The organism is Streptomyces sp. NPDC001493 (assembly GCF_053597235.1).
This window is the reverse complement of sequence record NZ_JBSFHV010000011.1, coordinates 1-57331: the sequence shown is the minus strand read 5'-3', so window position 1 is coordinate 57331 and position 57331 is coordinate 1. Positions and strand designations below refer to the sequence as shown.

The window sequence follows — 57331 nt, the reverse complement described above, 5'->3', positions numbered from 1 at the left end:
AGGGCCGCGATGTCGTCGATGGGCAGCAGGGGGATGCCGGCGGGCGGCATCGCGGCGAACAGGGCGGTGGTCGCGGGGTCGTCGGGTACGGAGCCCTCGGCCTCCTCGAAGTACTCCGTCATGTACACCCGGACCGGCTCGGACGGCACGACCGCCGCGCCGTCCGCCCCGTCCGCCGCGTCCGCGAGCTCCGGCGCGGTGGCGAGCAGCGCGAGCACCATGCCGGGCACCCTGGCGGCGCCGGGACGCAGGGAGGGCTGGAAGTAGGGCACGTCCAGCACGCGGGCGCCGTGGCGGGCGTAGAAGCGGAGACGGGCGGTCTGGTCGCCGTGCTCGCCGTCCGGACGGTGCGCGGCGGGGTGCTCGACCTCGGCGAGGGTCAGCAGCGGATGGACGCGGGCCTGCCAGCCGGTGCGGATCTCGCCCATCAGGGCGCCGCCGATGCCCGAGGACCTCAGGTCCCGGCGCACCGCCATGTACGAGAGCAGCAGCACCCGGCCCGCCTGTGACCACTCGGCGATCGCGACACCGTCGGGGCGGCCGTCGCGGACGACGGCCGAGATCCACTGCGCCCCCGATTTCAGACCGGCCCGCAACTCGTCCCGGGTGACCAGTTCGTGAGCCGGGAAGTTGGGGACGAGGAGTTCGTCGTACACCACGTCCAGCAGCGGACTGTCCAGCCCGATGTCGGTCACCTGCATGTCGTCTGTCCGTCCCTTCCCTGCGCCTGCCCGCGGTCCCACCCGAGACGGGTGGGACCGCGGTGCGGCGTGCCGAGTGCCTGACCGGGCGCCCCGGATGCATACCCGCCGGCGTCAGGGCTCAGCCTGGCAGACGGAGGCGCACGGGCCTGCAGGGTTGCTCGTTCGGAGCGCGCGTGTCATCCGCGGGCGGCTCAGGGGGCCGTGGGCCCGGGCAGGAGTTCCTCCACGGATTCCGCCAACTCGTCCTCCATGTTCCGGATCACCCATTTCGCTGTCCGGGCGAAGTCGGTGAGATCGGTCCCGAGATCCTCGGCGCCCGGTGGGGCCGGCAGACCGAAGGTGTCCCCCGGGTCCTCGCCGATGTGCCGCCAGTACGGTGCGAAGAGGGCCCGGCTCCTCGCCTTCGCGGCGGCCACCTCCTCGGTGAGCCCGGCCTGGAGTGCGTGGTGTTCGCGCCGTTCCATGCCGATGAGGACGCTGCGGTAGAGCGAGTCGGAGTAGCGGTTGGGGTACTGCCCGTACGCCTCCTGACGTACGTGGTAGACGAAGCCGTGCAGGACGGCCCGTGCGTGAGCGTCGAAGGACCGCCGGGGATCGTTCTCGGCCCAGGCGATGTCGGCGAACAGTTCGGCGAGCCAGACCGGCAGTTCGTGGTCCTCCGCCTCCGTGATCCGCTCTTCGAGGCCGTCGAGGAGCGCGCGGGCACGGGGCGGGTCCGCGGTGGCCCAGACCATGCCCTCGCCGAAGGCCGCCCAGTTCCCCATCCACAACTCGTTCTCGTCCGTGCAGGCGGCGCCGCTCGCTCGGAACCAGGCCACCGCACGGGCCCGGTCCGCGTGCGTTTCGTTCCCCGCGTACCAGACCGCCTCGGCCTGCAACTGGCAGAGGACGATGTAGATGCGCCGAAGATCGGGATCGGCGGGGACGTGCCCGCGCCGGAGCCCCAGATACTCCGCGACGGCGTCCAGAGCCGCTCCTGCCCGCTCCCACCGCTCCGTGTCCCGGCCGGGTACCTGGTTGAGGCGCCCGGCGACGTAGCTGGTGCGCAACTGGTCCAGCCACGTCACCCAGCGCAGGTCGCGGTCGTCGGGGAGCGCCTGGTACGCGGCCACGAGCTGGTCGCAGTAGCTGGAGGAGACCTCCATGTCCCACCAGAAGAACGCTTCCAGGAACAGCCGGATCATGGCCCGCTTGCTGCCGTCGAACGCCTCGCGGGGCAGATGGGCGGCGTGGTGCAGCCACTCCTGCGAGTCGCGCTGCCATTCAGCGTCCTCGAAGCGTGCGCCGAGCGCCATGACCGACTGCTCTTCGAGCTCCTCGTCGAAGTTCATCCGGGCCCGGTAGTGGCGCTCCACCGCGGCGTGCAGCTCGGCGTTGGCCGTCGGCCGGGTGCGCCGGAACCGCCGGTCGAGGTTCTCGCGCAGATAGTCGTGCAGCCGCCACCCCTCGTTCTCGTCGTCGTCGAAGGGGGTGACGAAGGTACAGCGGGTCAGCCAGTCGTAGAGCTGGGACGCCTGCCTCTCGGTGACTCCCTCGGTCTCGTGGAGGACGGCGGTGAGGATGGTGGCGGTGCAGCGGCGCAGGACCACGAGCAGGTCGAAGAGCGGGACCGCGCGACCCACGACGCGCGCGGCGAAGTCGTCGACGTAGGTGCGTACCGCCTCGAAGGCGCCGTCGTCGTCCCAGTGCCCGGCACCACCGAGCAACAGCGAGCGGACGTCCTCCGCCGAGGCGTTCGCCGGCAGGGAGTCGCGGACGATGGCGCTGCAGGTCGCCACACCGATCGGGTGCCCCCGGGTGAGCAGGGCGATCTCGTCGGCCGCCGAGGTGGACTCGGCCCGTCGCCATCCGGCTTCGGCCAGACGGTCCTTCACGAACGTGGTGGTCTCGTCGTGGGGCAGCAGCCCCAGTCCGAGCCGGCGCACTCCGGGCTGCGACAGGCGCTCACGTCCGCCGGACACAGGGCGTCCCGCGCGGACGACCACGGCGGTGGACATTCCCCGCAGCACGGCCATCAGCCAATGCTCGACGGGCGTTCCCGCCGCGGCGTGCACATCATCCACGAGCAGGGCCGTCGGCCGGGACCGGGCGGCCTCGTCCAGCACCCGCGTCAGCCGCGCCTGCATCTCGGTGAGCCGGGGCAACACGGGCTCACGGGGGAGCGCTCCCGCGACCGCCTCTCCGATGCTGCCGACGCTCACGCTGCTGGAGTGGCTGATCTCGATGGCGACATTCGTCCCGGCCGACGGTTCCCCCGAGTGCCAGACGTCCCGCGTCGCCAGGATCGCGGCCTCCAACTCCCGACCTTCCGTCTGGTCGAGAAGGGGCGCCGCGCCACCGTCCGGGGCGTACGCCCGGTGCACGTCGGCGGCGAGCGCGTCGATGATCTGGCGGCAGGCGGCGTGCTCCGCCATCTTCCGCCCGTTGGACTCCATGGTCCCGGTCTCCCCGTACTGGGGGGCGCCGGCCGTGACGAACAGGACGAGGCGCCCGTCCTCCTTCAGCCCGGCGGCGATCTCCTCCAACAGCAGGGTCTTTCCGCAGCCGCTGTCGGCGACGACGTCGAAGTGCACACCGCTTCCCACACCACCGGCCCGTGCGGCGCTCAGCACGGTGTCCCGGGCACGGGCGAGCGTGGGCGTATACGGCTTGCGGGGGGTGAGCCGTTGCGGCTCGGCCGACGCGTCGTCCTCCGAGGCGGGCGACACAGCTGCCGCGGGCGGCGCAGCGGGGGCGGTGGCCCGGACCGGATCTCCGCCGATGCTCACGTCCTCGCTGCGGTTCACGTCCACCCGCGAGTTCCCCCGCCAGGAGCCGAACTGGGGCACGTCCACCCGTCGCGAACGCCGCACGCTCACCCGCCGGTTGTCCGGGGCACGTCCGGGACGCGGGTTCCCGGTGCGGCGCAGTACGAAGAGCGCCACGAGGGAAAGCAGGTACGCGCCGAACAGCAGGGACACGACGACGAGGAAGGTCCCGCCGAACACGAGGCCCGCCAGCTCGACGAGGAACATGGTCGCGAATCCGGCGAGCAGCACCGGCTCGACCTTGAGTCCCTCGGCGATGCTGGAGAGAACCTCGGACGCGGCCGAAAGGATCTGGCCCCATACCTCCAGCGGTCCGCCGGGCTCCGGGGCCGAGGGAGTGGGGGGTGGGCTGGTCTCCGACATCTACGCCTCCATGACGAACTACCCGTGTGAACATAGGGTGTTGAGGGGCGGGGTGTGAGGGTTTTCACGTCATTGTTCTCTGCGCGCGGGGTGACGGCGCGTTGTCCGTCTCCACGCGTTCCCCCTCCGGCTTCTCCTCGGGCCCCTCAGGCCCCACGGTCCCGTCGAGCCCCCTTCGGGTCCCACGGCTCCACGTCCCCCTCAGGCCCTGTCGGCCGCCTTGAGGCGGCGGTCGACGCAGGCAGTGATGGCGGGGACGACCGCCGTCATCTGCGGGCGCCAGCCGGGTACCGCGTTGACCTCGCAGACGGTGAAGGTGTCCTCGGACGCGAAGAGGAGGTCCACCCCCGCGATGGCCAGCCCCATCGCCCCGGCCGCCCGTACGGCCAGCGCCTCCGCCTCCGGGTATGCGCCGGGGCAGACGGTGGCCGAGCCGCCCTGGCCGATGTTCGAGGCGAGGCCGCCGTTGCGGGAGGTGCGTACGGCGGCGCCCACGGTCTCCCCGTCGACCACGATCAGACGCAGGTCCCGGCCGTGCGAGTGGGACACGTACTCCTGGAAGAGATGCGGGGTCTCCTGCGCGAGGGCGCCCGCGATGCCGCGCAGCAGGTGGGTGTCGGGGGCGAGGAACACCTGCTTGCCCTTGTGGCCGGTGACCGACTTGACCACGCACGGGGTGTCGAGGCCGGTGGTGCGGACCACGCCTTCGAGCGGCGCCGTCCCGTACGAGAGGGTGTCGGGCACCGGAAGCCCGGCGAGGGCCAACTCCTGCATCTGCCATACCTTGTTGCGGCAGAGGAGATGCGCCGCCAGCGGATTGACGAGGGTGGCCCCCATGCGCTCCAGGTGCCGCAGCAGGGTCACCTCGCGGTCGTAGTGCATGGAGCCGGGGGTCTGGCGTATGAGGACGACCTTCGGGGCGGGTACCTCCGCGCCGCCCAGGGTCCGCAGGAACAACCGCCCCTGGTGGACGCCGAAGACGAACTCGTTGGTGTGCCAGACCGCGAACTTCGGCCCGTGGAGCGCCGCGAGGGCGTCCGCCAGCCTCTGCGTCGCGCCCTGCAGGGGTACGGGGAGTGCCCGTACCAGCAGCCACACGTCCGTGGGGGGCAGTAACTCCGTACGCTCCATTGCCTGTCCGCCTCTCCGGTTCGGTATCGGGACCGGCAGGAATTTAGCGTGGAGTGTGCGAAATCCTGGTGGAAACGGGGATGTTGCACACCAAAGAGCGTCCAGCTCCTGGGACCGTCCAGCTCCTGGGACCGTCCGGCTCCTGGGACCGTCCGGCTCCTGGGACCGTCCCGCTCCGGGGACGGTCCCGCCTCACCGCCCGGGCGGGGCGCGGGTCCGTGAGTCGCGGGGCGCGGGCCCATGAGGGGTGGGCCCGTGCCCTCGCGGTCACAGCAGTTCGCCCCGGCTCCGCGCGTTGCACCGCGCGTTCTCGGCGCGCAGCCGTTCGGCGGGGTCCGCGAACCGGACCTGCTCCGGATCGGCCTGCCACTCGGCCCCTCCGGCCACCGGCCGCAGCTGCCAGAAGGCGCCGGCGACGCTCCGGAACTCGCCGATCACCCCCGGCCGCGACGCGTCCACCACCAGCGCCCCGACCGCGGGTTCGCTTCTCTTGGCGTTCACTCTTCTCGTCCTCTCCGCACCCTGGTGGTGCTCTTCGGGACGCCTGGTGGGCGTCCCGGCACCCCTAGAGTGAGGCAGAAACGGGCCGGTTGGTATGGAAACCGGGACCGACCTGCGCGGGGGTCATCCGGGTGCATGCGTCCGGGCCCTACCGGCGTCGTAGCGGCGCCCGCTCCGGACGGGCGGACCATCGGTCGGGAGCGGGGGGATGAAAACCGGGAGGCAGATTGACCGGTATGCGGCCGGCCCGCGCGAGCATGGTGCGCGGGCCCGGCGGTGAGGGGAGCACGGCCCCGGCGGTGAGGGGGTGCTGCCCCGGTGGTGAGGGCGTGCGGGCGCGCCCGACGCGCCCCTCACCGCCGCCTCAGGAGGCGCTGCCCGGGGCCGGTTCGAAGGCGGTCGCCAGCGAGCCGGGGGCGACCGGGGTCCGCTGGCCGGAGCCGGTGACCGGCAGCCGGGCGCCGTCCTGGGCCGGGTCCACGTACCGCGCGAACCAGGCGTCCAGCCGGGCGGCGAGGTCGATGCGCTCGGCGGCGCGGGCCGGGTCGTCGACGAGGTTGTGCTCCTCGCCGGGGTCGGCGGCCAGGTCGTAGAACTCGTGCGGGCCGTGCGGGTAGCGGTGGACGTACTTGAGGTCCCGGGTGCGGATCATGCGGACCGGGCCGTACTCGTCGTAGACGACGACGCGTTCGCGGTCGGTGGCCTCGGCGGCCTCGGTGGTCTCGGCGGCCTCGGTGGGGCGGTCCCGGGCCGGGTCCGTTCCCGCCAGGATGTCCGCGAAGGAGCGGCCCGGGAGGGCGGGGTCGTGGCGGTGGCCGAGGCCGAGGTGCTCCACCAGCGTCGGCAGCACGTCGTACTGGGAGAGCAGCGCCTCGCTGTGCCGGCCGGCCGGGATGCGGCCGGGCTGCGCGATCAGGAAGGGCACCAGGACCGAGCTGTCGTACATGTTCTGCGGGAAGGTGCCGTTGCCCTTGCCCCAGATGCCGTGGTGCCCGGCGTTGAAGCCGTTGTCGCTGGTGAAGATGATCAGCGTGGATTCGGTGAGTCCGAGCGCGTCGAGCCGGTCGAGCACCCGGCCGATGGCGGCGTCCATCGCGGTGGTGGCCGCGAAGTAGCCGATGAGGGCCTCCCGGGTGTCGCTCTCGCCGCCGACGGGGGCGCCGTCCGCGTCCACGGGCTGCCAGGGGTGCGCGGGGCCCTGCGGGCAGCTGTCGAAGGCGCAGTCCTCGTACAACTCCGTGTACTCGGGCGGGTGCTGGCCCTTCCACGGCTTGTGCGGGGCGGTGAAGTGCAGGGAGAGGTGGAAGGGCTCGGGGCGGCCGGACTCGGCGGTGAGGAAGTCCTGCGCGTCGTCGGCGAGCGCGTCGGTGAGGTAGGCGGGCTCCTCGGTCGGTACGCCGTCGCGGTAGAGCGGGGCGCCGTAGTACGGGCCGCCGCCGCTCTCGTGCACGTACCAGTGCACGAAGCCTTTGCGGGGGCGGTCGTTGGCGCCCAGATGCCACTTGCCGCTGAGGCCGAGGCGGTAACCCGCGTCGGCGAGAATGTCGGTGAACAGGGTCCTTCCGGACAGGAAGTCGATGCCCGTCCGTCCGGCGTGATGGTACGAGAGCCAGTCGTGCACCCCGTGCTGGGACGGCAGTTCGCCGGTGAAGAGCGAGGCGCGGGCGGGCGAGCAGACCGGCGAGGTGCAGAAGAAGCGGCTGAAACGGACCCCGCGGTCCGCAAGTGCGTCGAGGTGCGGGGTGCGGATCTCGTCGTTGCCCGCACAGCCCATGGCCCACGGTCCCTGGTCGTCCGAGAGGATCAGCAGGACGTTGGGGCGGTACGGGTCGCGGCTGGCCATGGGGGTCCTCCTCGGTCGTGCCGGACGGGAGCCCGGCGCCGGAGTGGTGCGGGAGCCCGGACCGGCGCCGGAGTGCGGGAGCCCGGCGCCGAGTACGGGCCGGGCTCCGGAGCGCGGGGCCGGACAAGGCGGGACAGGCGTCGACGGTGGCGCCACCGGCTCCCGGCCGTCACGGGGCGAGTGCGCCGGGCTGTGCAGAGCGTGGGGTCTGGTGGCCGGACAAGTCAACTGTTTCAGGCGAATGAATTGCCGATGTCTTGGGCTCTGGTTCGACTGCCCGTTCCGTGTCGGACACCTGCTACGACCTGCTGTTGAGCCGGACTTGTGCCGGATCGGTTGCCGACAGTCCCAAATTCATAGGCAATTCATGCGCTCAAAGAGCGATTGACCGCTCTATGAATGGCTGGAAATCATTGGGCCACTTCGCACGCCCCGCCTCAGACCCCCGTCTCCGAGGAGAGCCATGCCTTCCGACCGATCCGCGCGCCTTTCGCGCCGCACCGTTCTCGCCGTCGCCCTGGCGGCGACCCTCGGCCTCACGGCATCCGCTTGTTCGTCCGGTGCCTCCTCGGCCGGCGGGGGCGGCGACTCGTTCACCTACTGGTCGATGTGGAAGCAGAACGAACCGCAGGCCAAGGTGTTGCAGGCCGCGATCGACACGTTCACCAAGGACACCGGCATCAAGGTCCGCGTGCAGTGGAAGGGCCGGCAGGTCGTCCAGCAGCTGGCGCCCACCCTGAACACCGCCAACGTCCCCGCCGACCTGGTCGACTCCGCGGACCGCTTCGCCTACGCGCAGCTCCAGGCCACCGGCCAGGCGCTCGACCTCACCTCCGTGCTCGACCAGGAGATACCCGGCGAGACCGGCAACACCGTCGGCAGCGTCGTACCGGCCTCCTACCGCGACCTGAACACGGACAAGGGCACCCTCTGGCAGATCCCCTACGAGGTGCTCACCACCCAGGTCTGGTACGACGGCAAGGCCCTGCCCGACGTGGCCGCCAAGCCGCCGGCCACCTGGGAAGAGTTCACCGCGCTGCTCGCGGACCGGAAGAAGGAGCGCGGCGACGGCCCGCTCGCGCTGGACGCCGACATCGCGGACTACTCCGCCTACTGGACGTACTACGCGGTCCTGCGCGCACTTGGACCCGGCGCCTTCGGCAAGGCGGCCACCGACCCGACCGGAAAGGCCTTCGAGGCACCGGAGTTCGTCGCCGCCCTGAAGCGGGTCCAGGACCTGGTCAAGGCCGGTGACTTCACCGGGGGCTACGACGGCTCCAAGTGGCCCGCCGTGCAGCAGAAGTGGGCCAAGGGCAAGTCGGACTTCCTGCTGCTGGGCACCTTCGCGCCCAGCGAGACCGCCGAGTTCGCCTCACCCGGCTTCAGCTACCGCTCGTTCCCCGTGCCGGCGGTGAACACGGACGGCGGGAAGCAGGCCCAGGACATCTCGCTCATCGGCTTCTCCATCCCCAAGAAGGCGAAGAACACCACCGCCGCGAGCAAGTTCATCGCCTACTTCCTCGCCAAGCAGCAGCTCTCCGGCATCTCCACCGAGGCCAAGAACATCACCCCCCGCGCGGACATCCCCGCCCCGGCCGAACTCGCCGACGCACAGAAGGCCCTGACCGCCGGTACGCCCGTCAAGACGCTCGACGCGGTGAAGGAAAACGCGGCCGAGTGGTACACCAAGGTCTTCCAGCCGCTCAACACCAGCTTCATCACCGGCAAGTTGAGCGCCGAGTCCTTCGCGGGGAAGCTCAAGTCGGGCACCGCGGACTACTGGAAGAACGCCTCGTGACGGCCACCGAGGTGACGGCCACCGAGGTGACGGCCACCGAGGTGACGGCCGGCGAGGTGACGACCGACCACGCGCGCACCACCGACGGGAAGGCCGCCGACGTGAACACCACCGCCGACGCGAAGGCCGACGGCGGGAGGGCGGGCGCGGCGGCGGGCGGAGTGCGCACCGGCAGGAAGCCGGGCGCCGCACGCCCCACCGCCACCCGCTCCAGCCCGCTCGCCGCACGCCGCCGCAAGCTGTTCTGGCCCTTCCTCGCGCCGGCCGTCCTCGTCTACGTCGTCTTCTTCGCCGGCCCGTCGCTCTACACGGTGTGGCTCAGCTTCAACAAGTGGGCCGGGGCCGGCCCCATGACCTTCGTCGGCGTCGACAACTACCGTCGGCTGTTCGGCGATCCGACCTTCCAGCAGTCCTTCACCAACACCCTGTGGATCATCCTCGGCGTCGGCGGGCTGACCTTCCTGGTCTCCTTCGGGCTGACGATGGTGCTCCGGGACATGAAGGGCCGCAAGGCCGCCCGCTCCATCCTCTTCTTCCCCAACATCGTCCCCAGCGTGGTGCTCTCGATCCTCTGGGGGTTCCTCTTCCAGCACGACGGCCTCACCGACGCGGTGGTGGGCGCCCTGGGCATGGAGCACCCGCCGAACTGGCTCGGGCAGGACAACCTCTTCCGGGTCATCATGGTCGGCCTGGTCTGGACGTCGACCGGCTTCTACACCACCATCCTGATGGCCGCCGTGGACCAGATCCCGCCGGAGCTGTACGAGGACTGCGAGCTGGCCGGAGCCAACGCCTTCCAGAAGTTCCGCCATGTGACCCTGCCCCTGATGTGGGAGGTCGTCGGCGTCTGCGCGGTCCTCTGGACCATCAGCGCCGTCAAGGTCTTCGAGTTCATCTACGCCTTCGCCGGGGCGGCCGGACAGATGCCCGACGCCGGGGTGTGGAACACCGCGCTCTACACCTACGGGGAGGCGTTCGCCTCCGGTGGCGTACCCCGCTACGGCTCCGCCGCGGCGAGCGCCGTCGTGATGGTGACCCTGGTCGGTGTCCTCGTCGTCCTGATCCGCCGCGTCATGCGGCGCGACACCGTGCAGTTCTGACCGCGCGAGACCGTACGGTTCCAGCCACGCGGACCGTGCCCGGCCGGGTCCCGCCCGAGGACCCGCCCGAGGAACCGCCCGAGGACGTCCGTACTCCCGGCGCCGTCCCCCCGTACTCCCGAGACACCCCGCACCCCCAGACCACAGGAGGCCCCGCCGCCATGGCCGTCACCACGTCCGGTCGTCCCCCCGGCCGCCTCACCCGCATGAGGAGCCGGCTCACCACCACCCAGGTTCTCGGCGTCCCCCTGGTCTGGATCGTCGCAGGCTTCAACGTCCTCACCGGGCTGTGGCTGCTGCTCTCCTCGCTGAAGAGTGCCGACGAGATCTTCAGCTCCCCGTGGCACCTGCCGGGCTCCCTGCACTGGGACAACTACGCGCGGGCCTGGAGCGAGGGGAACTTCGGCCCGGCGGCCCTGAACACCGTCGTCGTGGTGGCGGGCACCGCCGTGATCACCCTGGTGTTCGCCGCGCCCGCCGCGTACGTCCTCAGCCGGGTCACCACCCGGTTCAACGGCGGTTTCGTGCTCTTCTTCGCCCTCGGCCTCGGCATCCCCTCCCAGGTCGTGATGCTGCCGCTCTTCGTCGTCATGAACAAACTGCTCCTCGTCGACAGCCTGTTCGGCCTGATCGTGGTCTACGTGGCGACCTCGCTGCCCTTCGCCGTCTTCTTCCTCACCGGGTTCTTCTCGACCCTGCCGGTGGAGCTGGAGGAGGCCGCCGCGCTGGACGGGGCGTCCGCCTTCCGCACCTTCTGGCAGGTCATGCTGCCGCTCGCGCGCGGCGGCCTGGTCACCGTGCTGATCCTCAACGTCATCCAGCACTGGGGCGAGACCGTGTTCTCCCTCGTCTTCATCCAGAACACCGACCACCAGACGCTCTCCCTGGCACTCCTCGGCTTCCTCCAGCAGATGCAGTACAACGGCGCAGACTGGGGCGGCCTGTTCGCGGGCGTGGCCGTGGTCGTCCTGCCCGTCCTCGCCTGCTACGTATGGCTGGGCCGCCGGATCATCGAAGGCATGACCGTCGGCTCCGTCAAGTGACCTGCGAGGGAGACGACATGCCCGACGAGATGCCCGGCGAGGTGCCCGGTGGCGCGCCCCACGACGCGCCCGGCGAGAGGCCCGGCGGGGCGCCCGGTGGCGTGTCCGGTGGCGTGTCCGGCGCGGAGGGGCCCAAGGACCTCAAGTTCCGGAGGCTCGCCCAGGAGTTGCGGCAGCAGGTGCGGGACGGCGTCTGGCCGGTCGGCGGACGGCTGCCCACCGAGAAGCAACTCGCCCTCGGCAACGGGTCGTCGGTCTCCACCGTGCGGCGCGCGGTGGACGAACTCATCGCCGAGGGACTCGTCGTGCGGCGGCAGGGCTCGGGCACCTTCGTCCTGGCGCCCGACGTCCCCCGGGCCGCCCGCGCCCTGATCGGCGTACTCGTCCCCGACACCACCTTCTACTACCCGCAGGTCCTCCAGGGCATCGAGGAGGGACTCTCCGCCGCGGGTGCCCGCCTGCTCCTCACCTGCTCCGGGTACGACCAGGAGCGCGAGGCCCGGGACGTGGCGGACCTCCTCGACGGCGGCGCGGACGGGCTGCTGCTCGTCCCCACCTTCAACGGGCCCGAGCACCGCGAGAGTTACCTGGCGCGGATCGCCGCCCTGCCCGTACCCGCCGTACTGATCGAGCGGCGCGGCACCTCGCTCGGCGACACCAGCGAGTACGTCTGCACCCACCACGAAGCGGGCGCCTACGACGCCGTACGGCACCTCGCCGGGCTCGGCCACCGCTCCATCGGCCTCGTGCTGCGCGCCCCCGCCCCGACCGCCCCGCCCCTGATCGACGGGTACCGGCAGGCGGCGGTCGAACTCGGCTGCTCGACAGTGGAGTTCGAAGCACCCCGGCAGGAATGGAGCCCGGCCACCGCCGACCGCGCCCTCGCCGTGCTCCGTACGGCCGGAGCCACCGCAGCCGTCTGCTTCGGCGACCGGCAGGCCGCCCTCCTGGAGGGCGCCGCCCGCCGGGCCGGGCTCACCGTCCCCGGCGACCTTGCCCTCGTCGCGTACGACGACGAGATCGCCGACCTCGCCGACATCCCGCTCACCGCCGTGGCGCCCCCCAAGCACCTGCTGGGCCGCACCGCCGCCGAGACACTGCTGCGGCGGCTGCGCGAGCCCGGATCGGCACGCCACCGCATCCTGCTGCGCCCCAGCATCACCGTCCGCCAGTCCTGCGGCGCGCGGCCCACCGGTCCCGAAGCCACCCCCACCCGCACCTCCACCCCCACCCCCTCACCCAAGCAACGGGAGATCACCTCGTGACGGACATTCGGCTCGGTCTGATCGGCGCCGGCGCGGTCGGCGTCCTGCACGCGCAGGCCGCCGCGACCACCCCCGGGGTGCGCGTCACCGCCGTCTGCGACCTGGTGGAAGCGACCGCGCGCGGGGTCGCCGACCCCCTGGGCGCCGCCGTGTTCACCGACCACCGCGCGCTGATCGCCTCGGGCACCGTCGACGCCGTCGTGGTCAACACCCCGCACGCGCTGCACACCGCGATCGTGACGGACAGCGCCGACGCCGGGCTGCACGTCCTGGTCGAGAAGCCCATGGCCACCGACTCCGCCGAGTGCACCGTCATGGAGCGCGCCTGCGCGGACGCCGGGGTGGTGCTCTTCGTGGGGCACATCCAGCACTTCCTGCCCCCGATGGCGGCGGCCCGCGCGGCCCTCGACGCGGACGCCATCGGCGAACTCCTCGCCGTCAGCGACTGGCGCTCCACCGACTACCGGCCGGGCAGCCGCCCCGCCTGGTTCTTCGACCCGGCCGTCTCCGGCGGCGGCGTGTTCTTCAACATCGGTACGCACTGCGTGGACCGGCTCGTCTGGCTGGCCGGCCGCCGGGTCCGCGCGGTCAGCGCCAACGCCGTGCACCGGGCCGGTGCGCTGCCCGGCATCGAGACCGACATGATGGCCCGGCTGGAACTGGAAGGCGGCCTCGTCGGACACATCGGGGTCACCAGCACCGGACTGCCCGCCCGCGACGAACTGCTGCTGATCGGCGAGCGCGGCGCGATCCGGGTGGCACGCGGCTCCGGCGCGACCCTGCACACCGAACACGTGCCCGGCAGCGTCCCCACGGTGCTCGCCGCCGAATCCCCCGAGGACGTTCCCCGGGCGTTCGCCGCGCAGCTCGCCGCGTTCGGTGCGGCGGTACGCGGCGAACAGCCCCCGGCCGTCTCGGCGGACCACGGGCGGCACGTCGTCGAGGTCGTCGAGGCCGTCTACCGCTCCAGCGCCACCGGCGAGCGCACCGAGACCCCCGTCCCGGCCGGTGTTCCGGCCGCCTGACCCCCGCCGCCCGACCCGCCGCTGCTCTCCCCGGCTGCTCCCACGGCACGAACCGCACCACCGCACTTTCGAAGCACCGCACTTTTCGAAGCTCCGCCCCCCAGGAGGATTCAGTGCACGAGATCACCGCCGTCCCGTTCCGCCGCCGCGGCTTCCTGTCCGCCCTGGCGCTGGCCGCGGCCGGTGCCGCGGGCCTCCAGCTGCTGCCCGGCGCCACCCCGGCGGCAGCCGACGGCGACGCCTTCGACGTCCTGCGCGAGACCTGGGCCGCCCTGCTGACCGGCGGCGACATCGACGCCGGCGACGCCGACTACGCCCCCGCGCTCGCCGTGCTCTCGACCACCGCCACCGGCCTGTGGAACACCATGGCGCCGGACACCGGGGCCGGCTCCCTCTGGCCCGGCCAACCGCTCACCGTCCCCGCCAACATCACCGCCGGATACAAGGCGCTCGCCTCGCTCGCCACCGCGTACGCCACCGAGGGCACCACGGCCACCGACGGCACCGGGCGCGCCCTGTACGGCTCCGCCGGGCTCGGCGCCGACATCGTGGCGGGGCTCGACTTCCTGCACGCCCAGGCGTACCACGCCACCGCCGTGGAGAACGGCAACTGGTGGGACTGGGAGATCGGCTGCCCCGTCGCCCTCACCAACACCATGACCCTCGTGCACCCGCTGCTCACCGAGGACCGGATCGCCGACTGGACGGCGGCGATCGACCACTTCGTGCCCGACCCCACCCAGAACCGCTACGGCACCGACCGCACCACCTCCACCGGCGCCAACCGGGTCGACCTCTGCCAGGTCGTCGCCCTGCGCGGCGTCCTCGGCCGCAGCGACGAACGCCTCGCCGCCGCCGTCGCGGGCCTCTCCGACGTGTTCCCGTACGTCACCTCCGACGACGGGCTCTACGCCGACGGGTCCTTCGTCCAGCACTCGTACATCCCCTACACCGGTACGTACGGCATGGTGCTGCTGCGCGGGCTCACCAGCCTCTTCCAGCTGCTGCACGGCTCCTCGCACGAGGTGACCGACCCGGCCGCCGCGCACATCCACACCTCGGTCGACACCGCCTTCGCCCCCTGGATCTGGAACGGCCTCTGCATGGACGCGGTCCGGGGCCGGGCGGTCAGCCGGGCCGCCGAGACCGACTTCTACGACGGCAACCTCACCGCCCAGGCCGTTCTGCGCGCCGCGCTCTCCGCCCCCACCACCGCCCAGGCCACCCGCTTCAAGGGCCTGGCGAAGGGGTGGATCACCCGGGGCGAGGCGTACGCCCCCTACAGCGCCACCGCCGGCATCGCGGGGGTCGCCCTGGCCGCCCCCGTGCTCAACGACAGCGGCATCGTGGCCCTCCCGGAGCCCGTCGGGCACGTGCAGTTCCCGAACATGGACCGGGCCGTGCACCGGGGCGGGGACTGGGCCCTCGCGCTCGCCCTCTCCTCCGCGCGCATCGCCCGGTACGAGTCGATGAACGGCGAGAACCTGCACGGCTGGCACACCGGCGACGGCATGGCCTACCTCTACCTCGCCGACGACCCCGGCCACTTCACCGACGACTTCTGGCCCACCGCCGACCCCAAGCGGATGCCCGGCACCACCACCGACGCCCTCGCCCTCGCCGACGCCGCCGGTACGGGCACCCGGCCCGCCGCGACCTGGGCGGGCGGCGCGAGCCTCGGCGGCACGTACGGCAGCCTCGGCCTGGACTTCCGCGCCCACGGCTCGACCCTCACCGCGAAGAAGTCGTGGTTCTGCCTGGACGACTCCGTCGTCTGCCTCGGCGCGGGCATCACCGGCGGCAGCGGCGCCGAGGTCACCACCACCGTCGAGCACCGCAACCTCGGCGCCCCCGGGGCCCGCACCCCGAAGCTCACCGTCGACGGCACCGCCCAGCCCTCCACCGCCGGCTGGTCCGCCGCCCTCGCCGTCACCGGCTGGGCGCACCTCGCCGGGACCGGCGGCTACCTCTTCCCCGGCGGCGCCACCGTCAAGGCCGACCGCACCGACCGCACCGGCTCCTGGCACGACATCAACACCGGCGGCACCACCACCGCCACCACCCGGCGCTACCTCACCCTCGGCCTCTCCCACGGCACCGCCCCGGCGAACGGCGCGTACGCCTACGTCCTGCTGCCGGGCGCCGACGCCTCCCGCACGGCGGCCCGTGCCGCCGCCCCCACCGTGGAGATCCTCGCCAACACCCCGTCCGTACAGGCGATCCGGGACAACGGCTCCGGGATCGTCGCCGCCAACTTCTTCACGGCCGGAACGGCGGCGGGCATCACCGTCGGCGCGCCCTGCTCGGTGATCCTGCGCCGCACCGGGTCCACGCTGACCGTGGCGGTCTCCGACCCCACGCACACCGCCTCCTCGGTCACCGTACGGCTCGTCCACACCGGCACGGCGGTGCGCACCGACCCCCGGATCACCGTCGACACCGCCGCGCCCACCCTCGCCCTCACCGTGAACACGGCGGGCGCCGCCGGAGCCACCGCCGAGGCCGTCTTCACGGTCACCGGCGCGGCCCTCGCTCCCGTCGCCGACGGGTACGTCCGGGACGGCGCGTACGCCGACACCTCCTACGGCACCGCCACCACCCTGGTGGTGAAGAACGCCACCGGCAGCGGCTACAACCGCCAGTCGTACCTCCGCTTCGACACCTCGGCCCTCACCGGCCGGATCACCTCCGCCACCCTCTCGGTGCACGGCTTCGTCTCCGACTCCGGCGGCACCGACGCCGTCGTCACCGCGTACGGAGTGGCCGACACCACCTGGACCGAACCCGCCCTCACCTGGAACACCCGCCCCGCCCTCGGCACGGCCCGCGCGGACGCCGCCGCCACCGCCGTACCGGCCTGGCTCGCCCTCGACGTCACCGCCCACGTCACGGCGGCGGCCCCAGGACCGGTCTCCCTCGCCCTGGCCCAGGCGGCGCCGGGCCTCGCCGTCGTCATCAACTCCCGCGAGAACAAGGCGTATCCGCCAGTGCTGACGGTGACGCTGGGCTGAGGACGACGCACCGCCGCGCACCCGGAGCGGGACGGGTGCGCGGCGGTGCGGTTCGGCAGCGGGCGCCTCGGCGACGACAGGCCGGATCGGGCCGGGTCGGGCCGGGTCGGGGGGCATGTGGTTCTCCGGCCGCGGGGCGGGGCGCCGTCCTCAGACGGGGTGGGCGCCGGTGGGTACGCCGTGGGCGACCGCGTACGGAGTCAGGGCGAGCACGCCCACGCCGCGCATGACGGTCTCCGGGCCGATGGCGAGGGGGCTGGCTCCGAACGACTCGGCGATCTCGGGCGCGAGCTCGAAGGCGGCCCACTTCCACTCGTCCGCGTCGTCGTCGGACTCCAGCGCCGGGTCCCACTCCGTGCGGAGGCCGAGTTCCGCCCGGCGGGCCCGCTCGAAGGGCAGGGGATCACCGAGGGTCAGCAGATGGTTCTCGCCGTCGCCGGTCTCGCAGTAGCGCCGGATCACCGTGCCCCGTTCGGCGGCGAGCCACGCCGAGCCGTCGCCCTGGGCACCGTAGTAGTACGCCTGGGCACTTCCGAAGCGTGCGCTGAGCAGGGTGCAGAGCCTCAGGACGTCCTCGGCGCGCTCCGCGTCGCAGGGGTCGCACCACGCGCCCAGCACGAAGGTCCAGCCGTCGAGTTCGGGGGTGACGAAGACCCGGGCGTAACCGGAGGGGGAGCCCGGGCCGGCCTCGTGGCCGTCGGCGTCCACGATGTCGTTGCCGAGCGCGAAGGTCACCGGCCTCGGACCGACGAGACCCAGCGCACCGATGATCCCGGCCTGGTCGCCGCTCGGCACCGCGATCCAGTGGTTCCCGCAGTTCCAGGACGCCGTGGGCCGCTCGTCCGGGGCCTTCACACGGACGAGGCGCTCGATCGCCGCCACGTCGCGTTCGGACAGCGCGCTCTCGCCGCCCAGTTGGGCGAGCACGGACAAGGCTCCGGCGCGCTGCCGTCCCGGGCCGTCCCGCCGGATCCGCCGGAGGAGCGGTACGAGAATCTCCGCCGCCTCCTTGCCGCCTGTCATCAGGGTGTCCCGCGCCTGCCGGGAGACCTCGCGATCGGCGTCGCCGAGCAGGGGAAGCAGTGCGGGCAGGGCCGTGCGGCCGTCGCCCGCGCAGAGCCCGATCCCGCGTACCGACTGGCGGCGGACGAGGGGTGAGGGGTGGGACAGCGCGGCGGCGTAGCGGTCGGCGACCCCGGCGCCCAACCGGATGAACGCGTGGCCGATCTCTTCGCGGACCTCCTCCGTGGGCGCGTCGAGGAGCTCTCGTGCCAGACGGTCGAACGCCGGGTGCCCGATACGCCGGAGCACCGGCGCCGCCTCCCGCCAGGTCACGGGCGACGACGGGTCCGTCAGCGCGCGCACGAGGGCCTCCGCTGCCACGGCCCCTCCCCGGGCCAGCTCTTCCGAAGCGGACCGGCGCCGGTCCGGGCGCACCAGGTCGTCGACCGCGGCCCCGAGCGCTTCCGTTCCCCGAGGGGTTTCCATCATGTCCACGAAGCTCCTCCGTCCAGCCGTCGCCTCCCGCCCGAAGGCAAGGGCCCGACACGGCCTGTCCACACCGCCCGCCATGATCGCGCAAGGGTGTGACAACGCGACGTGCACGGGCTGTCCTGCCGGAGCGACCTCGTGTCCCGAGAGGGGCGGATGCGCGCCACCCGAGACTTGGTCCTGTCATGACCCTGGCGGAAGTGCAGGCAGGGCTCCAGAATGGGTCGCGTTCATGGGAGCGCTCCCACTCGCTGGCGCTCCCCGCACTCGCACCCCGCCGACGCACGACGAAAGGTGTCCCGGTGAACGCCCCACCCCCACGCCTCCGTACCTCGCGCCCCCGCCCGCCGCACCGCCCCGGCGCCCGGTCCCTCGCGCGGCTGTCCGGTGCGACGGCCGCCGCCCTGCTCGCCGCGATGCTCGCCGCCCCCGGCGCGGCCGCCGCCGACGAGCCCGCGCCCGCCGAGGGCGCCGAGCAGATCACCAACGGCGACTTCTCCGCCGGTACCGCGCCCTGGTGGTGGACGGCGAACACCTCCGGGACGGTCGTCGACGGACGCCTGTGCGCCGACGTCCCGGCCGGTACGGCCAATGCCTGGGACGTGATCGTCGGGCAGAACGACGTACCGCTCGTGGCGGGGGAGACGTACCTGCTGAGCTACACCGCGACCTCCACCGCGCCGCTGACCGTGCAGACCCGCGTCCAGGAGGCCGTCGACCCCTGGACCACCGAGCTCGCCACCGCCGACCCCGTCGGCGCCGAACCGGTCACGGTCACCCACGCGTTCACCGCCACGGCCGACCGGCCGAGCGCCCAGGTCGCCCTCCAGATCGGCGGCGGCGAGCGGGCCACCACCTTCTGCTTCGACGACGTGTCCCTGCGCGGCGGCGCCGAACCGCCCGTGTACGTCCCCGACACCGGCTCCCCGGTCCGGGTCAACCAGGTCGGCTACCTCCCGTACGGCACCAAGGCCGGCACCGTGGTGACGGACGCCGACGCGCCGCTGACCTGGACGGTGAAGGCCGCCGACGGAACCACCGCCGCCACCGGCACGACCGTCCCCGGCGGCGAGGACCCGACCTCCCGGCAGCGCGTCCACACCTTCGACTTCAGCGCCCTCACCACCGTCGGCGACGGCTACACCGTGGACGTCGACGGGCAGGTCAGCGAGCCCTTCTCGGTCCGCGCGGACCTCTACGACGGCCTGCGCTCCGACGCGCTGGCGTACTTCTACCACAACCGCAGCGGCATCCCGATCGAGGCGGACCTCGTCGGCGAGGAGTACGCGCGCCCCGCCGGACACGCCGGTACGGCCCCCAACCAGGGCGACACCGACGTGCCCTGCGTCCCCGGCGTCTGCGACTACCGCCTCGACGTCTCGGGCGGCTGGTACGACGCGGGCGACCACGGCAAGTACGTGGTCAACGGCGGTATCGCGGTGGCCCAGTTGATGGACACGTACGAGCGGACCCTGACCGCCGCCGACGCCGAGGGCGCCCAACTCGCCGACGGCACCCTGCGCGTCCCGGAACGCGGCAACGACGTGCCCGACATCCTCGACGAGGCCCGCTGGGAGCTCGACTTCCTGCTCCGCATGCAGGTGCCGGCCGGTGAGCCGCTCGCGGGCATGGTCCACCACAAGGTGCACGACGCTGCCTGGACCGGCATCCCCACCCGCCCGGACCAGGACCCCCAACCGCGTGAGCTGCACGCCCCGTCGACCGCCGCGACCCTCAACCTCGCCGCGACCGGCGCCCAGTGCGCCCGCCTCTTCGCCCCGTACGACCAGGAGTTCGCCGACCGCTGCCTGCAGGCCGCCACCACCGCCTGGAAGGCCGCCGTGGCCCACCCCGCCGTCTACGCCGACCCGGCGGACGGCACCGGCGGCGGGACGTACAGCGACAACGACGTGACCGACGAGTTCTACTGGGCGGCCGCCGAACTCTTCACCACCACCGGAGAGTCGGCCTACCGCACCGCCCTGCTCGCCTCCCCGCTGCACGGCGACGCCGACAAGATCTTCTCCGCCGGCGGAGGCATCTCCTGGGGCTCCACCGCGGGGCTCGGCGTGCTCACCCTCGCCACCGTCCCCAACGACCTCACCGCCACCCAACTCGCCAGTGTCCGCTCGGTCGTGACCGCCGGAGCCGACCGCTACGCCGCACAGTCGGCGGCCGAGCTCTACGGACTGCCCTACTCCCCGCCCGGCGAGGACTACGCCTGGGGCTCCAACAGCCAGGTCCTCAACAACATGGTCGTGCTCGCCGTCGCCCACGACCTCACCGGCGAACCCGCCTACCAGGACGCCGTGTTGCGCGGCGCGGACTACCTCTTCGGCCGCAACCCCCTCAACCGGTCGTACGTCACCGGGTACGGCGAGCGGTACTCCGAGAACCAGCACCACCGCTTCTGGGCCCACCAGAGCAACCCCGACCTGCCCCACCCGCCCCCCGGCACCATCGCCGGCGGCCCCAACCTGACCGCCGTCGCCGCCGGTGACCCGGTGGCCGCCGAGAAGCTCGGCGGCTGCGCCCCGGCCATGTGCTACCTCGACGACAACGGCTCCTGGGCCACCAACGAGGTCACCATCAACTGGAACGCGCCGCTCGCCTACATCGCCTCCTACCTGGACGACGCGGGCGACGGCCGTACGGCGGCCGCCCGCGCCGACCGCGTCTGCCAGGTCACCTACGCCTCGCACGCCTGGACCGGCGGCTCCACCGTCACCGTCCGGGTCCGCAACACCGGCACCGCCCCGCTCCCCGCCTGGCAGCTGAGCTGGCTCTTCCCGGGCGGACAGCGGATCGGCCAGACCTGGAGCGCGGACCTCGCCCAGAGCGGCCGTACGGTCACGGCGAAACCGCTGGACTGGAACCGCGCCCTCGCCCCGGGCGCGACCGCCGACTTCGGGTTCAACACCACCACCGCGAACACCGGCGCCGATCCGGCCGTGTTCAAACTCGGCGGACACGCCTGCTCCACCACGTAGTCCACGAGCGGGGGTGTCCGGCGAACCGCCGGACACCCCCGCCCGCCTACTTCCCGCTCAGCACCGCACGGAGCTGGTCCAGCCCCCAGTCCAGGTCCTCCCGCTCGATCACCAGCGGCGGCGCGATCCGGATCGTGGAGCCGTGGGTGTCCTTCACCAGCACGCCCCGCTCCATCAGCCGCTCCGAGATCTCCCGCCCGGAACCCAGCGCCGGGGCGACGTCCACCCCCGCCCACAGCCCCCGGCCGCGCACCGCGTCCACCGCGCCGCCGCCCACCAGCCGGTCCAGCTCGCGGTGGAGATGGGCGCCCAGCTCCGCCGCCCGCGCCTGGTACTCGCCGGTCCGCAGCATCGCGAGCACCTCCAGCGCCACCGCACAGGCCAGCGGGTTGCCGCCGAACGTCGAACCGTGCTCGCCGGGCCGGAACACCCCCAGCACCGCCGCCGAGGACACCACCGCCGACACCGGCACCACTCCGCCGCCGAGCGCCTTGCCCAGGACGTACATGTCCGGCACCACGCCCTCGTGCTCGCACGCGAAGGTCCGCCCGGTGCGGCCGAGCCCCGACTGGATCTCGTCCGCGACGAAGAGCACGTTCCGCTCCCGGGTCAGCTCACGGACCCCGGCGAGATAGCCGGGCGGCGGCACCAGCACCCCGGCCTCGCCCTGGATCGGCTCCAGCAGCACCGCCACGGTGTTCTCCGTCATCGCGTCGCGCATCGCGGTGAGGTCGCCGTACGGCACGATCTCGAAGCCCGGGGTGTACGGCCCGTAGTCGGCGCGCGCCTCCGGGTCCGTGGAGAAGCTGACGATCGTGGTGGTGCGGCCGTGGAAGTTGTCCGCCGCCACGATGATCTTGGCCATGCCGTCCGGGACGCCCTTGACGGTGTACCCCCACTTCCGCACGGTCTTCACCGCGGTCTCCACCGCCTCGGCGCCGGTGTTCATCGGCAGCACCATCTCCATGCCGCACAGCTCGGCGAGCTCCGTACAGAACGCGGCGAAGCGGTCGTGGTGGAACGCCCGCGAGGTGAGCGTCACCCGGTCCAGCTGCGCCTTCGCCGCGTCGATCAGCCGTCGGTTGCGGTGGCCGAAATTGAGCGCCGAGTACCCGGCCAGCAGGTCGAGATAGCGGCGCCCCTCCACGTCGGTCATCCAGGCCCCGTCCGCCGTCGCGACGACGACGGGCAGCGGGTGGTAGTTGTGCGCGCTGTGGGCCTCGGTGGAGGCGAGGGTGTTCTCCGTGGTCGACACGGGGTCTCCGTTCGTCGTGCGGCGCGGGCGGATGCGGGCGGGGTGCGGGCGGATGCGGTGCGGGCGGGATGCGGTGCGGACCGGGCGGGTCGCGCCCGGGTCGGGGGCTGCGGGCGGGGTCTCGCCCACTTTGTATCGTTCCGTCGCACCACCGCCCGGGAAACCCGCGCCGCACCGGCGTGCCCGCCGCGCCACGCACGCCGGGCCCGCCCCCGGCAACGTGTTTCTCCTCTCACCGCCCGTCCCGCCGGGCACGCACACCGCTGAACAGGGCCGCCCCGGGGGCCGTACGGGATTCCCGAGTACCGGCTGCCCGGGATCGGTTGCGTACCTGAGACAATGGGCACATGGCCTCTGACCGACCTCGCGTGCTCTCCGGAATCCAGCCCACCGCAGGCTCGTTCCACCTCGGCAACTACCTGGGCGCGGTGCGCCAGTGGGTGGCGCTGCAGGAGTCCCACGACGCCTTCTACATGGTGGTGGACCTGCACGCGATCACCGTGCCGCAGGACCCGAAGGAGCTGCGGGCCAACACCCGTCTCGCCGCGGCCCAGCTGCTGGCCGCCGGTCTCGACCCCGAGCGGTGCACGCTCTTCGTGCAGAGCCACGTCCCCGAGCACGCGCAGCTCGGCTGGCTGATGAACTGCCTGACCGGGTTCGGCGAGGCCTCCCGGATGACCCAGTTCAAGGACAAGGCGGCCAAGCAGGGCGCCGACCGGGCGACCGTCGGCCTCTTCACCTACCCGGTGCTCCAGGTCGCGGACATCCTGCTCTACCAGGCCAACCAGGTCCCGGTCGGTGAGGACCAGCGCCAGCACATCGAGCTCACCCGCGACCTTGCCGAGCGCTTCAACGGCCGCTTCGGCGACACCTTCACCATCCCGGCGCCGTACATCCTCAAGGAGACGGCGAAGATCTTCGACCTCCAGGACCCGTCGATCAAGATGAGCAAGTCGGCGTCCACGCCGAAGGGCCTCATCAACCTCCTGGACGACCCGAAGACCACGGCCAAGAAGGTGAAGAGCGCGGTCACCGACACCGACACGGTGATCCGGTACGACGCCGAGAACAAGCCGGGCGTCAGCAACCTCCTGACCATCTACTCCACCCTCACCGGCACCACCGTCGAGGCGCTGGAGCAGAAGTACGAGGGCCAGATGTACGGCGCGCTGAAGACGGATCTCGCCGAAGTCATGGTGGAGTTCGTCACGCCGTTCCGTACCCGCACCCAGGAGTACCTGGACGACCCGGAGACGCTGGACTCCTTGCTGGCCAAGGGCGCGGAGAAGGCGCGGACGGTCGCCGCGGAGACGCTGGCGCAGGCGTACGACCGGATGGGCTTCCTGCCCGCCAAGCACTGAGTCGAAGGACCCTGGCGGGAGCACGGGGACGCGCGGCACACTTGCGGCGACGGCCCCGTGCGACCGCCGGTGCCGCGGCGCCCCGGGCGCGCGCGGTCATCGAGCACCATCGATCGACGACAGAGGAGAACGACGTGGGGACCGTAACGCTCGGCGTTTCGATCGCGGTCCCGGAGCCCTTCGGCACCCTGCTCCAGCAGCGACGTGCCGGCTTCGGGGACCCGGCCGCGCACGGCATCCCCACGCACGTCACCCTGTTGCCGCCGACCGAGGCGAAGGCGGACGAGGTGCCGGCCGCCGAGGCGCACCTCGCCCGGATCGCCGCCGACTGCCGGCCCTTCCCGATGCGGCTGAGCGGGACCGGGACCTTCCGCCCGCTCTCGCCCGTCGTCTACGTCCGGGTCGTCGAAGGCGCCTCCTCCTGCGCCTGGCTCCAGAAGCGGGTCCGGGACGCCTCCGGACCGCTGACCCGGGAGCTCCAGTTCCCGTACCACCCGCACGTCACCGTCGCGCACTCCATCGACGAGGCGGCGATGGACCGGGCCTACGAGGAGCTCGCGGAGTACGAGGCGTCCTGGACCTGTGCCTCCTTCGCGCTGTACGAACAGGGCGCCGACAGCGTCTGGCGCAAGATCAACGAGTTCCCGTTCGGCGCGGGCGGCGGCACGCCCGCCGTGCCCGTCCAGAGCGGGTTCTCCGCCGACGAGCCCTCGCTCCACGGCCTGTCCTGACCTCCACGGCCCGCCCCCGAGCCGTCCTGAGCGGTCCTGACCCGTCCTGACCTGGGGCCTCTGGCGCCGGAGGGACAGTGGGCCGTTCGAGTGGGAAAATTTTTCCACAGGGAGGAGCGACGGCCCGGTCGTCGTTCCGTCGTCCGTCACTGTCGCGGAGGTGGTCCGCGTGGTCCCGCTCTCCAGCCGTGAACGCCAGATACTGGCGCAACTGGAAGCCTCGCTCGCGCGGGACTTCCCCGACGATCCCGCCGTCCAGTTCGGGCGCGACGTCGAAGGCGAGCGCGAGGGGGGAGGCGAGCGCGACCTCCTGAAGAAGCCGCCGCGGGAAGGCCCCGGCAGTCCCGGCAGTCCCGGCACCGCTCCCGGCCGCGGGAGCCCCCGCAGGAGAGGCCCCGCGGGTGGCCCCGCCGGGGACGCCCACCGCGAACCGCTGGGCGCACCGGCCGACGCGGAGGCGCCCGAGGGACGCAGCGGGATCCCGGGCACCCCGTACAGCCCCGGCCGTTTCGGCCGGCTGGTCAGGTCCCGCCGGACGTTCGCCCTGCTGGCCGTCGTCTCGTTCGTGCTGCTGGGCGCCGGCATGATCACCGGGAACCTCTGGGTGGTGGTCGCCTTCGTGGTGACCTGGTCGGCGACCTTCCTCATCGGCGCGGCCCGAATGCTCTCCTGGTCCCGCAGACAGGGCTACTGACCGGCTCCTCGGGCCCGGCCCTCAGAGCCCGGCGGGGAGCCGGCGGAAGAGCGGGCGCGGCACATGGCGCAGCGCCGCCATCACCACTCGCAGCCCGCCCGGTACCCAGACCGTCTCCGAGCCCCGCCGCACCCCCGTGACGATCGCGTCGGCGACCTCCTCCGGGGTGGTGGCCAGCGGCGGCTCCTGCTGCCCGGCCGTACGGGCGGTCCGCACGAACCCGGGCCGCACCACCAGCACCTGGACCCCGCTGCCGTGCAGCGCGTCACCGAGCCCCTGCGCGAAGACGTCCAGGCCCGCCTTGCTGGAGCCGTAGATGAAGTCCTCGCGTCGGGCGCGTTCGGCGGCGACCGAGGAGAGCACCACCAGCGACCCGTGGCCCTGCGCCTGGAGCGCCCCCGCGCACACCAGGCCGGCCGAGACCGCTCCCGCGTAGTTGGTCCGCGCGACCAGCGCGGCGGCGGCCGGGTCCTCCTCGTCGCGCGCCTGGTCGCCCGCGATGCCGAAGGCCAGCAGCACCATGTCCACGTCGCCCTCCGCGAACACCTTGCCGAGCCCCGGGGCGTGCGACTCCGGGTCCAGTGCGTCGAACTCCACCGTGGAGACCTGGGCGCCCAGCGCCCGCAGCTCGTCCGCCGCCGCCTCCAGCGCGGCCGACGGCCGCCCGGCCAGCCGGACCGTACGGGTGCGCAGGGCGATCAGCCGACGGGCGGTGGCCAGCCCGATCTCCGAGGTGCCGCCGAGGACGAGCAGGGACTGCGGGGCACCGAAGGCGTCCTTCACGGGAACACTCCTGGCTGGTCGGGAAGGGGGCAGGGACGGGCGGGTGTCTCAGAGCCCGAGCCGGCGCGCGAGGTCGGAGCGGAACGCGCCGGTCGGGTCGGTCTCGGCCCGCAGCGCGCGGAACTCCGCCACCCGCGGGTACATCGCGGCGAGCAGCTCCGGCCGCAGCCGGGAGTCCCGGGCCAGGCCGACCCGCCCCCCGGCGGCGGCGACCTCGTCGTCCAGCCCGTCCAGGAAGCGGCCGACGCCCGGCAGCCCGGCCGGTACGTCCACGGCGAGGGACCAGCCGGGCGCCGGGAACGACAGCCAGCCGGGCCCGCTCGCCCCGAACCGTTCCAGCACCGCGACCGAGGACGGGCAGGCCCGGGTGGAGAGCCGGCGCACCACCCGGTGCAGGGTCTCCTCCCGGCCCGGGCCGACCGTGAACTGGTAGCGCACGAAACCGCCCCGCCCGGCGGGCGCGGGCGTCCGGGGCAGCGCCTCGGGGGAGCGGAAGAAGGCGTCGAAGCTCCGCAGCACCCCGGTACGGGCACGGGGCGCCGCACGGTGGCGCACCTCGTTGACCAGCCCCATCGCGGTGCGGCCGAGGAGACCGGTCGGCGCGAAGGCGGGCACGGGCGGCAGCGGCGGCAGCAGCGCGGGCGCGCCGAGCGGGGCCCGCCGGTCGCGGGCCGGCAGCGCGGCGAGCGGTGCGTGCGCGCCCCGGACCAGCACCGAGCGGCCGGTGGCCCGCCCGCGCGCCATCAGGTCGATCCAGGCGCTCTCGTACGGCGGGCGGGCGGCGTTCCCCGCCATCCGGGCGAGCAGGTCGTCGAGGTCCGCCGCCCGTTCGGTGTCCACGGCGATCAGCGAGGTGGCGATCCGGCGGCAGCGCAGGGTGGCGGCGAGGACGATCCCGGTCAGCCCGAGGCCGCCCGCGGTGGCGTCGAAGAGCGGGGTGCCCGGCAGCACCGTGACGACCGAGCCGTCCGCCGTCAGCAGCTCCATCGACGTCACGTGCCGGGTGAAGGACCCGGCCGTGCGGTGGTCGTGGCCGTGCACGTCGGAGCCGATGGCCCCGCCCACCGTGATCCGGCGGTCGCCGGGCACCACCGGGAGGTACCAGCCGGACGGCCGCAGCGTTTCGGCCAGCCGGTCCAGCCGTGTACCGGCGTCGCAGACCACGGTGCCGGTGGCCGCGTCGAAGGAGCGGATCCGGTCCAGCGCACCCATGTCGAGGACGGATCCGCCGGCGTTCTGCGCCGCGTCCCCCGGCGAACGCCCGAGTCCCCGGGCGATCGCACCCCGGGGCCCGCGCCCGCGCACGACGTCGGCCGCCTCCTCGTATGTACGCGGACAGAACCGTACGGCGGTGGTCGGGGCGGTGCGGCCGGAGCCGCTCAAGGACACCGTGTCGACGGACATGCGGATGACCGTATCGCCCGAGAAAACCTCTTTGGGGCATTTGTTACAGGACTCACCGGAACGGGTGGTGGAGCGAGTGTCAGCACCCGCGGGCGTCGAACTTCTCCCGCCGCACGGAAGTGTGCGTCCCGTCCACAGGTTTTCGGGGTCCCGGAGGGTACGCGTACGTCATGGACTGGCTGAAGAAACTCCCCGTGGTCGGCCCGCTGCTCGCCCGCCTGATGGAGACGCACGCCTGGCGCTCCTACGAGACCCTGGAACGGGTCCACTGGGCGCGGCTCGCGGCGGCCATCACCTTCATCAGCTTCCTCGCGCTCTTCCCGCTGATCGCGGTCGGCGCCGCCATCGGCGCCGCGCTGCTGACCGACGACCAGCTCGACACGATCGAGCAGAAGACCGCCGAGCAGGTACCCGGCATCTCCGACCAGCTCGGCATCGACAACCTCGTCGCGCACGCCGGGACGGTCGGGGTCGTCGCCGGTGCGCTGCTCCTCTTCACCGGCGTCGGCTGGGTCGGTTCGCTCCGCGACTGCCTGCGCGCGGTCTGGGGCATCGACGACCAGGACGACGGCAACCCGGTGGTCCGCAAGCTCAAGGACGCCGGACTGCTGGTGGGCCTCGGCGGCGCCGCGCTGCTGACCCTCGTCCTCTCCACCGTCGGTTCTACCGCCGTCGGCTGGACCGCCGACCGGATCGGCATCCCCGAGGACGGAGCGGGCGGCGTCCTGCTCCAGGCCGCCGCCATCGCGGTCGCGGTGGTGGCCAACTTCCTGCTGCTGCTCTACCTGCTGACCCTGCTGCCCGGAGTGGAACCGCCGCGCCGCCGGCTGGTGGTGGCCTGCCTGGTCGGCGCGGTCGGCTTTGAACTCCTCAAACTGCTGCTCGGCAGCTACATGAGCGGCGTCGCGTCCAAGAGCATGTACGGCGCCTTCGGCGTGCCCATCGCCCTGCTCCTGTGGATCAACTTCACCGCCAAGCTGCTGCTGGTCTGCGCCGCCTGGACCGCCACCGGCAGCAAGGAGGAGAAGGCGGACGAGGAGAAGGCGGAGAAGAAGGAGGAGAAGGAGGAGCCCGCTACGGACGGGGGCGACGCCGGACCAGGTCCGGCAGCGGCCAGCGCCGGTTGACCAGGAACACGCCCCCCGCGAGCACCACCAGCAACCCGCCGACCACGGCCAGGGCGATGCCGATGCCGCCGGACGGAGCGTCGGCGGCGGCCGTCTTCGCCGCGGTCCGCTGCGACTTCGCCCCGGCGGCGGCCTGCGGCCCCTTGCCCGAACCGGTGCCCGAATCGGTGCCGGTGTCCGATCCGGAGTCCGTACCGCTGCCGGTGTCCGATCCGGAGTCCGTACCGCTGCCGGTGTCCGCCGACTTCGGCGGCACCAGTTCGCCGACCGGCGTCACCTTGCCGCTCGCCGCGAAGCCCCAGTCCAGCAGCGAGGCCGCCTCCTTGTAGACCGCGTGGCTCACGTCGGACGACGGGTTCATGACGGTGACCAGCAGCACCCGGCCGTCGCGTTCGGCGATCCCGGTGAAGGTGTTGCCCGCGTGGCTGGTGTAGCCGTTCTTGACGCCCGCGATGCCCTTGTACGGGTCGATGCCGACGTCCCCGGTGAGCAGCCGGTTGGTGTTCTGGATCTCGAAGGACTCGCGCTTGCCGTCCTTCTCCTCGCCCGGGAAGTCGGCCGTGGCGGTCGCCGCGTACTCGCGGAAGTCCTTCTTCTGCATCCCGCTGCGGGCGAAGAGCGTGAGGTCGTACGCGCTGGACACCTGGTTCGGGGCGTCGTAGCCGTCCGGCGTGACCACGGTGGTGTCGAGGGCCTGGAGCTCGTCGGCGTGCTGCTGCATCGCGGCCACGGTCTTCGCGACGGCGGCCTCCTCGCCGCCGGGCTCCTCGGCGCCGCTCTCCCCGCCGGTCGTACCGCTGCCGTCCTGTTGGCCGCCGTACATCGAGGCGAGGACGTGCACGGCGTCGTTGCCCGAGCGCAGGAAGACGCCGAGCCAGAGGTCGTGGACCGTGTAGGTCTGGTCCTCCTTGACGCCCACCAGGCTGCTGCCGTCGCCGAGGTCGGCCAGTTCGGCGTCGGTCACCTTGTGGGTCAGCGTCGAGGGCTGGAGCGCCGGGAGCACGGTGTCCGCGAAGAGCATCTTCAGCGTGGACGCCGGAGGCAGCCGCCAGTGGGCGTTGTGCGCCGCGAGGACGTCCCCGCTCTCGGCGTCCGCCACGATCCAGGAGCGGCCGGTCAGCTCCTGGGGCAGCGCCGGGGCGCCCGGCCCCAGGTTCGCCTGGGTGCCCTCCTTCGCGAGCTGTGGCCCGCCGATGCCCGACATCGGCAGGGTCGGCCTCGGCTGCTTGTCGTCGTCCTTGTCCTTGTCCGCGGCGAAGGCCACCGGACCCAGGGCAAAAGTGGACATCAAGGTGGCGCAGATGACCGTCAGCACGGTCTTTTTCAGAGCAGGCACGGTCGGAAACGTACAGGGCGTTGGTGTGAATGGGGACCCGCAGCCCCTGACCCGCCGTGCGTACCGCCAGGACAGCCCACCCCCGGCACCGGCCCGGCCGGGGCCGCCGTTCCCGACGAATCGCCAGGAACGAGACGCCCCGCGTTCCGGCGGCCCGTCCGGCATCCGGCCCGGCGTCCGGCCCCTCGTCCGGCCCGGCGTCCGGTCCGCTGTCCGGTCCGTCGTCCGGTCCGTCGTCCGGTCCGTCGGGGGAGGGGCACCCCCGGCGGGGGAGGGGACGCCGGGCGGCGATACTGGGTCCATGAAGCTCAGCCGTCCCGTCTCCTGGTTCCTGCTCGCGTTCGGTGCGTGGTCGTGGGTGATCTGGGTGACTTTCGCCAAAAACCTCTGGAAGGACGGCAGCGGACTCGCGTTCGACGACGCGGGCGATCCGACCGCCTACTTCTGGGTCCACCTGCTCCTCGCGATCACCTCGTTCATCCTGGGGACGGCTGTGGGCTTCATCGGGTTCCGCGGACTCAAGGCGCTCCGCACCGAACGCGCGTAACGCGGCCCGTCCGGCGGGCGGCCTTCAGCCGCTCGCCGTCCCCGGCCCGATGCGGCGCAGCGCCTCCCGCCGGGTGAGCGGGGCGACCCGCGGACCCTGCCGGTCCAGCCACTCCAGGACGAGCCGCGGGTCGCGGAGCGAGGTCTCGCGCAGCACCCAGCCCAGTGCCTTGCGCAGGAAGAACTCCCGCTCGTCCACGAGGGCGTCCGCGTACCGCAGGAGCCGGGCGGTGTCCGGGCGCCCGGCGCGGACCGCGGGGAGCAGCGCCAGCACCGCCGAGCGGCGGAGCCAGAAGTCGGGGTCCTCGATCCACCGGTCCAGCACCGCACCCGCGGCCGGATCGCGCAGGGCGACCGCCCCCGCGCAGTGCACGGCCAGCGGATCCACCAGCGCCCAGGTCCCGCACTCGCCGAGCAGCTCCCCGACCTCCCCCAGGTCGGCGGCGTCCAGCGCCCCCGCGTACTGCACCAGCACCTCCACGGCGGCCCGCCGGTACTCGTACACGGGGACGGGGCCGGCCGTCTCCGCGGACCCGTCCGGCGCGGACCACAGGTCCCGGGCCAGCGCCCGTACCTCCGTACCGGGCAGGGCGCCCAGTCTCCGGCGGGTCGCGGTGACCCGGGCGCGCAGGTCCGGCACCCGCACCCCGAGGTGGCGCAGCTCGCTGTGCAGGTAGGCGCGCTCCCGTTCGGCCCGGACCGGGTCCGCCGACGCGCGCAGCGCGCCCCGGAGTTCCTCGGCCGCGCCGCCCGTCGCGGGGGTGCCGCCGGCCGTCATGTGTCCTTCTCGCTCATGGGACTTAGCATGCGCTGAACGAGCCGTACGGGGCACGCGTGCGGCGGCATCGGGTGGGGGAGTGGCAGTGGCCTTGGTGTTCGCGGCGGTTCTGATCGTGGTGGTGGCGCTCCTCGCCGGTGTGCACCGCTATCTGTGGCGCCGGTTCGTCGGTGACACCACCGCCCCGGGCTCCGCGCTCCGGCGCCTGGGCACGGCCGCCGCCTTCGTACTGCCGCTGCTCAGCGTCGGCGCGCTCGTCTCCGGCCAGGCCCACGCCCCCTTCTGGCTGCAACGGGTGCTCGCCTGGCCCGGGTACCTCTGGCTCGCCTGCCTGCTCTACCTGACGCTCGCGCTGCTCGTCGGCGAGGCGGTCCGGCCGCTGCTCCGCCGGGTCCTCGACCGCCGCCGGCCGGAGCGCGCCGCCCGGGAGAGCGCGGACGCGCTCGTGCCGTCCGGCGCCCCCGCCCGTACGGCCCCGGAGGCAGTGGCCCCGCCGGCGGACGCCCCCGCCGCCCCGGCCTCCGCCGCCCCGTCGCGGCGGCTCTTCGTTGCGCGGGCGGTCGGCGGTGCGGCGGCCGTCGCGGGGTTCGGGACGGTCGGGTACGGCACCTACGGCGTGCTGCGCGGCCCCCGCACCAAGCGGATCACCGTGCCGCTCGCCAAGTTGCCGCGCTCCGCGCACGGCTTCCGGATCGCGGTCGTCAGCGACATCCACCTCGGCCCGATCCTCGGCCGCGCCCACACCCGGCGTGTGGTCGACGCGGTCAACGCGACCCGGCCCGACCTGATCGCGGTCGTCGGCGACCTGGTGGACGGTTCGGTCGCGGACCTCGGCCCCGCCGCCGAACCGCTGGCGGAGCTGGAAGCCCGGCACGGCAGCTTCTTCGTCACCGGCAACCACGAGTACTTCTCCGGCGCGGCCGAGTGGGTCGCCCAGGTACGTGAACTGGGGCTGCACCCGCTGGAGAACGCCCGGGTGGAGATCGACGGCTTCGACCTGGCCGGGGTCAACGACGTCGCGGGGGAGAGCGAGGGGCAGGGGCCCGACTTCGACCGCGCGCTCGGCGACCGGGACCCGGCACGGGCCGCAGTCCTCCTCGCCCACCAGCCGATCGTCATCGACGACGCCGTCGCGCACGGCGTGGACCTCCAGCTCTCCGGCCACACCCACGGCGGCCAGCTCTGGCCCGGCAACCTCGTCGCGGAGCTCGCCAACCCGACCGTCGCCGGGCTCGAACGGTACGGCGACACCCAGCTCTACGTCTCGCGCGGTGCGGGTGCCTGGGGCCCGCCGGTCCGGGTCGGAGCGCCCTCCGACATCACCGTGGTGGAACTGGCCTCCCGGCAGGCCTGATCCATCCGCTTTCTCGCCGTAACTCCGGTATGCACCTTCGGTGCAGGTTTCCCGCTGTCTGAGCCCGGTGCTTGAAAGTCGACATGGCGATACGTCAGTTCAGTGACCGCACCCCTCATCGGCCCGTTTTCGTCACCCCGAGTGACGGTTGTCCCACTCGATGGGCAGGTGAATTGGGCCTCTTGACGGCTTGAGTTTCAAGTGTCAATCAAAAGCCCGTCTGTCACCCGTTTGGGCTTCCAGTTGCGAAAATCGTGTGATTAGGTGAGCGCGAACATGCGGTGATGTGCGCGTATGGGTGCGTTGACCGCAGCGGGGCTGGTAAGGGAGAGCACGGCAATGCGTTCGATCCGGGTACGGATTCTTGCGATATGCGCGGTACTGATCATCGCAGGGGTCGGGGCCTGGCAGCTTCTCTCCTCCGATGAGGCGGGTGGCAAGCCGATTACTGTGGGTACTGTCGACGAGGTCACCTCGCTCGACCCGGCAGGTGCGTACGACGCGGGATCCTGGTCCCTCTTCAGCAACCTGTACCAGACTCTGATGACGTTCAAGTCCGGAGCCATCGTCCCCGAGCCGGATGCCGCGGAGAGCTGCGAGTTCATCGGTCAGAAGCTCACGACGTACCGCTGCAAGCTGCGGGACGACCTGACCTTCTCCAACGGCCACAAGGTCACGGCGAAGGACGTCAAGTTCTCCTTCGACCGGCTGCTGAAGATCAACTCGGACGTCGGTCCGGCGGTGCTCTTCCCGAGTCTGCGGAACGTGGTCACCGACGGCCGTGACATCACCTTCAACCTGTCCGCCCGCGACGCGACCTTCCCGGCGAAGCTCGCCACCGGCGCCGGCGCGATCGTCGACTCGGCGACGTACCCGAAGGACAAGCTCCGTACGGACAACAAGGTGGACGGCTCCGGGCCGTACGTCCTGAAGTCCTTCGAGGACGGCGTCAAGACCTCGCTGACGCCCAGCCCCAGCTACCGGGGTTCGATCAAGAACGTCAACGCGGCGATCGACATCCGGTACTACGAGACCTCCGACAAGCTCCTCGCCGCCTGGAAGGCGGGCGGCCTCGACGTGGTCCACCGCCAGCTGCCGCCGGCCGAGATCAGCAAGATCAACCCGGCCGACCCCAACGTCCAGGTCACCGAGACGGACAGCGCCGAGATCCGCAACATGGTCTTCAACGTCCGTCCGGGCGCGAAGCTTTCGGACAAGCGCGTCCGGCAGGCCATCGCCTGGACCATCGACCGCGGTCCGCTGGTGGGCGACGTCTACGACTCCACGGTCGAGCCGCTCTACTCCCTGATCCCGCAGGGCTCCATCGGCCACTCCACGCCGTTCTTCGACGACTACCCGCAGCCCGACGTGAACAAGGCCAAGCAACTGCTGCAGGAGGCCGGGGTCCAGACCCCGCTGCACATCGACTTCGCCTACCGCGCGGACGGTGCGAGCACCGCGGAGACCGCCGAGATCAAGCGCCAGCTGGAGAAGGACGGACTCTTCGAGGTCAACGCCAAGGCGGTCAAGTGGGAGGACTTCCAGAAGGGTTACGCGGCCGGCAAGTACGACGCGTACACCGTCGGCTGGCTCCCCGACTACCCGGACCCCGACACCTTCGGCGGGCCGCTCGTCGGCACCGACAGCAGCCTCCACAACGGCTACTCCAACCCCAAGCTGGACGCCCTCGTCTCCGACACCCAGGGGTACGAGGACCGCAGCCGCACCTCGAACGACTTCCAGAAGATCCAGGACATCGTCGGCGAGGACGTGCCGCTGGTCCCGCTGTGGCAGAAGAAGGACTACGTCGTCGCCAAGACCGGGATCTCCGGTTCGCAGTACCTCTCCGACAGCACCGGCGTCTGGCGCCTCTGGGAGCTGAAGCGCATCTGATCCGGCGGGCGGCACCTCGCACGCCCACCGCACGCCACTCGCACGACGGCCCGCCCGCGGATTTCCTTCCGCGGGCGGGCCTTCGTCGTACGTACGCGCCCGGCGCGGGCCCCGTCAGTGCGCGGCGGGCCCGCGGCGCAGGCCCACCGCCGCGACGGCCGCGCCGAAGAGGCAGAGCGCGCCGGTGACGGTCACGGCGGTGTGCACGCCGTTCATGAACGCCTGCCCACTGCCCTCCACCACGGCCGCGCGCAGCGGGGCGGACATCGCGCCGGACACCGGGGCGACGCCCATGGACACCGCGTCCCCGGCCCCGGCCAGGCCCTCGGCGACCCGGGCGGGCACCCCCGCACCGGTCAGCTCGCCGACGAGGGTGGCGCCGACCCGGCCGCTGATCAGCGAGACCAGCACCGAGGTGCCCAGCGCCCCGCCGATCTGCAGCGCGGTGGCCTGGAGGCCGCCCGCCACACCGCCGTCCCTGACCGGCGCCTGCCCCACGATCGCGTCCGAGGAGGCGGCGAGGACCATGCCGACCCCGAGGCCGAGCGCGACGAACGGCGGCCACATCGTCGCGTACGACGAACCGGTGTCCCAGGACAGCATGGTGAAGGTCGCGGCGGCCTGCAGCACCATGCCCAGCGGCATGGTCAGCCGCGCGCCGAAACGGCCCGTCAGCGCGGCGCCCAGCGGGGAGGCCACCAGCGAGGCGAGGCTGAGCGGCAGGGTGCGCACCCCGGCCTCCACCGGCGAGAAGCCCCGTACGTTCTGGAGGTAGAGCATCACGAAGAAGATCACGCCGAGCAGCACGAAGAAGTTCAGCGCGGTGACGACCGTGCCGACCGTCAGGGACCGGATGCGGAACAGCCGCATCGGCAGCAGCGGATGCTCCTGCCGCGTCTCGTGGAACCCGAAGCCCACCAGGACCAGTACGCCCGCGAGGACCGTGAGATGCGTCGCGGCCGAAGTCCAGCCCCAGGTCTCGGCCTTGACCACCCCGAACACCACGCAGATCAGCCCGGCCGCGAGAAGCACCACCCCGGCGACGTCGAAGCGGTGGTGTCCGGTGGAGTCCTTGCTCTGCGGCAGTACGAACGCGCTGACCAGCACCGCGAGCAGGCCGATGGGCGCGTTGATCCAGAACACCGACTCCCAGCTCACGTGCTCGACCAGCAGACCGCCGACGATCGGGCCGAGCGCCGTGGAGACGGCCGAGACCATCGCCCACAGGCCGACCGCCATGCCGAACCTGCGCGGCGGGAAGACCGCGCGGAGCAGACCCAGGGTGTTCGGCATCAGCAGACCGCCGAAGAAGCCCTGGAGCGCCCGGAACACGATGACCCCCTCGATCGAACCGGACAGACCGATGGCGACCGAGGCGAGCGTGAACCCGACGACCCCCACCAGGTAGTAGGTGCGCCGGCCGAACCGGTCGCCGAGCTTGCCGCCCAGGATCAGCGAGGCGGCGAGGGCCAGCAGATACGCGTTGGTCACCCACTGGAGGCCCGCCGTGGACGCGTTGAGGGCGCGGCCGATCTCGGGGTTGGCGATGGCCACGACCGACGCGTCGAGCTGGACCATGAACAGGCCGAAGGCGACCGCTATGAGGGTCAGCCACGGATTCGCGCGGCGGCCCGTGGCCACGGGCGCCGTCGGCGGCGGGGCGGAAGCGGGCAGGGGTGAGGAATCCACGGTGGTGGAGGGCATGGGTGTGCCGTGTCCTTCGCAGGGAGGAAGTGGTTTCGGGGAGTCCGGCGCACGCCGTCCGCCCCCGGGGTGTCCGGGGGTACGGAGGTGGTACGGCCGGGAACGCCGGAGAGGCCCGCGGCGCCACGAGGGGCGCGCGGGCGGGAGGGTGCGGAGACGCCTAGCCGGCCGCGGGCGCCGGGTGCAGCGCGTCCGTCAGCGAGTTCAGCGCGCCGAGCGCGGACCCCAGCGCGTCCTGCTCGCCGTCGGTGAGGGACTCCAGCGCACGGGCGAGGTGGACCCCCTGGAGGCGCCGGACCTCGGCGAGCTCACGCCGGGCCCGGGGGGTCGGGTACAGGTGCGCGACCCGCTTGTCCGCGGGGTCGGGGCGGCGCTCCAGCAGCCCGGCCACGGTGAGCCGGGAGACCAGGGCGCTCACGTTGTTCGGCCGCATCAGCAGCGCGTCGGCCGCCTCGCGCACGGTGGAACCCTCGTACTGCGACACGAAGCGCAGCAGCGCGAGCTGCCCCTCCGGCGGCTTGGGGCCCGGGAAGTCCTGGGCGATCCGCCGGTCGAGAGCCCGGTTCAGCGCGGGCAGGACCGACGCGAGCGCGGACGCTGCGGAGTCGTCGTCCTGCGTGGACGTACCGGGGGCGAGCATGACCCGCACTTTAGGTCTGGTGTCATAGGTATGTCAAAGGAGGTGATGGCCCGCGCGCCTTCGCCCTTCCCGGCCTCACGCCTTCGCCCTTCCCGGCCGCGCGCCTTCGCCCTTCCCGGCCGCGCGCCTCCGCTCCTCCCGGCCGCGCGCCCCACGGGCCCACCGGACGTGCGGCCGTCAGTCCTTCTTGAGCGCCACCGCCGTCGAGGCCATCCCGGGCAGGAAGTCTGTGAACAGCTCGTGCACCTCGCGCACCAGCGGACGCAGCACCCGGAAACGCGCCAGCGCCACACCCCGGGTGGTGAGCCGGGCGCCCCGGAGGGCGAGCCTGCGGGTGCGCTCGCGGTCCGGCGTACGGTCGAACACCCAGTAGAGGACCAGGCCCATCTGGGAGAGCCACATCAGCTCCGGCAGGGCGTCCGCCAGCTCCTCGGGGACCTTCGCCTTCGAGCCCGTCAGCACCTCGCGGTGGAGGGCGATGGCCGCGACGCGGGCCGGTTCCGACTCCGCCGAGAAGGGGCTGAGCGGGCTGTCCGGGTCCGCCGCGTTCTTGAAGAACTGCGCCGCGAACTCGTGGTACGGCGTCGCCACGTCCAGCCAGGCCGTCAGCACGCCCGCGAGGCGGGCCTCCAGATCGGTCTCGCGGTCCAGGACGATCCGGGCGGCGGCCCGGTGCTCCGCGCCGATGCGGTCGTAGAACCCCTGGACGAGGTGCTCCTTGCCCGCGAAGTAGTAGTACGCGTTGCCGACCGAGACGCCCGCCTCCTGGGCGATGGCCCGCATGGTGGTCTTGTCGTACCCCCGCTCCTGGAAGAGGCGCAGAGCCGTCTCCAGGATGACCGTGCGGGTCTGCTCGCTCTTCGCGGAAGGCCGGCCCGCCTTCTCGCCGGTGTCCCCGGCCTCGGCGGCCGGCGGCGCGGCGGAGTCGGCGGAGTCGGCGGGGGAGCCGACGGCGGCCGCCCCGGTCTCCCGGGGCGCCGCCGTCTTCCGTACCGTGCGTCCGCCGGTCACCCGGCCGTCCGGGGTCCGGCCGCCCGCCGCGCCCCGCCCGTCCTTCGCGTCTGCCTCGTCCTTCTCGTCCTTCGCCACGGCCCCAAGGCTATCCGCCCGTTTCCGGCACCGGGACCGCGCAGGCTCCGCCCGGAGAACAGGCTTCGGCCGTCATCGACCGGTACTTCGCGGCGGCCAGCACCGCCCCCCGGGCGAACGGCCGGCCCGCCGGGCTGCTGAGCCAGTGCGCCTTCGGCCGGTGGTCGGCGAGCGCCCAGAGGCAGACGACCCACGCTGCCGCGCCCAGGTACACCTGCCCCTGGTCGCCGACGACCGTGATCTCCTCCAGCGTCGCCGCGTGGTCCAGCCCCGGAAAGCGCCGACGGGCCTCCTCGGACGCGGCGGGCACCAGCTCCAGCGGCACGAGCTGGCGCTGCCCCCGCAGCCAGTGGCGCACATGGACGCAGAGCGAGCACTGCGCGTCGTACAGCACGGTGAACCGGTGGACCGGGATCCGTATGGGCGCCGAGGTGCCCGCCCCCGTGGCGGGCACCCCCTCGCCCGGCGTCCCCGAGGTCATTTCCGCTTCCTCGCCGGGCATCGCACTCACTTCCCGGTGGCGGGTGCCGCCCACGGGCCCTGCGGCCCGGTCCAGCCCTGCGGCGGTACCGGCGGGGTCTGCTCGCGCTCCATCAGGCCCCTGCGGCGCATCTTGTTGAGGACGAAGACGTTGCCGAGGTGCATGGCGCCGAGCACCAGCAGGACGACGCCGATCTTCGGCGAGAGCGCGTCGAAGAGCTCGCGGGCGTCCGCGATGTCGTCGGCGTTGCGCAGATAGAGCGTCACGAAGCCCAGGTTCACCAGGTAGAAGCCGACCACCAGCAGGTGGTTCACGGCATCGGCGAGCTTCTCGTTCCCCCGCAGGACGTCCGCGATGAAGATGCGGCCGTTGCGGCTCAGCGTGCGCGCCACCCAGACGGTGAGCGCCACGCTGACGACCAGATAGATGACGTACGCGACCACGGTGAGGTCCATGCCCCAGCCCCCTTGAACGTGTTCAAAAGCTCTTGTCATGGACTGTAGACCTCTTTTTGAACATGTTCAAGGAGGGGGTGGCGGGCAGGGGGGCGGGAAGTGCGAAGGTCCCGGTCGAGACGTGGTCCGGGCCCGAGGCATGGTGCGGAGCGCGACATGGGTCGGAACCGAATGATTCGCCGCCGAAACGTGGGCTTTCACAAGGGCCGGGGGGCTCCGGGGCACGGTTTCCACGGGCGTACCATTCCGCCATGCAGCCACGCGACCGGGTCGACAGTCACATAGAGCGGTGGAAGCCGGTGCTTCCCGGACTCGATCCCGATGTCGAGGGTGCGGTGACCCGGATGCAGAAGATCACGGCGCATCTGCGCCGGGTGCGGGAGCAGTCGCTCACCGACGCCGACCTGGACCGCCCGGAGTTCGAGACCCTCCACGAGCTGGCCGGGCGCGGGGGTGCCGCCGCCCCGTCCGAGCTGGCCGCCGCGCTCGACCTGGCGCCCGCCTCGGTCACCGGGCGGCTCGACGTGCTGGAGGGCCGCGGCTATGTGCGCCGTACCCCCTCCACCACCGACCGGCGCCGGGTCGTCGTGGAACTCACCCCGGCCGGCCGGGCCACCTGGCGCGGCACCATGGACTACCTCGGCCACGAGGAGACCCGGCTGATCGACGCCCTGGACGCGGACGAACGCGTCCTGCTCAACTCCCTGCTGCGGCGCGTCCTGCTGGCCGCCGAGGGCGGCCCGGCGCCGCGTACGCCCCGCCCCTGAGCGGAGGGCCGGGGCGGGGCATCCCGGGAACGGGGCTTCCCGGGCGGGGTGTTGGTCAGACGCTCATCGAACGCGCGGTGTTGACCTGCGCCATGACCATGGGGAACGTGTTCGGGTTCATCGCCGGGATCATCGTCGAGTGGTGACGGCCGCCGCTCACCACGGTCACCTGGACGAACCCGGTGGTCTTCTTCTCCTTCATCAGGAGGAAGAGCAGGCCGACCAGGCAGAGCAGCGCGAACACGATCGCCAGCACGATCGCCACCGGCGGGATCTTCTCCTCGGTGCGCGACATGTCCGTCGCCGTCCATATCGCGCCCTTGAGGGGCATCGTCCCGGACGGGGTGATGACGGAGTCGTTCGTGACGGCTATGTCGCCGATGCTGAGCATCGGCGCACCCTGGTAACCCTGGTGCGGCACCGGGAAGTTGCCGCCCTGTGTCGGCTGCTGTCCCGGCCCCGGGTAGCCGTACGCCGGACCCGTCTGCGGGTAGCCGTACGCGGGCGTGCCGTACGCCGGCGGGCCGCCCGCCGGGTAGCCGTACCCCTGACCGTCCGCCACCGTGGGCGGATTGGCGGGCTGCTGGGGCGTACCCCACTTGTAGGCGTCGTCCGCGTACGGATTCGGCTCGCTCACCACGTTCCCCGTTTCGCTCGGCCGGCCCTGTGCGGTGCCGGGCACCCGACCGTACCGTTGCGGCCCCCCGGGCGCAGCAAGAGGCCCCGCCCACCGACGCTTTCGCGTGCGGTGGACGGGGCCTCCCGTCGTACCGGGCGGATCAGAAGCGACGCGTGATCAGCGCGCGCTTCACTTCCTGGATGGCCTTGGTGACCTCGATGCCACGCGGGCAGGCGTCCGTGCAGTTGAAGGTCGTGCGGCAACGCCACACACCGTCACGGTCGTTGAGGATCTCCAGCCGCTGCTCGCCGGCCTCGTCGCGCGAGTCGAAGATGAAGCGGTGCGCGTTGACGATCGCCGCCGGGCCGAAGTACTGGCCGTCGTTCCAGAACACCGGGCACGAGGACGTGCACGCGGCGCACAGGATGCACTTGGTGGTGTCGTCGAAGCGCTCGCGGTCCTCGGCGGACTGCAGACGCTCGCGGGTCGGCTCGTTCCCCTTGGTGACCAGGAACGGCATGACGTCGCGGTACGCCTGGAAGAACGGGTCCATGTCGACCACGAGGTCCTTGAGGACCGTGAGGCCCTTGATGGCCTCGACCGTGATCGGCTTCTCCGGGTTGATGTCCTTGATCAGCGTCTTGCAGGCGAGCCTGTTCTTGCCGTTGATCCGCATCGCGTCGGAGCCGCAGATGCCGTGCGCGCAGGAACGGCGGAACGTCAGAGTGCCGTCCAGCTCCCACTTGATCTTGTGAAGGGCGTCGAGGACACGCTCCTTCGGGTCGATCTCGATCTGGAAGTCCTGCCAGACCGCTTCCTCGGAGACCTCCGGGTTGAAGCGGCGGATCCGGATCGTGGCCGTGATGTACGGGGTGTCGGCGAAGCCGGGCTCGGGGGCGCTCGTCTTCTCCAGGGTCGGGGTAGCCATCAGTACTTACGCTCCATCGGCTGGTAGCGGGTCTGGACGACCGGCTTGTAGTCGAGCCGGATCGACTCGGTGCCGTCGGCCGCGACCTCGCGGTACGCCATGGTGTGGCGCATGAAGTTGACGTCGTCGCGGTTCGGGAAGTCCTCGCGGTAGTGACCGCCGCGGGACTCCTTGCGGGCCAGCGCGGACGTCGCCATGACCTCGGCCAGTTCGAGCAGGTTGCCCAGCTCGATGGCCTCCAGCAGGTCCGTGTTGAACCGCTTGCCCTTGTCCTGGATGGACACGTTCAGGTACCGCTTGCGCAGCTCGGCGATCTTGTCGACGGCCGTCTTGATCGTCTGCTCGGTGCGGAACACCATCACGTTGGCGTCCATGCACTCCTGGAGCTCCAGGCGGATCGCCGAGACGCGCTCGGTGCCGGTGGAGTTCCGCAGGCGCTCGACCTGGTCCACGACCATCTGCGCCGGGTTCTCGGGAAGCTCGACGAAGTCGTTCTCCGCGGAGTACTCGGCGGCGGCGATGCCCGACCGGCGTCCGAAGACGTTGATGTCGAGCAGCGAGTTGGTGCCCAGACGGTTGGCACCGTGCACGGACACGCACGCGACCTCGCCGGCGGCGTAGAGGCCCGGGACGACGGTCGTGTTGTCCGAAAGCACCTCGCCCATGACGTTGGTCGGGATGCCGCCCATGGCGTAGTGCGCGGTCGGCTGGATCGGGATCGGGTCCGTGTAGGGCTCGATGCCGAGGTACGTACGCGCGAACTCCGTGATGTCCGGGAGCTTCGCGTCCAGCTGCTCCGGCGGGAGGTGCGTGAGGTCGAGGTAGACGTGGTCGCCCTCGGGACCGCAGCCGCGGCCCTCACGGATCTCCGTGTAGATGGAGCGGGACACGACGTCACGGGACGCGAGGTCCTTCATGACCGGCGCGTACTTCTCCATGAAGCGCTCGCCGTCCTTGTTGCGGAGGATGCCGCCCTCACCGCGGGCGCCCTCCGTCAGCAGGATGCCCATGCGCCAGATGCCCGTCGGGTGGAACTGGAAGAACTCCATGTCCTCCAGCGGCAGCCCGCGGCGCCACGCGGCGGCCTGGCCGTCACCGGTCAGGGTGTGCGCGTTCGACGTCACCTTGAAGAACTTGCCGGTGCCGCCGGAGGCGAAGATGATCGCCTTCGCCTGGAAGACGTGGATCTCGCCCGTGGAGAGCTCGTACGCCACGACGCCGGCGGACTTCTTCACACCGGTCTCGGGGTCCTCCTGGAGCAGGAGGTCCAGGACGTAGAACTCGTTGAAGAACTCCACACCCTCCTTGACGCAGTTCTGGTACAGCGTCTGGAGGATCATGTGGCCCGTACGGTCCGAGGCGTAGCAGGACCGGCGGACGGGGGCCTCACCGTGGCTGCGGGTGTGACCGCCGAAGCGGCGCTGGTCGATACGGCCCTCGGGCGTGCGGTTGAACGGCAGGCCCATCTTCTCCAGGTCGAGGACCGCGTCGATGGCCTCCTTCGCCAGGATCTCGGCGGCGTCCTGGTCGACCAGGTAGTCGCCGCCCTTGATCGTGTCGAAGGTGTGCCACTCCCAGTTGTCCTCCTCCACGTTCGCCAGCGCGGCGGCCATGCCGCCCTGCGCCGCGCCCGTGTGGGAGCGGGTGGGGTAGAGCTTCGTCAGCACCGCGGTGCGGCTGCGCTTCGTGGACTCGATGGCCGCGCGCATACCGGCGCCGCCGGCACCGACGATGACGGTGTCGTACTTGTGGATCTGCATGATTTCCTCTGGTCCCTCTGGCCCGGTGCCTAGCGGATGTTCGGGTCGAAGGTGAAGATCACCAGCGTGCCCAGCAGGACGGTGAAGACCGTGGCGGTGTACAGGAGCATCTTGAGCCAGAAGCGGGTGTTCGCCCGTTCGGCGTAGTCATTGATGACCGTACGGAGGCCGTTGGAGCCGTGGAGCATGGCGAGCCAGAGCATCGCCAGGTCCCAGACCTGCCAGAACGGCGAAGCCCAGCGGCCCGCCACGAAGGCGAAACCGATCTTGGAGACGCCGCCGTCGAGCACCAGCTGGATCAGCAGGTGGCCGATGACGAGGACGACCAGGACGATGCCCGACAGGCGCATGAAGAGCCAGGCGTACATCTCGAAGTTGCCACGCGTCGACTTCGGCGTCTTGCCGGTCCGCTTGCGCGGGGGCTCGATCACCGGGGCCGGGTGGTCGACGTCGTACAGGCTCACGCCTTCGACGTCACCGATCGCGGAGGAGGTCTCGGTCGACATTGGCCTCAGCTCCCGAAGATTTCACGTACGGCGTGACCGAGGACGGGGTACAGGGCCCCCACCATCAGCACGATCCAGATGCCCAGCACGGTCCAGAGCATCTGCTTCTGGAAGCGCGGGCCCTTGGACCAGAAGTCCACGGCGACGATCCGCAGACCGTTCAGCGCGTGGAACAGGATGGCGGCGACCAGGCCGTACTCGAGGAGCGCGACGATCGGGGTCTTGTAGGTGTTGACGACGTCGTCGTACGCCTCGGGGGAGACACGGACGAGAGCGGTGTCCAGGACGTGTACGAACAGGAAGAAGAAAATGAGGACACCGGTGACTCGATGAGCCACCCAGGACCACATGCCTTCCCGGCCGCGGTACAGCGTTCCAGCCGGCACGGAAGAACCCTCCGGGAGCGGGGATTGGGGTCGGCCGGCTTGACTGTCGGTCTGACCCGGCCGGGTACGGTCCACCGGCCCCGGCCATGGTAGCGACGCTTTGTCGGTTCGTTCGCGCCGGGGCCCTTGCTGTGATCAAAGAGGCAATCGATCAGCCACGGACGGGCTAGGGGTTTCCGGGTCCGGGGCCCTGTCCGGCGCCGGGCCCGGGGAGGGCGCCGTCACCAGCTCGATGATGCGTTCCCGGGCGAGCCGCCGCATCTCATCCGCCGTGACCGAGCGCTCCTCGTCCGGGTCGTGCGCCAGCCGGGCCCTGATGCCGGCGAGCACCTGGTCCACGTGATGGGAGGGCCGGTGGCCGTCCAGGCAGATCACGAACGCGTGACCGAACTTGGCCACGTACGCGGCGTGCGCCGCCTCCAGCGCCAGACGCGCCGCGTGGGGCGCGTCCTCGGGCAACGAGGGCGCCGCCTCGCCGGCGAGCGCCTCGGCGACATCCGTGGGAGACAGGTCGTAACCCGCTTCGTCGGAGGCGGCGAGCAAGGAGTCCAGATCGGGATACGGGCGGTACGAGGCCACGCGGTGCGCCCAGCGGGTGCTGCCGCAGCACTCCAGCAGGGCGGCCTCCGCCACCAGGAACGGAGCCGTGTTGAACCGGGCGAGTCCGTGCGGGGTCATGGGAGCCCGGAGGTACGGGTCCTGGTGCTGCGGGTCCTGGTGCGGCGGGGCGGGCGCGGGAACGTGCTCGCGGACCGGACGGGCCGTCCGGCGGCCGCTCTGCCGCACCTGCTCCGGCACGCCGGCGGCGGTGGGCTCGCTGGACCTGGACAGCGTGAACTCCTCGGACGAATGAACATCAGGACCCTGGAGAGGGGTCGGGAAGGCCGGAAAGGCCGGAAAGGCAGTGAGCCCGCACGGGGGAGGCCGCACGGGGGACGAAAGTGAAGGGAGTGGCGTATGTGCCGCAACGGTAGCGAGATCAGAGGACACCCGTCCGGCGGAACCCAGAAAACCACCCGAACGAGAGAGTTTCGGAACGTTTGACTGACATCCCGTCCGATCGTCGTATCCCTCGATCGGGCTAAGCGAGGGCCAGTGGCCGGTATCCGCGCCCCGGTGCGCGTACATCTGCGGCATGCGCCTCTCCCGTGGGCGCCGCCGATCCCACCGGTCCCTCGGGTCTCTGAGACCTCTCAGGTCCCTCGGCTCCCTCATGTCCTTCCCTCCACGCCCCCCACGCCCCGGAGGTCTCCACCCCATGTCCCTCTCACGCGGTGCCCTCGCCGGAGCGGCGGCCCTCACCGCCGCCGCGCTCGCCCTCGTCTCCTGCGGTTCGGGTGACGACGGCGGCTCCGAGCCCACCGGGGACGCCGCCTCGTCGGCGCCCTCCATATCGCCCTCGTCCCCCGACGCGTCGACACCCGCCGCCGACTCCCCCTCCCCTCCGCGCTCCCCGTCACCCACCCGCAGCTACGCCCTCTCCGCGGCGCCCCGCACCATCCCGGCCGTACGCGAGCACACCGCCGCACGCGGTCCCGGCTGGAAGCCCACCTCCTCCGGCGCGGTGGTCGTCGCCGACGGCAGCGGCGCCCTCGCCGACGAGGCCAGGCTGCTCGCGAAGGAGCTGCGACTGAGTTACAAGGGGGAGGCCGCCGCCCGTTCGGGTGACGTCGAGCTCTCCCTGGACAAGGGAGCGAAGACCGGCGCCGAGTCGTACACCCTCACCGCACGGGACGGCCGGGTGACCATCAGCGGACCCGACGAGGCCGGCGTCTTCTGGGGCACCCGCACCCTCAAGCAGTCGGTCGCCGCCGACGGCACCTTCCCCGAGGGCGTCGTCAACGACCGCCCCGACCGCCCGCAGCGCGGCTTCAACCTGGACATCGCGCGCAAGCCGTACAGCGTCGACTGGATCGAGGACCGGCTCCGCGAGATGGCGGACCTCAAGATGAACCAGTTCGGCCTGCACTTCTCCGACGACCAGGCGTTCCGCATCGAGTCCCGCTCCCACCCCGAGGTGGTCTCCCCGGACCACCTGAGCCAGGCCCAGGTGAAGAAGATCCTGGCGCTGGCGAAGAGCCTGCACATCGAGGTGGTCCCCGAGATCGACTCGCCCGGACACCTCGGTGCCGTGCTCCGGGCCCACCCCGACCTCCAGCTCCACAGCGTCTCCGGGGCGGTGTCCAAGGGTTCCCTCGACATCTCGAAGCCGGGGGCCGCGAAGCTGATCGACGAACTGCTCGACGAGTTCACCGGCCTCTTCGGCGGGAAGTTCTGGCACCTGGGCGCCGACGAGTACCAGGCGCTCACGGTCCCCGACCCCGGCGCCTCGTACCCGCAGCTCCTCGTCGCCGCCCGGCAGAAGTACGGCGACGGAGCCACCATCGAGGACCTCGCCACCGGCTGGCTCAACGACCGCGCCGCCGTGGTCCGCCCGAAGGGGAAGACCGCGAAGGCCTGGAACGACGGCCTCTTCAGCGGCGGCACCGTGACCGCGGACAAGCGGATCGAGATCGAGTACTGGACGGGCAAGGAGATCGGCGCCCGCGAACCGGAGGCGTACCTGAGCGAGGGGCGGCCGGTGGTGAACCTCAACGACGAGTTCCTCTACTACGTGCTCGGCGAGCCCAACGAGTTCGTCTACCCGACCGGGAAGCGGATCTACGAGCAGTGGACCCCGCTCGTCCTGCGCGGCACCCGGCCGGTCCCGGCCAAGTACTCCGACCAGATCCTGGGCGGCCGGTTCGCCGTCTGGGGCGACTTCCCCAACGCCCAGACCCAGACGCAGGTGGCCGAGGGCATCCGGATGCCGCTGAAGGCCACCGCGCAGAAGCTCTGGGTACCGGGGAAGCCCGCGCTGAGCTGGGCGGCGTTCACCGGTCTGGCGGGGGAGATCGACGGGAGGGGGTGAGGCTGTGCCCCTCCGGGAGGGGGAGCATGCGGAATCAAGCCATCCGGTGGCCGGCGAGCGGGTCGGCCACCGGGAGCCCCTTCTTGTTTCCTTCGTCAAATTCGCGCCGAACAGGAGTCATTTTTCCTGATTTCTGGGATTGTTGTGGCTGGTGGGGCGCTCCGGCGGCGTCCTGGCGCGCTTTCCGGCCGGGGTGCGGTGACGTATTCACGCCACCCGGCGCTGTACGCGACACAGAAGACCTGGGGGTACGTCATGAACCTGTGGGACCTCATCGCCCGCGCCGACGCGCGTGCACTGGCCGCGAGCGGCCTCGCCTGCCTCGACCGCTGCCTGCCCCCGGCCCCGGAGGGCGACGGCCCGGAACCGCTGCGCCCGCTCTGGGCGAGCTGCGAGGACGGCACCGCGTGGGCGGCCCGCCTCGCCGCCGCACGCGAGACCGTCGCGGCCCTGGACGCGCCGCCCGGCACCGCCGACGGGGAGGTGCCCGGCGCCTTCCTCGCGCGCATCCGCGCGACGTTGGACGCCGCCCCGGAGACCTTCGAGGCCGGGCCCCTGCGGATCTGGGCCGACGCCTGCTCCCTGCTCTCCCTGGAGATCCACCGGCGGGCCGACCAGCCGCCCACCCCGGACCTGGACGCCCCTGCGGCGGAGGCGGCGGAGGCGGCGGGTCCGGCGGGTTCGGAGGAAGCGCTGGAGGAAGCGCCGGAGACCGGCGAACGGGAAACCCTGGAGCTGCTGAGGATCGGTTCCGCCGGGGCCGAGGCCGACGCGGGTCCGCTCGTCGCGGGCGAACTGCGCCGCCAGCGCGAGCTGCTGGAGATCCTCGCCGAGACCGCCGGCTCGCCCGGCAGCGGCGCGGGCCTGCGGCGGGCACTCGACCACTCGACGGAGGGCCGCAGGGTGCTGCGCGCGGTCATGTCGCGGAGGGCGCGCAACCAGGCGTGAGGGGGTGGGGTGCGTCGGAATGCCCCTCCCGGCGCGCCCCTCCCGGCGCGCCCGTTGAGGCCGTCGGCGCGCCCCGGGCTTCCGTACGGCAGGCGTACCGGCATCCGGCGACGGGGCGGCCGGATCCCCGCCTCGTCTCCATCGGTACCAGCTTCACGAAGGCCCCGGCGCTCGATCGCGACGATGAGGGGACGAGCGGGACGCCTGGCTTGCGCGGTCAACTGACATCTGTGTGCGGCGAGTTGCCTGTCGAGTCGGCGGCTTCCGCGGGGTGCACCGCAGGGAACGGACGGCAGACGGGTCAGTCGCTACGGTCAGCCTGCTGCCCAGGAACGAGACTCGTTCAGCGGTCCGCCTCGTCGTCGCGCCAGTGCTGAGGCTTGTTCAACTCGTCGCAGCAGCGAACCTTGCCCTGGCCGACCCCGAACCCCCGGTCACTGACGGGCTGAACCATCCAGCAGTCGGCAACCTCGTCCGGAAGGTGATGCGGGGCCGGATAGCCCTGCGCACCGGCATCGGGGCGGAAGCCGTGTTTCGGGTAATAGTCCTTGTGGCCGAGGACGAAGACCAGGTGAGAGCCCCGCTCCTTCAGCTTCCGGATGCCCGCGTCGATCAACTGCCCGCCCACGCCTCGGCGCTGGTGCTCCGGCGTGACGGCCAACGGCGCCAGGATGTGAATCATCGGCTGGTCGTCGAGGCCGTCGAGAAAGGCCCGCGTGAACAGGATGTGCCCGACCGGCTCCTCCCCGTCGAAGGCCAGCAGGGACACCGTGGGGGAAGCAGTCGGGTCGGCCAGGAGGTCCGCTACCAGTCTGGCCTCCTTGTCGTAACCGAAGGAGCGGGTCTCCACGTCCATGATGGTCGCGAAATCCTCGGACGTGCTTTCGCGAATCTGGAAGACAGGTGCCGTCATGTCCACAGTTAACCAGCGCTTCTTACCGGTTCCGGTGCCGGATTCTGTCGTCCAGTGCGGCGGCGATATCGGGTCACCCGCTCGTCGGGCTCGGCCGACGCGGGCGGAGCCGGCCGCATTCCGGATCGAGGCGATCAAGGCGATCGAGAGGCGGGGCCGAGGCTCGCGCGGTGTTGCGTCCGGGGCGAGGGAGGGCCGGATGATCGTCGACCGCGTTGGTCATGCGTTGGCCACGTGTCGGCCGTCCCAGGGCTCCGGGGGCGCGTATTGCCTGGTCGGCGCGGCGGAGCGGAAGAACGGCCGAGGCCGCCACCCCCCACAGGAGAGGCCTCGGCCGTCTTCCACGAAGCCGCAGTGCGGCCCCGTACTTCACTCAGCGCCACTGGCGCGTTTTCTGTTACACCCGGGGGCCGCCGACGGTTTGTTGCGACTTGTACAAGCCATGGACGCGGCACCCGCCGAGCACGTAGCGTGCTGATCGCGCAGGGTGGCGCAGCGGCGGTGACCAGCCGCGATTCGGGACAGCAGGGCGGTTGAGGGGTGCTGGGGGACGACGCGGAGCTGACCGCCGCGGTGCTCGCGGCGCAGGGCGGGAGCGAGGAAGCCTTCCGCGTTGTGTACCGCGCTGTGCAGCCACGGCTGTTGGGGTACATACGAACGCTGGTGGGGGACGCGGACGCGGAGGACGTGGCGTCCGAGACGTGGTTCCAGATCGCCCGCGATCTGAGCCGGTTCAGTGGGGACGCCGACCGGTTCCGGGGCTGGGCGGCCCGGATCGCGCGCAACCGTTCCCTGGACCATCTGCGGATGCGCGGGCGGAGGCCCGCGATCGGCGGTGACGAGACGGAGCTGACGGGGCGTCCGGCGGATTCGGACACCGCGGGAGAGGCCATCGAGGCCATCGACACCGAGCGGGCCATGGCGCTCATAGCCAGGCTCCCGCAGGACCAGGCCGAAGCGGTCGTCCTGCGGGTGGTCGTCGGCCTCGACGCGAAGAGCGCCGCGCAGACGCTGGGCAAGCGGCCCGGTGCCGTACGCACGGCCGCGCACCGCGGGCTGAAGCGACTGGCGGAGATGCTGGGAGGGGAGCAGCGGGAAGCGGAATGGGCCGGTACGGTCCCTGGGGGGCCGATGAACGACGGGCCGGAGCACGGTGCGGGGGGCCTGGACGGACCCGGGCCGGAACTCGGCGCCGTCCCCGCGCAGCGCCTCGGGCGAGGTGGTGTGGCGGCGCCCGCGGGAGTGGTTCCCGGAGTGACGCATTCGCGTCCGTGGACGCAGAAGGACATGTGATGGCCGACGATCGGGACGAGTGGCTCGACAGGGACGCGGCGGAGAAACTGCTCCGCGGCGAACCGGTCCTGCCTCCCGGGGTTCAGGCGCGTTCCGCCGCACGGAGTCTCTCCGATGCGCTCGGCGCGGCTCGTCCGGGATCGTCGGCCGATGGTGAACTCCCGGGCGAGGAAGCGGCGTTGGCCGCTTTCCGGCAAGTGGGGCCGATGCGCGGGGCGCCCGGGGCGGGGCGCCACCGGCGTCCCGTCGGGCCGGTCCCGGAGGCCGGTACGGCCCCGGGCGGGGGCGCGCTCGACCCGGTGCGGCTCGGTACGCCGCCCTCCCCGTCCCGCCGCCGGGAGCGGCCCCGCTTCGGCCGGCCGGTACGCATCGGCCTGGCGGCCTCGCTCGCCGGATGCGCGCTCGGCGGCGTCGCGGTGGCGGCCGGTACGGGCGCGCTGGCCGGGGCGTTCGGCGGCACGGAACACGGCCCGGCGAGCACCGTGTCGGTGGCCGCCTCGCCGGACGGCTCCACTCCGGAGGCGTCCGGTACGGACACTCCTTCCGGTGCCCCGACGGGGACCGGCACACCCTCCGGCGGAACCGTCCCGGGCGAGGGCGGCAGCGCCGCCCCGGGGGCCAGCGGGTCGAACGGCGGCAACGGCGCCGGGGAAGAGGGGAGTTCGGGCGGCCACGCGGGCGGTCACGGCGACGGATACGGGTTCCCGGACCGGGGCACGTACGGCGGCTCGGACGGCTCGGACGACTCGGGCGGCTTCGGGTCCGGCTGGTACGCCGAGGCCGTGGAGGACTGCCACGACTACCGGGACGGAGACCTGGACGAGCGGGAGCGCCGCAGCCTCGCCGAACTGGCCCGGGGTGAGAAGAACATTCCGGAGTACTGCGCGGGGATCACGGCCGCGTACCCCGGTGGCTCCGTCGCGGGCGACGGCCCGGACGGGGCGACCCCGGACGGCACGGGATACGGCTCCGGCCACACCGGTGACGGCAAGGACGAGTGGGGCCAGGACGGGTACCAGCAGGGTGAGTCGTCCGCCTACTCGCCGCGGGACACCCCCGCGAGCGGCCCGGCCGCCACCACCCTCGCGGCGCCGTCCGCGACTCCGGCCGCGTCGGCGCCGAAGACGGCGGCCACGCGGACAGGCGTGAAGGCGGCGGCGAAGGCGGGTGCGGAAGCCGCTCCGGAGCGGACGCTGTCCACGGGCACCACGTCCGGCGGGACGTGGGCCACGGATCCCGGCACGAACGGTACGAACGGTACGAACGGCGTGGACCACGGCTCCGGGCCCGAGGCGGCCGAGCGGACCGGGCGGGCCGGGTGGGACGCGCAGACCTCCCAGGGCGGGTACGGCGACGGGCGGGGCGCCGGGTGCGGGTCCGACGGGTACGCCGAGCCCGGTTCCGGGGGCCTCGACCGTGCCGCCTACGGGTGGATCTGACCGCTCGCCCGTCGTGCCACCGGTGTGGGGCCGATCACATTCGGCCGACAGCTGTGACGTTTTTCGGATGGGTGACGCAGTAGGAAGTGAGCCGACTGGTCATCGGCGGCGCATCGAGCCGGGGTTCCCCCCGTACCTTCGGCTCCGCGCATCGGCGCGGGCGGGACACGTTCCCCCGGTCCCGTCCGCGCCCCTTCTTCTTCCTTTCCTCTCCACCCCTCCTCTTCTCCTTCCTCGGTCCTTGGCGTGGTTCAGGGTTCGAGTGCGTTGTCGTGGGCGGTTGCTGATGGTCCGTCAGTGATAGATGACCACCTTGTCGCCGTCCTTCACCTGCGCGTAGAGGGCGGAGATCTTCTTCTCGTCGCGGACGTTGACGCACCCGTGGGACGCCCCGCCGTAGCCGCGCGCCGCGAAGTCGGCGGAGTAGTGCACCGCTTGGCCGCCGCTGAAGAACATCGCGTACGGCATCGCGGAGCCGTACAGCGTGGAGACGTGGTGGCGCGACTTCCAGTAGACGGAGAAGACGCCCTCACGCGTCGGCGTGTACTCCGAGCCGAACCGCACGTCCATCACCGAGACCACCCGGCCGTCGATCATCCACGCCAGGGTCCGGCTCTCCTTGCTGATGCAGAGCACCCTCCCCTTCAGGCAGCGCGGGTCCGGAGCGGCCACGGGAAGCTCGGTCGGCGGGTCGAGCTCGGACGCGGTGGGCGTACGCGTGGCGGCCAGCAGCCGCTGCCAGGTGACGGAGTCCGTCCGGCCCGTCACCGCGAGGCCGAGCTTGCGCTGAAAGGCCTCCACCGCCGTGGCGGTGAGGGTCCCGTAGTAGCCGGTGGGGTTGCGGGTGAAGTGCCCGGCCTGCCCCAGCCGGGCCTGGAGTTCACGCACCCGCGCACCCTCCGAGCCGATGCCCATCAGGGCCGAGGCGGACGGCGAAGGCGCCGGGGCGGTGGGGGCGGTGGGACTCGCGGCCGGGGTGGGCGGCGCGGAGGGAGCGGGCGGCTTGTCGTCGGAGGTGCGGGACGTCGAAGGAGTGCGCGTCGGAGTCCGTGGCGACGAGGCCGGCTGTGCGGTGGCGGTCCCGGTGGCCGCCCCGGGTACGGGTACGGGCGAGGCGCTCGAACCGCCGGTCACCTCCACCGGTTTGCACCCCGCCGCCAGGACCGCCCCGGCGAGCAGTACGGCGGCGGTCGCGGCGACCCTCCGCGCGGGCCGGCCGCGCCCGTGGTCATGGGCCGGCGGCGGGGCCGCAGATGGCGGCGGTGTCGATGTCGAGGGTGGACGTGTCGCTCGTGTGCGTGTCGCTCGTGTGCGTGTCACTTCGGCCTCCCCGTGGCCCGCAACGCCCCGCGTACCGGTGTTACGGGGGACGCGTTCCCGCCCCGCGCGGTTGCCGAACCTCGTACGACGGCGACACGGGGAACACCGTTTCCCGCGAATGCGCTCGTCCGGGTGGATTGGGATCCGGGCCCGCCCCGACCCGGCGGCCCGGGTGGACCATGGGACGGGGACGGTCCGGCCCCGATCGGCCGGACACCCGACCGGCCAAGAGCCCGCAGGAGCATCCGACATGGCAGTACCGGACCCGGACCTGACCGAAGCCGCCGACGAAGCGACAGCCGCCCTCGACGTCCCAGCAGCCGTTCTCGAAGCGACCCCACCGGCCGACGAACCACCCGTCGACGACCTCCGCGCCGACGGCCTCCTCGCCGGTGCGGACGTGGCCGACGAACCTCCCGCCGACGATCCATCGGCCGACGAACCACCGGCCGACGAACCCCTGGATCTCGCCGACCGGGATCTGGTACGCGACCCGTTCACCTCCTACGCACCCGTCCGCGCACGCGAGCGGATGGTGCGCGGGCGCGCGGGGGGTCGACCCGATGTGGGTGGCCACCCGCTTCGACGACATCCGCACGATCATGAGCGACCCCCGCTTCACCGTGGACGCGGCGACCGTCCCCGGTGCTCCGGTCGCCCACCGTACGGAGCAGACCTGGCAGGCCCGCGGCATGCGGCCGGACCACGAGAAGTACCTGCGCGCCGGGATCTTCGACGCGGACGGCGCCGACCACCGCCGGCTGCGCGGCCTGGTGACCGCCGCGTTCTCCCCGATGCGGGTGGCCGCGCTGCGCCCGAGGATCGAGGCCATCGCCCACCAGCTGATCGACCGCCTGCCGGAGTACGCCGAGAACGGTGTGGTGGACCTGGTGGAGCACTTCGCCCGGCCCCTGCCCATCACCGTCATCTGCGAACTCATCGCCGTCCCCGAGGCCGACCGCGACCGCTGGCGGGCCCGGAGCGCCACCCTGACCGCCGGGGTCTGCGGCGAGGAACTCGGGGACGCGCTCGCCGGCATGGTCGACGACGCGCACGCCCTCGTGGAGCACCACACCCGCCACCCCGGCGCCGACCTCGTCTCCGACCTCCTCGGCCCCGAGTGCCGCGACCGGCTGAGCACCGACGAACTCGTCGCGCTCGTCGTCAATCTCGTCGTCGCCGGGCACATCACCACCGTCAACCTCGTCGCCAACGGCACCGAAGCGCTCCTCACCCACCCCGAGCAGCTCGCCCGACTCCGTGCGGATCCCTCCCTGATGCCGCACGCCGTCGACGAACTCATGCGCTACTGCGGCCCCGTCGTGCGCGCGCTGCCCCGTTACGCGGTCTGCGACACCACCGTCGGAACCACCCCGGTGCGCGCCGGGGAGGCCGTCCTGCCCATCGTGTCCGCGGCCAACCGCGACCCGGCCGCCTTCACGGACCCCGACCGCCTCGACATCACCCGCACCCGCCGCAGCAGGGAGCACCACATCGGGTTCGGCTACGGCGCCCACCGCTGCCTCGGCGCGCACCTCGCCCAGGAGGAGACCGCCGTCGCCCTGACCGCACTGCTCGGCCGGTTCCCCGGACTCCGCCTCGCCACCGGGCCCGAGCACCTGGAGCGCGGCACCAACCCCGTCAACTGGCACCTGACCGCCCTCCCCGTCCGGCTCTGACCAGGGTTGTTCCTTGGCTCCGGCCCCCGGTCCCCGGACAGCGGCCGGACCCCGCCCCTGGACAGCGCGGCCACCCCGCGTGCGAAACTCCGTCCCATGCTGGGTGTCACTGATCTGCCGACCTACCTCGTCGGCCTCGTCCTCATCGTTCTCCTGCCGGGACCGAACTCGCTCTACGTGCTGTCCGTCGCCGCCCGGCGCGGCATACGCACCGGCTACGTCGCGGCGGCCGGGGTCTGGACCGGTGACACGGTCCTCATGACCCTGTCCGCCCTCGGCGCCGCCTCGCTGCTCCAGACCACTCCGGTGCTCTTCGCGGTGGTCAAGTACGCGGGCGCCGGCTACCTGACCTGGCTGGCCTTCGGGATGCTCCGCGCCGCCCGGCAGCTGTGGCGGGAACGCACCCTCCGGGTCGCCGAACTCACCGAGGACACCCCGGCCGCCGGGGAGAAGAGCACCGGGGAGGACGGGGTACGGGAGCGGCCGTACCGCCGGGCGCTGGTGGTCAGCATCTTCAACCCGAAGGCCATCCTCTTCCTGATTTCCTTCTTCGTGCAGTTCGTCGACCCCGACTACGCCTACCCGGCGGTGTCGTTCGTCGTCCTGGGCGGGCTGCTCCAGCTGGCGAGCTTCCTCTACCTCTCCGCGCTGATCTTCGGCGGCACCCGCCTCGCCGCCGCCTTCCGCCGCCGCAAGCGGCTGTCGGCGACGGCCACCTCGGCGGCGGGTCTGCTCTTCCTCGGCTTCGCCGCGAAGCTCTCGCTCAGCGGCATCTGAGTCCCGCCCGGCGTCAGCGGGCGGCCGGTTCCGGCAGGGCGAGGCCCAGCCGTGCGGCGTACGCGCCCAGGCCCTCGGCGGTGGTGCCCGCCCAGCCGACGTACCCGTCCGGGCGGACCAGGAACAGCCCGGCACCGTACGCCTCCGAGAGCGGCGCGCGGTGCACCCGGACCATGACGCCGTCCGGCACCGGCAGCGGGGCGTCCGTGCCGACCGCCAGCAGGGTGAAGTGCGGGCCCCGGAACACGTCGAAGAGCCGCCGCCCGTCGCCCGCGTCCCCGTCCGGCGCCCGGTCGCCCGCCACCAGGACGCCCGCCGCGCCCTCGGAGAGCGGACCCCCGCGGTAGCCGAGGCCCAGCTGCTGCGCCTCCTTGCCGCGTCGCTGCTCACCCCGGTGGATGCGGGTGGAGAGGCCCAGCATCTCGGCGGCGACCGGGCGGCGCTCCTGCTCGTACGTCTCCAGGAGGGCTCCGGGCGCGCCGTGCAGCAGCACCTGGCCGAGCTTCCAGCCGAGGTTGTACGCGTCCTGGACGCTGGTGTTCAGCCCCTGGCCGCCCGCGGGGGAGTGCACATGGGCGGCGTCCCCGGCGAGGAGGACGCGCCCCTGGCGGAAGCGTTCGGCGAGCGCCGCGCGGGGCCGGAAGTCCGAGGACCAGCGGACCTCGGTGACCGCGTCCGCGCCGAGGTGGGTGCGGGCGGCGACGAGTGCCCGTACGCCCTCGGCGGAGGTGTCGGGCGTCCCCTCCAGGAACTGCGCGACCAGCTGGAAGTCCTCCGTGCCGGGCAGCGGGCAGAGGGTGAGCACGCCCGCGTCGTGCACGAAGATGTGCCAGTTGAGCCGGTCGAGCGCCGCCGCCCCGATCCGCACGTCCGCCACCAGCGTGGGCGACGGGTCGACGGTCTCGCCCTCCATCGCGAGGGAGAGCGCACGCCGGACCGTGGAGCGCCCGCCGTCCGCGGCGACCAGGTGGCGGGCGCGGACCTCGCCGGTGGTGAGCTGCGCGGTGACCCCGTCGGCGTCCTGGGAGAACCCCGTCAGGGCGGACGAGAGGACGACGTCGCCGCCCAGTTCGCGCAGCCGGGCGAGCAGGATCTCCTGCGTCCGCCACTGCGGCATCATCCAGGGCTCCCCGTACGGCTCCGCGTCGGTGGGGGCCGCGCGGCGGAACATGTCGTACGCGCCCAGGCGCTCGCCGTCCTTCCAGGACATCCCCACGGGCGCGGCCCCGCCGTGCGCCCGTACCTCCCCGCCCACTCCGAGGTCGTCGAGGACCTCCCGGGTGCGGGGCTGGATGCCCTTGCCCCGGGAGCCCGCGAAGAGGGTTCCGGAGCGTTCGACGAGGAGGTGGCGCACCCCGCGCCGGGCCAGGTCGCAGGCGAGCGCGAGACCGCAGGGGCCGGCCCCGACGATCAGCACGTCCACGTCCCGCGCGACGCTTTCCTTAACATTGTTAAGTTCCATGTGGCGAGTGTGACCTTAACGTCGTTAAGGAGTCAAGGGGCGAGGGTAAAGTGCGCGGGATGGGCACGACGAAGATCGACCGGTCGAAGGTCGCGGAGACCGCACTGCGGCTGCTGAACGAGACGGGGCTCGACGGACTGACCCTGCGCGCCATCGCCAAGGAACTGGACGTCCAGGCGCCCGCCCTGTACTGGCACTTCAAGAACAAGCAGGAACTCCTCGACGAGATGGCCACGGCGATGTACCGCCGGATGCTGGTCGAGGAGACCGCGGACCTCGCCGGCCGAAGCTGGCGGGAGCGGATCATCGCCTCGCAGACCGCCCTGCGGACCGCCCTGCTGCGCTACCGCGACGGCGCGAAGGTCTTCAGCGGGGCGCGCTTCACCGGCATCGACCACGCGCCGGGCATGGAGGAGCACCTGCGCGTGATGGTCGACGCCGGATTCGACCTGCGGCAGGCCGTACGTGCCGCCGCCACCGTCAACGCCTACACGATGGGGTTCGTCACCGAGGAACAGGGCGTCCAGCCCATGCCCGGCGAGCGACGCGACGGCTACGACGTGTCCGAGCGGGCCGCGCGGATGGCGGACTTCCCGCTGGTCGCCGCGGCCGGTTCCGAACTCTTCACCGAATACGACGAGTTGTTCGCGGAGGGGCTCCAGATCCTCGTCGCGGGGATCGGCGCGCGGTACGGCGTGGAGTGACGACGGGGCAACGCGGCCGTGGCACAACGCGACTGCGGCGCAAGGCGACTGCGGGGCAACGCGACGGCGGCACAACGCGGCGGCGGGGCAACGCGACGGCGGCACAACGCGGCGGCGGGCCGTTCGCGCACCCGGACCCTCACCCTCGCCCTGCGCACCGACGTGGACGGCGCGGGCGACGTCGGGTTCGACGTTCGGGTGCCGTGCCCGCACGAC

At 72.3% G+C, this 57331-nt stretch carries 47 protein-coding genes and 1 pseudogene (1 of these 48 cut by a window edge); 23 read left to right on the top strand and 25 right to left on the bottom strand.

Annotated elements, in window-relative coordinates; translation table 11 throughout:
* The 5 genes from ACWCWD_RS17365 to ACWCWD_RS17345 all read right to left on the bottom strand — a co-directional run.
* On the bottom strand, positions 1-701 hold the 5' portion of the coding sequence (locus tag ACWCWD_RS17365; RefSeq protein ID WP_450773670.1) for a GNAT family N-acetyltransferase. Its footprint begins 22 nt before the window's first position; only the first 701 of its 723 coding nucleotides appear in the window; the start codon lies at positions 699-701; the stop codon falls past the left edge of the window.
* A gap of 194 nt (positions 702-895) precedes the next feature.
* Positions 896-3874, bottom strand: a complete 2979-nt coding sequence (locus ACWCWD_RS17360; protein ID WP_450773669.1) for a hypothetical protein — start codon at positions 3872-3874, stop codon at positions 896-898.
* 201 nt (positions 3875-4075) lie between these two features.
* The gene (locus ACWCWD_RS17355) at positions 4076-5005 is read right to left on the bottom strand and encodes a RimK family alpha-L-glutamate ligase (RefSeq protein WP_450773668.1); all 930 of its coding nucleotides are present in this window, start codon (positions 5003-5005) and stop codon (positions 4076-4078) included.
* 267 nt (positions 5006-5272) lie between these two features.
* Positions 5273-5506 carry a hypothetical protein gene (locus ACWCWD_RS17350; protein ID WP_450773667.1) on the bottom strand — a complete coding sequence of 78 codons (234 nt, stop codon included), beginning with the start codon at positions 5504-5506 and terminating at the stop codon, positions 5273-5275.
* Between the two features lie 364 nt (positions 5507-5870).
* Complete coding sequence (locus tag ACWCWD_RS17345) at positions 5871-7349, bottom strand: sulfatase-like hydrolase/transferase (RefSeq protein ID WP_450773666.1); 1479 nt, start codon at positions 7347-7349, stop codon at positions 5871-5873.
* 463 nt (positions 7350-7812) lie between these two features.
* On the opposite strand from ACWCWD_RS17345, the gene ACWCWD_RS17340 reads away from it, so the two are divergent.
* From ACWCWD_RS17340 to ACWCWD_RS17315, 6 genes are all read left to right on the top strand, one after another.
* Positions 7813-9147, top strand: a complete 1335-nt coding sequence (locus tag ACWCWD_RS17340; RefSeq protein ID WP_450773665.1) for an ABC transporter substrate-binding protein — start codon at positions 7813-7815, stop codon at positions 9145-9147.
* The gene (locus tag ACWCWD_RS17335; protein ID WP_450773664.1) at positions 9144-10247 is read left to right on the top strand and encodes a carbohydrate ABC transporter permease; all 1104 of its coding nucleotides are present in this window, start codon (positions 9144-9146) and stop codon (positions 10245-10247) included. Before ACWCWD_RS17340 ends, ACWCWD_RS17335 begins: the two co-directional genes overlap by 4 nt.
* Before the next feature lie 161 nt (positions 10248-10408).
* Positions 10409-11290 (top strand): carbohydrate ABC transporter permease, encoded by an 882-nt coding sequence (locus ACWCWD_RS17330; protein ID WP_450773663.1) that lies wholly within the window; start codon positions 10409-10411, stop codon positions 11288-11290.
* Between the two features lie 17 nt (positions 11291-11307).
* A complete protein-coding gene (locus ACWCWD_RS17325; protein ID WP_450773662.1) occupies positions 11308-12555 on the top strand; it encodes a substrate-binding domain-containing protein in 1248 nt (415 codons plus the stop codon).
* On the top strand, positions 12552-13580 hold the full coding sequence (locus ACWCWD_RS17320; protein WP_450773661.1) for a Gfo/Idh/MocA family protein: 1029 nt from the start codon (positions 12552-12554) through the stop codon (positions 13578-13580). The genes ACWCWD_RS17325 and ACWCWD_RS17320 overlap by 4 nt, the downstream gene beginning before the upstream one ends.
* Before the next feature lie 113 nt (positions 13581-13693).
* The gene (locus ACWCWD_RS17315) at positions 13694-16591 is read left to right on the top strand and encodes a polysaccharide lyase family 8 super-sandwich domain-containing protein (protein ID WP_450773660.1); all 2898 of its coding nucleotides are present in this window, start codon (positions 13694-13696) and stop codon (positions 16589-16591) included.
* A 150-nt stretch (positions 16592-16741) separates the two neighbouring features.
* Here the strand turns inward: ACWCWD_RS17315 and ACWCWD_RS17310 are convergent, their stop codons facing one another.
* Positions 16742-18082: a HEAT repeat domain-containing protein gene (locus tag ACWCWD_RS17310; protein ID WP_450773659.1), complete on the bottom strand. Its 1341-nt coding sequence runs from the start codon at positions 18080-18082 to the stop codon at positions 16742-16744.
* A 416-nt stretch (positions 18083-18498) separates the two neighbouring features.
* On the opposite strand from ACWCWD_RS17310, the gene ACWCWD_RS17305 reads away from it, so the two are divergent.
* Positions 18499-21072, top strand: a complete 2574-nt coding sequence (locus ACWCWD_RS17305) for a glycoside hydrolase family 9 protein (protein ID WP_450773828.1) — start codon at positions 18499-18501, stop codon at positions 21070-21072.
* Positions 21073-21118: 46 nt separating this feature from the next.
* Here the strand turns inward: ACWCWD_RS17305 and rocD are convergent, their stop codons facing one another.
* On the bottom strand, positions 21119-22327 hold the full coding sequence (gene rocD, locus ACWCWD_RS17300; protein ID WP_450773658.1) for an ornithine--oxo-acid transaminase: 1209 nt from the start codon (positions 22325-22327) through the stop codon (positions 21119-21121).
* Positions 22328-22674: 347 nt separating this feature from the next.
* Here rocD and trpS point away from each other — a divergent pair, with 347 nt between their 5' ends.
* From trpS to ACWCWD_RS17285, 3 genes are all read left to right on the top strand, one after another.
* The gene (gene trpS, locus ACWCWD_RS17295) at positions 22675-23688 is read left to right on the top strand and encodes a tryptophan--tRNA ligase (RefSeq protein WP_450773657.1); all 1014 of its coding nucleotides are present in this window, start codon (positions 22675-22677) and stop codon (positions 23686-23688) included.
* Positions 23689-23822: 134 nt separating this feature from the next.
* Entirely contained in the window at positions 23823-24419 is a 597-nt protein-coding gene (locus ACWCWD_RS17290; RefSeq protein ID WP_450773656.1) for a 2'-5' RNA ligase family protein, read from the top strand.
* A gap of 169 nt (positions 24420-24588) precedes the next feature.
* The gene (locus ACWCWD_RS17285) at positions 24589-25113 is read left to right on the top strand and encodes a hypothetical protein (protein ID WP_450773655.1); all 525 of its coding nucleotides are present in this window, start codon (positions 24589-24591) and stop codon (positions 25111-25113) included.
* Between the two features lie 21 nt (positions 25114-25134).
* Here the strand turns inward: ACWCWD_RS17285 and ACWCWD_RS17280 are convergent, their stop codons facing one another.
* Positions 25135-25896 carry a decaprenylphospho-beta-D-erythro-pentofuranosid-2-ulose 2-reductase gene (locus tag ACWCWD_RS17280; protein ID WP_450773654.1) on the bottom strand — a complete coding sequence of 254 codons (762 nt, stop codon included), beginning with the start codon at positions 25894-25896 and terminating at the stop codon, positions 25135-25137.
* A gap of 48 nt (positions 25897-25944) precedes the next feature.
* The gene (locus ACWCWD_RS17275) at positions 25945-27300 is read right to left on the bottom strand and encodes an FAD-binding protein (RefSeq protein WP_450773653.1); all 1356 of its coding nucleotides are present in this window, start codon (positions 27298-27300) and stop codon (positions 25945-25947) included.
* 170 nt (positions 27301-27470) lie between these two features.
* Between ACWCWD_RS17275 and ACWCWD_RS17270 the strand changes: the two genes are divergently transcribed.
* On the top strand, positions 27471-28427 hold the full coding sequence (locus ACWCWD_RS17270) for a YihY/virulence factor BrkB family protein (protein WP_450773652.1): 957 nt from the start codon (positions 27471-27473) through the stop codon (positions 28425-28427).
* Here ACWCWD_RS17270 and ACWCWD_RS17265 read toward each other — a convergent pair.
* Positions 28375-29763: a D-alanyl-D-alanine carboxypeptidase gene (locus ACWCWD_RS17265; RefSeq protein WP_450773651.1), complete on the bottom strand. Its 1389-nt coding sequence runs from the start codon at positions 29761-29763 to the stop codon at positions 28375-28377. The two genes, ACWCWD_RS17270 and ACWCWD_RS17265, sit on opposite strands and share 53 nt — an antisense overlap.
* Before the next feature lie 301 nt (positions 29764-30064).
* On the opposite strand from ACWCWD_RS17265, the gene ACWCWD_RS17260 reads away from it, so the two are divergent.
* Positions 30065-30310 (top strand): SCO4848 family membrane protein, encoded by a 246-nt coding sequence (locus tag ACWCWD_RS17260; protein WP_450773650.1) that lies wholly within the window; start codon positions 30065-30067, stop codon positions 30308-30310.
* Positions 30311-30334: 24 nt separating this feature from the next.
* On the opposite strand, the gene ACWCWD_RS17255 is transcribed toward ACWCWD_RS17260, so the two are convergent.
* The gene (locus ACWCWD_RS17255; RefSeq protein WP_450773649.1) at positions 30335-31087 is read right to left on the bottom strand and encodes a DNA alkylation repair protein; all 753 of its coding nucleotides are present in this window, start codon (positions 31085-31087) and stop codon (positions 30335-30337) included.
* 91 nt (positions 31088-31178) lie between these two features.
* Here ACWCWD_RS17255 and ACWCWD_RS17250 point away from each other — a divergent pair, with 91 nt between their 5' ends.
* Entirely contained in the window at positions 31179-32441 is a 1263-nt protein-coding gene (locus ACWCWD_RS17250; RefSeq protein ID WP_450773827.1) for a metallophosphoesterase, read from the top strand.
* A 339-nt stretch (positions 32442-32780) separates the two neighbouring features.
* Entirely contained in the window at positions 32781-34334 is a 1554-nt protein-coding gene (locus tag ACWCWD_RS17245; protein ID WP_450773648.1) for an ABC transporter substrate-binding protein, read from the top strand.
* A gap of 114 nt (positions 34335-34448) precedes the next feature.
* Here the strand turns inward: ACWCWD_RS17245 and ACWCWD_RS17240 are convergent, their stop codons facing one another.
* The 5 genes from ACWCWD_RS17240 to ACWCWD_RS17220 all read right to left on the bottom strand — a co-directional run bounded on the left by ACWCWD_RS17240 (position 34449) and on the right by ACWCWD_RS17220 (position 38703).
* Positions 34449-36038, bottom strand: a complete 1590-nt coding sequence (locus ACWCWD_RS17240; protein WP_450773647.1) for a DHA2 family efflux MFS transporter permease subunit — start codon at positions 36036-36038, stop codon at positions 34449-34451.
* A gap of 160 nt (positions 36039-36198) precedes the next feature.
* Positions 36199-36678, bottom strand: coding sequence for a MarR family winged helix-turn-helix transcriptional regulator (locus tag ACWCWD_RS17235; protein WP_450773646.1), 480 nt, complete (start codon positions 36676-36678; stop codon positions 36199-36201).
* 177 nt (positions 36679-36855) lie between these two features.
* Positions 36856-37515 carry a TetR family transcriptional regulator gene (locus tag ACWCWD_RS17230; RefSeq protein ID WP_450773826.1) on the bottom strand — a complete coding sequence of 220 codons (660 nt, stop codon included), beginning with the start codon at positions 37513-37515 and terminating at the stop codon, positions 36856-36858.
* 262 nt (positions 37516-37777) lie between these two features.
* Positions 37778-38248, bottom strand: a complete 471-nt coding sequence (locus ACWCWD_RS17225) for a thiol-disulfide oxidoreductase DCC family protein (protein WP_450773645.1) — start codon at positions 38246-38248, stop codon at positions 37778-37780.
* 26 nt (positions 38249-38274) lie between these two features.
* Positions 38275-38703: a hypothetical protein gene (locus ACWCWD_RS17220; protein ID WP_450773644.1), complete on the bottom strand. Its 429-nt coding sequence runs from the start codon at positions 38701-38703 to the stop codon at positions 38275-38277.
* A gap of 251 nt (positions 38704-38954) precedes the next feature.
* Between ACWCWD_RS17220 and ACWCWD_RS17215 the strand changes: the two genes are divergently transcribed.
* Entirely contained in the window at positions 38955-39470 is a 516-nt protein-coding gene (locus tag ACWCWD_RS17215) for a MarR family winged helix-turn-helix transcriptional regulator (protein ID WP_450773643.1), read from the top strand.
* A gap of 55 nt (positions 39471-39525) precedes the next feature.
* On the opposite strand, the gene ACWCWD_RS17210 is transcribed toward ACWCWD_RS17215, so the two are convergent.
* From ACWCWD_RS17210 to ACWCWD_RS17185, 6 genes are all read right to left on the bottom strand, one after another.
* On the bottom strand, positions 39526-40107 hold the full coding sequence (locus tag ACWCWD_RS17210; protein WP_450773642.1) for a hypothetical protein: 582 nt from the start codon (positions 40105-40107) through the stop codon (positions 39526-39528).
* A gap of 142 nt (positions 40108-40249) precedes the next feature.
* Entirely contained in the window at positions 40250-41017 is a 768-nt protein-coding gene (locus ACWCWD_RS17205; protein WP_328719773.1) for a succinate dehydrogenase iron-sulfur subunit, read from the bottom strand.
* The gene (sdhA, locus tag ACWCWD_RS17200) at positions 41017-42777 is read right to left on the bottom strand and encodes a succinate dehydrogenase flavoprotein subunit (protein ID WP_450773641.1); all 1761 of its coding nucleotides are present in this window, start codon (positions 42775-42777) and stop codon (positions 41017-41019) included. The genes ACWCWD_RS17205 and sdhA overlap by 1 nt, the downstream gene beginning before the upstream one ends.
* A gap of 29 nt (positions 42778-42806) precedes the next feature.
* Positions 42807-43283: a succinate dehydrogenase hydrophobic membrane anchor subunit gene (locus ACWCWD_RS17195; RefSeq protein WP_327177609.1), complete on the bottom strand. Its 477-nt coding sequence runs from the start codon at positions 43281-43283 to the stop codon at positions 42807-42809.
* A gap of 5 nt (positions 43284-43288) precedes the next feature.
* Positions 43289-43669 (bottom strand): succinate dehydrogenase, cytochrome b556 subunit, encoded by a 381-nt coding sequence (gene sdhC, locus ACWCWD_RS17190; protein WP_327177610.1) that lies wholly within the window; start codon positions 43667-43669, stop codon positions 43289-43291.
* Between the two features lie 135 nt (positions 43670-43804).
* Complete coding sequence (locus tag ACWCWD_RS17185) at positions 43805-44467, bottom strand: 2-oxo-4-hydroxy-4-carboxy-5-ureidoimidazoline decarboxylase (RefSeq protein ID WP_450773640.1); 663 nt, start codon at positions 44465-44467, stop codon at positions 43805-43807.
* Positions 44468-44927: 460 nt separating this feature from the next.
* Between ACWCWD_RS17185 and ACWCWD_RS17180 the strand changes: the two genes are divergently transcribed.
* Both ACWCWD_RS17180 and ACWCWD_RS17175 read left to right on the top strand, forming a co-directional pair.
* Entirely contained in the window at positions 44928-46580 is a 1653-nt protein-coding gene (locus ACWCWD_RS17180) for a family 20 glycosylhydrolase (protein ID WP_450773639.1), read from the top strand.
* A 255-nt stretch (positions 46581-46835) separates the two neighbouring features.
* The gene (locus ACWCWD_RS17175; protein WP_450773825.1) at positions 46836-47528 is read left to right on the top strand and encodes a hypothetical protein; all 693 of its coding nucleotides are present in this window, start codon (positions 46836-46838) and stop codon (positions 47526-47528) included.
* Between the two features lie 343 nt (positions 47529-47871).
* On the opposite strand, the gene ACWCWD_RS17170 is transcribed toward ACWCWD_RS17175, so the two are convergent.
* Positions 47872-48441 carry a GNAT family N-acetyltransferase gene (locus tag ACWCWD_RS17170; protein WP_450773638.1) on the bottom strand — a complete coding sequence of 190 codons (570 nt, stop codon included), beginning with the start codon at positions 48439-48441 and terminating at the stop codon, positions 47872-47874.
* A 540-nt stretch (positions 48442-48981) separates the two neighbouring features.
* Between ACWCWD_RS17170 and ACWCWD_RS17165 the strand changes: the two genes are divergently transcribed.
* Entirely contained in the window at positions 48982-49734 is a 753-nt protein-coding gene (locus tag ACWCWD_RS17165) for an RNA polymerase sigma factor (RefSeq protein WP_450773637.1), read from the top strand.
* The gene (locus tag ACWCWD_RS17160; protein WP_450773636.1) at positions 49734-51173 is read left to right on the top strand and encodes a hypothetical protein; all 1440 of its coding nucleotides are present in this window, start codon (positions 49734-49736) and stop codon (positions 51171-51173) included. Before ACWCWD_RS17165 ends, ACWCWD_RS17160 begins: the two co-directional genes overlap by 1 nt.
* 294 nt (positions 51174-51467) lie before the next feature.
* Here ACWCWD_RS17160 and ACWCWD_RS17155 read toward each other — a convergent pair whose 3' ends face one another.
* Positions 51468-52352, bottom strand: coding sequence for a L,D-transpeptidase family protein (locus ACWCWD_RS17155; protein ID WP_450773824.1), 885 nt, complete (start codon positions 52350-52352; stop codon positions 51468-51470).
* A gap of 710 nt (positions 52353-53062) precedes the next feature.
* Between ACWCWD_RS17155 and ACWCWD_RS17150 the strand changes: the two genes are divergently transcribed.
* Together ACWCWD_RS17150 and leuE are read left to right on the top strand one after the other, a co-directional pair.
* Positions 53063-54172, top strand: a complete 1110-nt coding sequence (locus ACWCWD_RS17150; protein WP_450773635.1) for a cytochrome P450 family protein — start codon at positions 53063-53065, stop codon at positions 54170-54172.
* A 96-nt stretch (positions 54173-54268) separates the two neighbouring features.
* Positions 54269-54949 (top strand): leucine efflux protein LeuE, encoded by a 681-nt coding sequence (leuE, locus tag ACWCWD_RS17145; protein WP_450773634.1) that lies wholly within the window; start codon positions 54269-54271, stop codon positions 54947-54949.
* Positions 54950-54962: 13 nt separating this feature from the next.
* Here the strand turns inward: leuE and ACWCWD_RS17140 are convergent, their stop codons facing one another.
* Positions 54963-56411: an FAD-dependent monooxygenase gene (locus ACWCWD_RS17140; protein WP_450773633.1), complete on the bottom strand. Its 1449-nt coding sequence runs from the start codon at positions 56409-56411 to the stop codon at positions 54963-54965.
* Positions 56412-56470: 59 nt separating this feature from the next.
* On the opposite strand from ACWCWD_RS17140, the gene ACWCWD_RS17135 reads away from it, so the two are divergent.
* Together ACWCWD_RS17135 and ACWCWD_RS17130 are read left to right on the top strand one after the other, a co-directional pair.
* On the top strand, positions 56471-57115 hold the full coding sequence (locus ACWCWD_RS17135) for a TetR/AcrR family transcriptional regulator C-terminal domain-containing protein (protein WP_450773632.1): 645 nt from the start codon (positions 56471-56473) through the stop codon (positions 57113-57115).
* Positions 57116-57133: 18 nt separating this feature from the next.
* A pseudogene (locus tag ACWCWD_RS17130) lies at positions 57134-57331 on the top strand (hypothetical protein); the annotation flags it as partial.

What these genes read in the sequence shown, in the direction of transcription:
- ACWCWD_RS17195 (WP_327177609.1), bottom strand. Translation starts at nt 43,283, where the DNA reads ATGTCGACCGAGACCTCCTCCGCGATCGGTGACGTCGAAGGCGTGAGC.
- ACWCWD_RS17220 (WP_450773644.1), bottom strand. Translation starts at nt 38,703, where the DNA reads ATGGACCTCACCGTGGTCGCGTACGTCATCTATCTGGTCGTCAGCGTG.
- ACWCWD_RS17160 (WP_450773636.1), top strand. Translation starts at nt 49,734, where the DNA reads ATGGCCGACGATCGGGACGAGTGGCTCGACAGGGACGCGGCGGAGAAA.
- trpS (WP_450773657.1), top strand. Translation starts at nt 22,675, where the DNA reads ATGGCCTCTGACCGACCTCGCGTGCTCTCCGGAATCCAGCCCACCGCA.
- ACWCWD_RS17360 (WP_450773669.1), bottom strand. Translation starts at nt 3,874, where the DNA reads ATGTCGGAGACCAGCCCACCCCCCACTCCCTCGGCCCCGGAGCCCGGC.
- ACWCWD_RS17235 (WP_450773646.1), bottom strand. Translation starts at nt 36,678, where the DNA reads ATGCTCGCCCCCGGTACGTCCACGCAGGACGACGACTCCGCAGCGTCC.
- ACWCWD_RS17245 (WP_450773648.1), top strand. Translation starts at nt 32,781, where the DNA reads ATGCGTTCGATCCGGGTACGGATTCTTGCGATATGCGCGGTACTGATC.
- ACWCWD_RS17275 (WP_450773653.1), bottom strand. Translation starts at nt 27,300, where the DNA reads ATGTCCGTCGACACGGTGTCCTTGAGCGGCTCCGGCCGCACCGCCCCG.
- sdhA (WP_450773641.1), bottom strand. Translation starts at nt 42,777, where the DNA reads ATGCAGATCCACAAGTACGACACCGTCATCGTCGGTGCCGGCGGCGCC.
- ACWCWD_RS17305 (WP_450773828.1), top strand. Translation starts at nt 18,499, where the DNA reads ATGCTCGCCGCCCCCGGCGCGGCCGCCGCCGACGAGCCCGCGCCCGCC.
- ACWCWD_RS17310 (WP_450773659.1), bottom strand. Translation starts at nt 18,082, where the DNA reads ATGATGGAAACCCCTCGGGGAACGGAAGCGCTCGGGGCCGCGGTCGAC.
- ACWCWD_RS17340 (WP_450773665.1), top strand. Translation starts at nt 7,813, where the DNA reads ATGCCTTCCGACCGATCCGCGCGCCTTTCGCGCCGCACCGTTCTCGCC.
- ACWCWD_RS17225 (WP_450773645.1), bottom strand. Translation starts at nt 38,248, where the DNA reads ATGACCTCGGGGACGCCGGGCGAGGGGGTGCCCGCCACGGGGGCGGGC.
- ACWCWD_RS17140 (WP_450773633.1), bottom strand. Translation starts at nt 56,411, where the DNA reads ATGGAACTTAACAATGTTAAGGAAAGCGTCGCGCGGGACGTGGACGTG.
- ACWCWD_RS17270 (WP_450773652.1), top strand. Translation starts at nt 27,471, where the DNA reads ATGGACTGGCTGAAGAAACTCCCCGTGGTCGGCCCGCTGCTCGCCCGC.
- ACWCWD_RS17240 (WP_450773647.1), bottom strand. Translation starts at nt 36,038, where the DNA reads ATGCCCTCCACCACCGTGGATTCCTCACCCCTGCCCGCTTCCGCCCCG.
- ACWCWD_RS17215 (WP_450773643.1), top strand. Translation starts at nt 38,955, where the DNA reads ATGCAGCCACGCGACCGGGTCGACAGTCACATAGAGCGGTGGAAGCCG.
- ACWCWD_RS17175 (WP_450773825.1), top strand. Translation starts at nt 46,836, where the DNA reads ATGAACCTGTGGGACCTCATCGCCCGCGCCGACGCGCGTGCACTGGCC.
- ACWCWD_RS17260 (WP_450773650.1), top strand. Translation starts at nt 30,065, where the DNA reads ATGAAGCTCAGCCGTCCCGTCTCCTGGTTCCTGCTCGCGTTCGGTGCG.
- ACWCWD_RS17170 (WP_450773638.1), bottom strand. Translation starts at nt 48,441, where the DNA reads ATGACGGCACCTGTCTTCCAGATTCGCGAAAGCACGTCCGAGGATTTC.
- ACWCWD_RS17355 (WP_450773668.1), bottom strand. Translation starts at nt 5,005, where the DNA reads ATGGAGCGTACGGAGTTACTGCCCCCCACGGACGTGTGGCTGCTGGTA.
- leuE (WP_450773634.1), top strand. Translation starts at nt 54,269, where the DNA reads ATGCTGGGTGTCACTGATCTGCCGACCTACCTCGTCGGCCTCGTCCTC.
- ACWCWD_RS17345 (WP_450773666.1), bottom strand. Translation starts at nt 7,349, where the DNA reads ATGGCCAGCCGCGACCCGTACCGCCCCAACGTCCTGCTGATCCTCTCG.
- ACWCWD_RS17180 (WP_450773639.1), top strand. Translation starts at nt 44,928, where the DNA reads ATGTCCCTCTCACGCGGTGCCCTCGCCGGAGCGGCGGCCCTCACCGCC.
- ACWCWD_RS17135 (WP_450773632.1), top strand. Translation starts at nt 56,471, where the DNA reads ATGGGCACGACGAAGATCGACCGGTCGAAGGTCGCGGAGACCGCACTG.
- ACWCWD_RS17325 (WP_450773662.1), top strand. Translation starts at nt 11,308, where the DNA reads ATGCCCGACGAGATGCCCGGCGAGGTGCCCGGTGGCGCGCCCCACGAC.
- ACWCWD_RS17205 (WP_328719773.1), bottom strand. Translation starts at nt 41,017, where the DNA reads ATGGCTACCCCGACCCTGGAGAAGACGAGCGCCCCCGAGCCCGGCTTC.
- ACWCWD_RS17330 (WP_450773663.1), top strand. Translation starts at nt 10,409, where the DNA reads ATGGCCGTCACCACGTCCGGTCGTCCCCCCGGCCGCCTCACCCGCATG.
- ACWCWD_RS17255 (WP_450773649.1), bottom strand. Translation starts at nt 31,087, where the DNA reads ATGACGGCCGGCGGCACCCCCGCGACGGGCGGCGCGGCCGAGGAACTC.